Below are 54,575 nucleotides of genomic sequence, written 5' to 3' on the forward strand. Positions count from 1 at the left end.
AATCTTGGCCCGTTCACGGCCCGGAAGCTCTGACCAGACGCCCGACTCGAAAGCCTCCTTCGCCCGTGTTACGGCGTCGTTGACCGCCTCTTGCCCGCAGTCGGTGAATTCGGTGATCGTCTCCTCGGTCGCGGGATCGATGACCGAGATGACGTCACCCGTTCCGGGACGCTTGCGAAGGTCGTCCAATACCGCCTGCACCGTCATCTGATCCCTTTCGTATCGCCAGTCGTGACGCCGGGCGCCTGATGCGCTCAGTGCTGAGCACTTGCTTAGCATTGTGCACACGGCTGGTCAAGCATCATCCGCTTAGCGCAGTTCTTGGATGCGAATGAGATTTCCCGCGGGATCGCGGACTGCGCAGTCGCGGAGCCCGTACGGCTGGTCGGTCGGCTCCTGGACGATGTCGACATCGCCGGCCTGCAGCCGTTCGAAGGTGCCATCGAGGTCCTTGGTGGCCAGCAGCAGCGTGGCGTAGCTGCCCTTGGCCATCATCTCGGCGATGGTGCGACGCTCATCGTCGGTGATGCCCGGGTTGGCGGCCGGCGGGTTCAAGACGATGGATGTGTCCGGCTGGTTCGGCGGGCCGACCGTGATCCAGCGCATCGTCCCCTTGCCGATGTCGAGACGAACTTCGAACCCGAGGACGTCGCGGTAAAAGGCAAGCGAAGATTCCGGGTCCTCGTGGGGAAGGAAGCTCGAGTGAATGGTGATGTCCATGCGGTCAGGCTAGGTGTGGTCCGAGGCAGACGCTTCTCGATTTCTGATCGGTCTCGTCACGTGTTTGGCCACGCATGGCGGCATTCCCGCCAGCGCGTCCGGCGATCGGCGGTACACGCTGGGCGGCACCCCGACCAATTCGGTGAATCGGGTGCTGAAGGTGCCCAACGACGAACACCCGACCGCGAAGCACACCTCGGTGACGCTCAGGTCGTCGCGCCGCAGCAGGGCCATCGCGCGCTCGATGCGTCGCGTCATCAGATAGGAATACGGCGATTCGCCGTAGGCGCGCCGGAATTCGCGGCTGAGGTGGCCGGCGGACATGTGCACGCCACGCGCGAGGGCTGCGACGTCCAACGGCTGGGTGTAGTCCCGGTCGATGCGGTCCCGCACGCGGCGCAACAGGGCCAGCGTGTGCAGACGCTGCGCCGCCGACTCGGATGTGCGGGTCACCTCGGATGCCGCCCCTACACGCCGACGAGCTCCGGGTGGAATTTCGCCGCCATGCGCCGAATTCCGTCGCGCCAGTCGACCGAGGTGCCGCCGATGAGTTCGTGCATCCGGTCGACCGTGGTGGGATTGCCGCGCAGCGCTTGTTCGCTCGGCTCGAAGATCGGCTCCGTGCCGACGAGCGAGCCGAGGTAGTCGCACCACTCCTGCAGGCTCACCGTCTGGTCGCCGCACCAGTTGACCGTGGTCGCCGGGATCGACGCGACCTCGAGGAGCTTGGGAATGGTCGCGATGATGTCGTCCTCGTGAATCGGGTTGTAGCGGGCGGGCTCACCGGGTGGGACGGGAATCGGGATGCCGCCCAGCATCATCTCCATGTGATAGAACGGCCATCCGCCGTTGTCGCCGTACGGGACGTTGAGGCGGGCGATCGTGGTGGGCATGCCAACGATGCGCGCCACTGATCGGGCGACCACCTCCCCGGCGATCTTGGAAATGGAATAGGTCGGAAACAGCGGCTTGTGGTTGTCGCCGAGGGCGGACCGCTCGCTGCGGGGGTCGTCGTCCGGCGGGTCATATACGGCGGCTGAGGAGCAGTGCAGAAAGGCCTTCGCGTTGCGGCAGTGGGCCATCAGCAGGCCGACCGACTCCGCGTTGGCCGCCAAATCTTTGTCCCAGCTTCCGCTCTTGGCCACCGCCAAGTTGAGGACATAGTCGAAATCTGTTGGCAGAGCAGTGAAGTCACCGACCGCCAGATTCACCTTCTCGCAATGAATCCCAGACTTCTCGAGGCTTTCTCGCGCGGCGGGATCGTTGAATCGGGCGATTCCCCAAACCTCGTTATCGGCGGCAAGGGCCCGGGCGATGGGGGTGGCAATTTGACCAGTTGGACCGGTGATCAGAATTTTTGAGCCGCGCATGCGCGCAATGGTAGCGAGGACCTGTCACCGTACCTAGATACGACGCCGCACCAATGGCGCCGGGTGGCTGACCGGCATTAGCGATTTAGAGCCCGGGCTGATCTTCGATGATGCCCAGCCAGATCTGCGCCACGTCGATGGCGACTTTCTCGCTGATGAAGGCGTGCTGGGTTCCGGTGTAGATGTCACGGAAGGCGCGCTCGAGCCGGCTGCCCTCACGGATCGAGCTGGTCCCGGCGACCAAATGCGCCCATTCGGCACAGCTACGGGCCGTGTCGGTGGCGTAGACGGCGGCCACCCGCATGTCGGCGCGTAGCGCCGGTGTCAGGTCCTCCCCGGACCCGACCGCCGCCTCGGCGCTGGTGAACGCGTCGAGGACCAAGAGGCGGGCCGCACGCCAGGCCGCGCGGTGATGCGCCAGGCCCTTCTGGAAGGTGGGGCGGCTGGCCAGCGACGCCATGTCGCTCATCCGAAACTTGGTCGCGGCCAGCTCTTGGACATCGTCGAGCATGCTCTTGGCCACCCCCAGCGCCCAAGACGCGTGCCCGGCGGCGGTCACCGGCATCAGTCCCATCCGGGTTGCCGGCGATGTCCCACGATAGGGCTGACGCACGAACAGTTCGAACGTGCGGCTCTCGGGAACGAACACGTCCTGAGCGCTGTAGTCGTAGGAACCGGTTCCCTTCAGCCCTTGCACGAACCAGCCGTCGTTGAAACTGATCTCCGCCCGCGGAATCAGGGCCACTCGCATTTCGGGCAAACCCTCACTGATCCAACGCATCTCGCCGTCATCCATCGGCAGGAAGCCGGCCGCAACGTATTCCGAGTGCCCGATGCCCGAACCGAAGTTCCATGCGCCGGTCACCCGGTAGCCGCCGTCGACGGCGGCGCCTTGTCCGTTGGGAAAGAACTGACCTCCCATGGCGACCCGGTTGTCATGCGCGGTAAACACTTCGGCGAAGCCTTCGTCGGGTAAGTACACCGCCGCGGCGAAGGACGATGGCAGATTGGCAATACCTACCCAACCGAATGACCCGTCTTGCCAAGCCATTTCGATCCAGGTCTCGATCATTTCGGTGAAGGACGGCTCGATACCGCCGGCAACGACCGGGTTGAATGCCGACATCAGCCCACTGGCCCACATCGCGTCGACGATTGCCGGGGTGAGGGTGCGCATCCGCTCGGATTCGGCGGCTTCGGCGCGCACCAGGTCGCGCATACCGCGAGCCAGTGCGACAACCCGGTCTGCTGTGTCGGCGATCGAGGTCATGAGGGTGACCGTATCAACCACTGAGGGCTTGAAGAATGGAAATCACGCGTCGTGCCATGTCGTTTACGGTGTGGTTGTGCGGTGGATCGTCGACGCCATGAATGTCATCGGAAGTCGTCCCGATGGCTGGTGGAAAGATCGCGACGGTGCAATGGTCAGATTGGTAAAAGGACTGGATCGATGGGCGTTGGGTCAAGGAGAAACGGTGACAGTGGTTTTTGAACGACCGCCGTCGGCGGCCGTCACTTCATCGGTGGTTGAGGTCGCGCACCCACCCAGGGCGGCCGCGAATTCGGCCGACGACGAGATCGTCCGGCTTGTCGCGGGCGACCCTGCCCCGCACGACATTCGGGTCGTGACATCCGACAGGGCGTTGACCGAGCGAGTGCGAAGCCTCGGGGCATCCGTCCAGCGCTCGGAAAGTTTCCGCGACCTGATCGATCCGCGGCACCGATGACCACCGGCAACCCGAGCGCCGCGCCCAACCGGGTCTGCGCCCTTGCGCACATCGACATCCCGATCATCCAGGCGCCGATGACTTACATCGCCGGCGCTCAGCTGGCCGCCGCGGTGTCGAATGCCGGTGGGCTGGGAATCATCGAGACCACCTCGGACCAGGGCCGAGCCGACCTGCGACGGGTGCGCGAGCTGACCGGCGGCGCCGTCGGGGCGAACATCGCGTTGCTGTTCAACCGTGACCCGGCGATGTTGGAATTGCTTGTCGCCAACAACGTTCGGTTCGTGACCACTTCGGCCGGGAGCCCGTCGGTGTTCACCGAACGTCTGCACGACGCGGGCATCACGGTGTTCCATGTGGTGGGCACCCTGGCCGCGGCCAAAAAGGCCGTCGACGCCGGCGTGGATGGGCTGGTGGTCGAGGGCGTCGAAGGAGGCGGATTCAAGAATCGGTTTGGCGCGTCCACCATGGTGCTGCTGCCGTTGGTGGCGGCCCACGTGGACATCCCGATCGTGGCCGCCGGTGGGATCTGCGACGCGCGCTCCATGGCGGCCGCTTTCGTTCTGGGCGCGGAAGCGGTGCAGATGGGCACCCGGCTGCTTGCGTCCGCGGACTCGCCGGTGCACGGCAACCTCAAGCAAGCGGTCGTCGACGCCGACGAGACCGGCACAGTGATGCTCCCCCTGGACGGCACCCGAATGATGCGCGTCATCCGCACCCCTGCCGCCGAGCGCCTCGACACCGCGATGTCTGCCGAAGATGGGGCCGCGGCACTACAACGCGTGCAACGGCTGTACTTCGACGGCGACCTGGGCGCCAGCGTCGCCAACACCGGTCAGGTGGCGGGCCGTATACAGGACTTGCCGCCCGCCGCCGACATCATCAAGGAGACGTGGCGAGGCTGCCGCGCGGTGCTGGCTGCCACGTCGAAGCAAGTGGGCGAGCCCTAGCTCGGGTTGGCTTCCACCCCGGACGGACAGTGCACTTCGGCGTGTCGGAAGCCGGTCTGCCTGGCATCGACGTCGACGACCGACTGTGCCGCGCCCTTTGCCTTGATGGTCGTCTTGCTGCTACAGGCGGTCGGCGCGACGGTGACCAAGAGCAGCATGCCCGCTGCCAGGTAGCCGGTGGTACCCACCACGGGCTAACACGGCACGGCGACGAAACCACAGATCAAGGTTGGCAAACCTGGTGCGCTGCAAACGCGCACCAAGCCGCCCGACGGAAAGAAATCAGCCCGCCGCCGCCAGCGCCGCGTCGTAGTTGGGCTCCTGCGCGATCTCGGGCACCAGTTCGGTGTAGGCGACGTTGCCGTCGGTGCCGATCACCACGATGGCCCGGGCGAGCAGTCCGGCCATTGGGCCGTCAGCGATTGTGACCCCGTAGTCATCGCCGAAGTTGTCGCGGAACGCCGACGCGCTCTTGACGTTCTCGATGCCCTCGGCGCCACAGAATCGCGCCTGCGCGAACGGCAGATCTTTTGACACGCACAACACCGACGCACCGCTCGCGGCGGCGCGCTCGTTGAAGGTCCGCACGCTGGCCGCGCACACCGGCGTGTCGATGGATGGAAAGATGTTGAGCACCAAGGGCTTACCGCTGAATTGCTCGCTGCTGACTGCGGCCAGATCGCCGCCGGTCAGACTGAAGGCCGGGGCTTTGGATCCGACGGCAGGCAGCTCGCCGACAGTATTGATCGGGTTTCCACGCAACGTTATCTGTGCCATGGGCAACAGTCTGCCAAGGCCGCCGTGGCCGTCATGGGGCAGGTCCCCATGTCCTGATTAGTGGGATACATGGCGTAGACGACACACCCCGGCGTGTCTAACACTTGATCCATGCCTCGCAAGGTGGTGATCGTCGGTTTCCCCGGCGTGCAGGCGCTCGATGTGGTGGGCCCTTATGACGTGTTCACCGGCGCATCGCTGTTGACGGGCGGCGGTTATGACGTCGCGATGGCCTCGGCGGGTGGGCAGCCGGTGCCGACGGCGACCGGGCTGGCGTTCGTGGCGACCCCGTTACCGGACCCGGATGACCCGATCGACACGGTCGTGCTGCCCGGCGGCGCCGGCGTCGACGCCGCCCGTTCCGACGCCGAGCTTCTCGCCTGGATCAAGTCCGTCGCCACACGTGCGCGGCGCATCGTGACGGTGTGCACCGGCGCGTTTCTCGCGGCCGAGGCGGGACTGCTGGACGGGCAACGGGTGACCACCCATTGGGCCTTCGCCGAGCGGTTGGCCGATGAATTCCCCGCCATCGACGTCGATGCCGACCCGATCTTCGTGCGGAGCTCGGACACCGTATGGACCGCCGCGGGTGTCACCGCCGGCATTGATCTCACGCTCGCGTTGATCGAGGACGACCACGGCACCGAACTCGCCCAGACGGTCGCGCGCTGGCTCGTGCTGTATCTGCGCCGACCGGGTGGGCAGACGCAGTTCGCGGCGCCGGTGTGGATGCCGCGGGCGAGGAGGGACTCGATCCGCGAGGTGCAGGAGACGATCGAGGCCGAGCCGGGCGGCCCGCACAGTATCGATGATCTGGCTCGCCGGGCCGCGATGAGCCCGCGCCACTTCACGAGGGTGTTCACCGCCGAAATCGGTGAGGCGCCGGGCCAATACGTCGAACGCATCCGCACCGAAGCCGCGCGCCGGCAATTAGAGGAGACCGACGACACCGTCGTCGCGATCGCCGCCCGGTGTGGCTTCGGCACGGCGGAAACCATGCGGCGCAATTTCCTTCGTCGCGTTGGTATTTCGCCCGACCAATACCGCAAGGCCTTCGCCTGATACCGAAAGGACGAAACTATGACCCAAATCGCCATCGTGGCCTATCCGGGGTTCACCGCGCTGGACATGATCGGTCCGTACGAGGTGCTGCGCAACCTGCCGGACGCCGAGGTGCGCTTCGTGTGGCACGAAGCCGGGCCGATCACCGCGGACTCCGGCGTGTTGGTGATCGGCGCCACGCACTCGCTGGCCGAAACTCCCTCTCCCGACGTGATTCTCGTCCCCGGAGGCCCCTCGACGCCCGTCCACGCGCGGGACGAAGCGCTGCTCGACTGGTTGCGCCGGGCCCACCAGAGCGCGCGCTGGACGACCTCGGTGTGTTCCGGCTCGGTGATTCTGGCGGCCGCCGGGCTGCTCGAGGGCCGGCGCGCGACGTCGCACTGGCTGACCGTTCCCGCGCTCAAGGCGTTCGGCGCCGTCCCCGTGGCCGACGAACGAATCGTGCATCAGGACGACGTCGTCACCAGCGCCGGCGTGTCGGCCGGCCTCGACCTCGCGCTGTGGCTGGCCGGACAGATCGGCGGCGAAAGTCGAGCCAAGGCAATCCAACTCGCGCTCGAATACGACCCGCAGCCACCGTTCGACTCGGGCCACATGTCCAAGGCGTCGGCGACCACCAAGGCCGCGGCCACCGCGTTGCTATCCAAGGACAGCGTGAAGCCCGCCAACGTGAAGGCGACGACGTTGCTCGCCTGGGAGCAGGCGCTGAGCAAGGTCCGGTCGCGGCGACAAAGGCGCCAGCCGGATCGTTCCCCCGCCTAGGGCCGCCGACTGCGAGCCGCGAGCATCACGCATCTGCCGCAGGTTCGGCGGTGACCGGCAAGGGAAATAGGCGCCAGAACCTTTGGACTAGGGCGCGATCGCCGACGATGCGTAGCGACCCGGCCTCGCGGTTGCCGCGCTGAATCGCTGAGGTTTCCACCTGCAGCGGACCTGCAAATCGGTTGGACCAGGGTGCAGATGCGACGCTGGTCCGAGCCGGCACTTCACCGCGGCACCGTGAACGAGGACTCCGATTGGCGTCAGCATTCCGAAATGCCTTACCAATCAACATTTTCGGAGTCTATGGCCTTCAGGCGTCAAGCGCCGGGCTGCAGGATCTCGGTCGTTGCGAGCTGGCCGCCGGCCCGCATCCAGGCCGCGACCACGCCGGGAGCGTCACGGTCGGGGTTGTAGATGTCTTCCTCGCTGGAGAACAGGCCGTCTCCGGCGTAGACCAGCCGCGTCCAGTTCGGGAACCAAAACGGTTCGCCTTCCGGATCGGTCGGGTGGTCCAGCAGGTTCTTGATCATGAGGACGACGGCGTCATTGTCGTCGTCATGGGCGACCCAACCATTGGGAAAACGCATGTGCGGGAACGGCGCCATTACCGCAACGATCCAGTCGCGGACCGCTTCGCGCCCGTGAAAGACCCCGTAGTGATGCTCGGTGTAGACGACGTCCTCGGTGAACAGGTCCGCAAACGGCCGCCAATCGCCCGAAGCGCTGCACCCTTCGACGACTTTGGTGTAGTTGTCGACGGCGGTATCGATTTCTGCCCTGCTGAATTTGCCCATAGCGGACACACTAGAACGTGTTCCGGTTTCGGGGCGCTCGTATGAATGGGGATCTCGGATGAACAACGTGATGGACTTGTTTGGCCTACGCGGCAAGAGGGCGTTAATCACCGGGGCGTCCAGCGGCATCGGCAGGAAGGTGGCCCAGGCCTACGCGCAAGTCGGCGCCGACGTGGCCATCGCCGCCCGGAATGTCGAGGCCCTACAGAGCGTCGCCGACGAGCTGGCGGCGGACGGCGGCGGCAAGGTGGTGCCGATCCGATGCGACGTGACCCGTCCCGAACAGGTGAACAGCATGGTGGACCGGGTGATGGCCGAGCTGGGCGGCATCGACATCGCGGTCTGCAACGCCGGCATCATCACCGTCGTCCCGATGCTGGAGATGTCGCCCGATGAATTCCAGCGCATCCAGGACACCAATGTGACCGGCGTCTTCCTGACCGCGCAGGCGGCGGCCCGGGCGATGGTGGCCCAAGGGTGTGGCGGCGTCATCATCAACACCGCCTCGATGTCGGGCAGCATCATCAACGTCCCACAGCAGGTCGGCCACTACTGCACCTCCAAGGCGGCCGTCATCCACATGACCAAGGCGATGGCAGTCGAATTCGCGCCGCACAACATTCGGGTCAACAGTGTCAGCCCCGGTTACATCCTGACCGAGCTCGTCGAGCCGTTGACGGAGTATCACCGCCAATGGGAGCCGAAGATACCGCTCGGCCGCATCGGCCGCCCCGAAGAGCTCACCGGTCTGTACGTCTATTTGGCCAGCGAGGCGTCCAGCTATATGACCGGTTCGGACGTCGTGATCGACGGCGGATACAGCTGTCCGTAGATCACCCGACCAGCTGGGGGCGGCCGAAGCGCGTTCGGACACCCCAGGAATACAGCGCGCGCAATCGCTCACCGGCTGGCCGCACCCCGGCAGCCTGCACTAGTTCGCTGTCCAGCTGGACAATCTCGGCCGCGCGAAGCGGCCAGGGGTCGTGCTCGTTCGGTATCCACCACGTCCGCCCCGCCTTGCGGGTATGTGCACCCCAACGGGCGGTAAGCCACATCTCCAGGGGCGTCGGTTCGACCACATCACCGACGACGATCTCGAGCCGGCTGTGCAAGCCGCGGCGAGGCCATCGGCGCACGCTGTGATACACGACGCGGCAGCCGTCGCGCCGGATCCGCATCCTGGCCCAGGTGTACGGGACGCCAAGGCCGATGCGGGTGACTGGGACGACGGCCAAGCGCGCCGTCTCCAGCGACCGGAAAAGGACACCGTGGCGACCGGTGGCGTCGATCGAATAGAGACGGACGTTGGTCTCGAGGAAGCTACCGAAATACGGAAGCGGAAGTGTAGAGCCAACTTTCGTGGCGGACATGACGAACGGGACCAGCCCGACGTAGGTCAGCCCGTCGGCGAATATGTCGGGACGGGTGCCGGCCGGGTACATTGGTTCGACGCTTTCTGGACGCACGGGCCAATGGATGAAGGTCAGATCGCGCCAACGCTGATCGAACGTCACCGGCCCGGCAAGCGGCGGCGGGGTGAGCGGATACCCAGCGTGCGGTCCATCGGGGTCGGCGGCCAACGGGCCGGAAGTCTCGGTCATCCGACGTTGGCCCTATCGCTCGAGCTCGCCGGAGATCCCGCGCTCGAGCTTCGCCTGTGTCGCTGATGGCAGCACCAGCAGGCCGTCGAGTTCGTTGCGGGCCACATCGTATGCCCGCTGGCGTTCATGCGCGGCCGCCGCGGGGTCGGCAGCGACTCGTAATAGGCTCTGCGCCCGGGCGATTCGCTGCTGATCCGCCCGGGAGAAGTCGTTGCGGCGTCTGCGGATCGCTTCGGCCTCGGCGGCGTTGAACGCCGTGACGTAGTCCTCGACGGCGGCCATGTACTGCGCGGCACCGTCGCGGTCGTCGAGCAGATCCTCCGCCTTGGTGGGGCGAAGGAAGTCGGCCCGCAGCTTGGCTTTGTGGAACGCGATCGTGTGCGCGTCGCGCATGTCGGTCATCAGTGGAAAGTCCAGCAGCTTGGCGACGTCGAGTTCATACTCGAGCCAGCGCGCATCCGTGCGGCCGTGCTCGTCGAGTACGCGCCGGACCGCGCGCCACCGGGTCGCTTGATTCATGCTGGAGCGGTCGGTGGTGGGCGGGGCGGGTGGTCGCGTCCGGCCCGTATCCTGTGATTGCGCGTCGGTGCGCCGTCGGCCGAAGGCGCGGACGGCAGCGACGATCGCTCCCGTCAGCGGCAGGATCACGATCAACAGCTCCGCCAACCGGAATAGCAAACCCACATGGCCAGGATGCCACCGGAACGGCGGGCGTTCGGTCAACTCTGCGGGCGCACCCCGAGGACGTCGCGAACATGCCTGCCACAAGACCAGTTCGTCAGCGCACGCCCAGGGTGCCGTCGAGGTAATCCGCCCGGCAGGCCCTGCGGGCCAGCTTGCCGCTGGTGGTCCGCGGGATGGCACCGGCCGGCAGGAGGCGCACGTCCGAGACGTTCAGCCCGTGCCGCCGCGCAACCGCTGCTCGGATCGACTCGACTGCCGGCCGCGGATCTTGACGGCTGGTGCCCGCGGCGCGTTCGGCGACGACTACGAGCCGGGCGCCATCCCGAGCGTCGCCGCCCGGCACAGCAAAGGCCGCCACGTATCCGCGCCGCACGATTTCGGACGCTTCGGCGACGGTGGTCTCGATGTGTTGTGGGTAGTGGTTGCGGCCGTCGATCGTCACCAGGTCGGCGATCCGGCCGGTCACATACAGCTCACCGTCGAGATACAGGCCCAAGTCGCCGGTGCGGAGCCAGGGGCGGTCCGGATCGGCGCCCGCCGCATGGCTGCCGTCGGCAAGCGTCGATCGCAGGTCCGCGCCGAATGCCCACCGTGTTTCGTCCGGCAGCCCCCAGTAGCCGCGTCCGACGTTGTTGCCCTGCAACCAGATTTCTCCCACCCGGCCGTCGGGCAACTCGGATCCGTTGGCGCGGTCGACGATGACGGCCCACTCGCTGCGTGCGACCTGGCCGCACGACACCTGCGGGACCGCGTCGGGAGAATCCGCGGCGACCCGCACCGCGTGCCCAGCGCCCAGCCGTTCTCGGTCGAAGTAGACCGCCGTCGCCTCGGCGGCGGGCGCGATGGTTGCGACGAACAACGTTGCCTCGGCGATCCCGTAGGACGGCTTGAACGCCGTCCGGGGCAACCCATATGGCGCAAACGCCTTATTGAAAGTCCTGATCGCGTCGATGCTGACGGGTTCGGAGCCGATGATCATCACCACGTTGCGCAGGTCGATGTCCGCACCGCCGGCGGGCAGGCCGCGCTGCGCGGCCCACTCGTAAGCGAAGTTCGGCGCGGCGGTGACGACGTTGCCCCGCCGCGACCCATCGGAGAGGGCCTGGATCCATCGTTGGGGCCGGCGGACGAATGCGGTCGGCGACATCAACGTGGAGTGGCCGCCGTAGACGGCCGGAAACCCGATCATCGACAAACCCATGTCGTGGTACAGCGGTAACCAGCTGACGCCGTGGGTGTTTCGGTCCAGCAGGTCGATCGACAGAATCATCTGCACCAGGTTGGTGCCCACCGCTCGGTGGGTGATCTCGACACCGACCGGCGGCCGGGTCGCGCCGGACGTGTACTGCAGGTGCGACACGTCATCCATGCCGAGTTCGGTTGGCACGAACGACTCCCCCGCCGAGTCGGGGATCTGGTCGATCGCGATCACTTGCGGCCGGGGCAGGTGCGGGTGGCTAGCCAGAAACTTCAACACTGCGTCTTGCGCGGGTGTCGTCGTGAGTACGACGGTGGGCTCGGAATCGCGCAGTGCGGTATCAAGCCGTTCGGCGTGCCCTGGCAGTTCCGGGGCGAATAACGGGACGGCGATGGTCCCGGCCTTGACCGCCGCGTAGAAGCCGGTGATGTAGTCGATGCCCTGGGGTGCGAGGACCGCGACGCGCTCACCGCGACTAGCGGCTTGCTGGATGCGCGCGCCTACGGCTTGCAGCCGGACACCGAACCGGCTCCACGTCACCTCGTCGGCATCCCCGTCGGCGGAACGGCTGTAATCGAGATAGCGATACGCCACAGTGGCACCGACATTCGCGATGTTGCGGTCGATGAGCGATATCAGGTTGACCCCGGGCGGCAGCACGACAGCGCCCGCCGCGTCCAGGCAGTCCTCGATCCGAAGTAGGCCACCTGGGCCCTCTTGCCGGGAATCGCGTGCCATAAGAGCAGTCTAGGGGGCCGATGCGCCGGTTCCCCGGCGGTGAATCGGCAAACGCCAAGGGCGGCCACCGCATTCGCCGATTCCGCCAGACGTTCGATCAGCGGGTCGACGGGAACGATCAACCCGAGCCGGCCGACGCCCAGCGCGGGCGGTAGCCTACCGGCGAGCGGCGTTCAGTGCCGTGCGTTTGCTACCACCAGGAGTCGTCATGCCGGGCCGGAACTATTCCTTCGAAGTCACCCGCACCAGCAGTGCGCCTGCCGCGACGGTGTTCCGGCTGGTGGCCGACGGAGCGAACTGGTCGCGGTGGGCCAAGCCGATCGTCGTGCACTCGAGCTGGGCCCGCCAGGGCGACCCCGCCCCCGGCGGCATCGGAGCCATCCGCAAGGTGGGCATGTGGCCGGTCTATGTGCAGGAGGAAACGGTCGTATATGAGCAAGACCGTCGCCACGCGTACAAGCTGGTGGGGCCTTCCACCCCGGCCAAGGACTACGCCGGCGAAGTGGTCCTCACGCCGAATGCCGCGGGGGGAACCGATATCCGCTGGACCGGATCGTTCACCGAAGGTGTTCGCGGGACGGGCCCGCTGATGCGCGCCGTCATGGGCGGAGCTGTCCGGTTTTTCGCGGGCCGGCTGGTCAAGGCGTCCGAGCGCGAAATCGGCGGGCGGTAGCTTTCCGGCGCGGCCGATGACGGCCGCCAAAGCTGCCGCCGAGCTTCGATTCACCATTTACGGGTTGTTGAACTGGTTCTCGTAGGTCTGTTGCTGCTGCATGTCCTGGTTGAACTGCTGCTCGGCCTGGTCGTTTTGTTCTTGGGCCTGCTGCATGGATTGCTGCAACTGCTGCTGCAGCTGGGCTTGATCGTCGTCATCGGCTGCGAAGCCGCCGGTGAGACCTGGTGGCGCCTGGGGTGAGAATTCCGTGTCCGCCAGCCGGATCGCTGCGGGCCCCAGCGTCATTCCGCTGGCCTGGGGCTGCGCCGCGTCGGATAAGGCCAGGAGGGTCACGGTCGCGGCGCTCGTGAGAATCACGCGCACTAGGGGCCGACGGCATCCGCCGGAGATCGCCGGGTGAGTGGTGGTGGTCATCCTCTAGGTATGCGCCGAGTTTTTAGCTGGCCCCTGAGACGCGGCTGTCGCTCCGATATGAAGCCGGAACGGACTACCCATCGTCGCGGCCGATCTGGAGCTCTGCGGTCACTCGCGCCTGAATTGTAAATGTCCAACCGCGGCTTTCAATCCCGAGCCGGCTTGCTGCGTCTCATGCTGGTACTTGCTGTAGCGATTCCCAGCCGGACCGCATTGGGTGCTCGGGGGGTGACCAGGCGAAGCATCCGCAACGTCTGTGGATGGCTCAATCAGGGCAAACCAAAGGTCGGGCGCCCTGAGGACATCGATTCCGCCCAGACCGATGCGCCCGGCACCGCTGCACTGGAAAGAGCAGCGGCCACCGGGCGTCTGATCGGCGTTCCGTCGGGCTCGGGACACCAGTTACCGGCGAAGCAACCCGGCACGGCGGGTACGGCGACCCCGCACGGTCTCCCAGATTGCAATCAGCACGACGGCAGCACCGATTCCAATGAGGAATGGGACCCAGGCGATTCCGCCATTGGCATTCTCATAGCCGAACTTGGCGGCTACCCATGAGCCGATCAAGCCACCGAGGGCGCCTAGCGCGATGGTCATAATCATGCCGATGTCTTGTTTTCCTGGCATGAGCAGACGCGCAATCAAACCGATGAGCGCACCCACAACAATGGCGAGGATTATTGACCCGATCATTGCTGCAACTCCTGTCGTCACGGCGCCCCGGGTGGGCCCCTACTTCGACTACGGGTTCCCCTGATCCAGCAACTTGTAACACATACGTTCAACGGGTCAGCGGCGGTCTCGACGACATAGGCGACGACGTCAGCCGCGCAGCGACGAAGAGCCGCGCCTAGGTAGCTAACCGCTCTAGTCTCCCTGGCATGGATCGCATTTGGCAGTGGGCGTGGAATCGTTATGGGCCGAGGTACTCCTGGGCGATGTGCGCACTGACGTACCTTTTGCTACTACCGGTGTACCTTTTCTGGTCGTTGATCGTGGTTAGTTCCGAAGCGTCTGACCATTACCTTCAGGCGGTGGGTGTCACTGTCGTCGCTGTGGGTGCGGCGACATACGGAATGGTCCTGCCTGGTAGCCAACGATTCCGGCCTGCGGAGCGTTGGGCGGCGGGCCATGAGGTCAATCGTGCAGGGGCGCTGGGCGATACCTACAGCTGGGCGCGCGCAGCAGTCGTACGAGGGCTGTGGTTCCCCGGCGTTTGGGCGGCGCTGCTTACAGTGCTTGTCGGTGCGGTCGGCGGAGCGAGCGGGTGGCGACTAGCCGAATACGGGGTGCTGGGCGCGTTCATCGGCGTCGCCACTGCGTTGGTCGCGGTGCATGCCTATTGCGAGGCGGCGCTGCGGCCAGTCAGAGTGGCCTTGGCAGGTGACACCGCCATCGGTGACTCCCTGCCACGTTCCCACCCGACTTTTGCCGCATGGCTCGACCTCGCGATGCTCGCCAGCTTGTTCACATTCGCCGTTCTGGGCGTGATGCTGGGGGCTCTGCTGCACGACGCACTCGCGGTCCCCGCCCTTGCCCTGGTCATCGGGTGCGGTTTGACGCTCAGTATCGCGGTGCCCATCACCGTCGGCGCGGTCGTCTCCCCGTCCCTGGGACCGATACGCGACCTCGCCGAGGGAACCGAACGGGTTGCGGCCGGCGACTACACCCAACGTCTGCCGGTGGTTCAAGACGATGACCTGGGTGCGCTGGCGGGATCGTTCAACCGCATGCAGGCGGGTTTGGCTGAGCGGCAACGACTTCAGGCGGCGTTCGGCACCTACGTCGACCCCGCCCTAGCCGCGCGCCTACTTGAGCAGGGTGACGATGTCTTCACCGGCGAGCGCCGCGAGGTGACGGTGATGTTCGTCGACATCCGCGACTTCACGCCGTTCGCCGAGGCGAACAGCGCCGAGGACACCGTCGCCCGGCTCAACGCCTTGTTTGAGCTCGTCGTGCCTGCCGTCGTGGACGCCGGGGGGCACGTCAACAAGTTCCTCGGCGACGGAGCACTGGCCGTGTTCGGCGCCCCCAACGACCTTGCGGACCATGCAGACGCCGCGCTAAGAGCGGCTGTTCTGATTCAGCGCCTCGTCACGGAGCGATTCGGCGGCGAGCTTCACATCGGCATCGGCATCAACACCGGTAAGGTGATCGCAGGCACCATCGGCGGCGGAAGCAAGCTCGAGTTCACGCTGATCGGCGACACTGTCAACGTCGCTGCCCGCGTCGAGCAGCTCACCAAGACCACTGGCGACGCGATCCTCCTTACCGGCCAGTGCTTCGATGCCCTCGATCATCACCCGGCCGCCCTCACAGGCCGAGGGCTTCACGCCCTCAAGGGCAAGTCGTCCGCGGTGCACCTCTTCGGCCTTGACTCAACGACCGATGCTGATCCGTCATGAAACGGGCCGCCGAGCACAGGCGGTCGCCGAGCGCGTTGACCATGGCGGGCTGCGCTCGGCGAAACACCAGATCACGCTTCGCTAGGAGGACGTTTTTCGCTCTCATACTTCTGGGTCATGTGCGCCACGGCGTCTAACTGCGACTGCGCCAAGGTCTCCCGGGCCTGGCCGGCACGCGCGGCGGCATCTAGCGTCGGCTGCGCCTGCCCCTGGAAATGCGGCATGACTTCGGCGGCGAACAGTTCGGCGGACCGTCGGGTGGCCGCCGGGTTGGCCCACTCGTGGCCCATCTGGAGCATGCAGCCGAAACCGCCGGACTGATCCCACAACCGCTGCACCTGTTCGCGCGCCCGCTCGGGCGTGCCGATGACGCCCGCCCCGTTGTCGTTGATGACGTCGATCATCTCGTCGAGCTGCTCCCCCGGCATCGTCATCTGCGGGAAGGCCGCCACCTTCTGGAAGTACCGGAACCACGGCTCGATGCCGAACTTGACCTCTTCCCGGGCCTGCTTCTCGGTCTCGGCGAGGTGGAACAAACCGACCAGACTCCAGTTCTTGCGGTCGACCTGCGTGCCGAACGCGGCGGCGCGCTCCTCGACGATGCCCCAGTGGTAGGACAGCGCATCGAAACCCTCGACGGTCAGGGTCGCCCCGATGGACAGCAGGCCGATGCCGTGCATGCCGGCCAGCCGCGCACCCGTCGGTGATGCGACTGCGGCGACGGACAGCGGGATCCCGCCGTCGGAATAAGGGGCGAGCTGCAACTTGGCATCGAAGAGCTGGTGGGTGGCGGTTTTGGCGCTGACCGTCTCGCCCGCCAGCAGCCGGACGACGATGTCGAGGTTGGTTTCCAGCAGCTCTCGGGTATCGGTCGGGGTGAGTCCGATCATGGACGAGTCGCTGGGCAGCGAGCCTGGTCCCACACCGCCGATGATGCGGCCATGTGTCAGGTGATCCAGCAGCATCAGCCGGTCAGCGACCCAGAGCGGGTTGTGATACGAAAGCGAAATGACGCCGGTGCCGAACCGGATACGCTTTGCCCGTTCGGCGGCGGCGGCTATGAAAATTTCTGGGGAACTGATGATTTCGCTGCCGGCCGAGTGATGTTCACCCAGCCAGACTTCGTCGAATCCGAGGGCGTCGAGGTGCTCGATGAATCGCAGATCCCGCTGCAACGCCAGCGTTGGGTTGGTACCCGAGCGGTGGAACGGGGCGATGAAGTATCCGAATCTGAGCTTCGACATTGACGTCCCCTTGCATCCGAGTTGCGGAGAACCATAACTCGGATAACCGGTCGGCCCTAGGCCGCAAGCGAAGTTCAGCCGATGGGGCCAGGTAGTCCCGGCCCCACCGGCTAGGGAACAGGTCTTTTAGGTTGCGTTTTAGGGAACGCGATTCGGGCGATCAGTAACCGCCGCAGACGTTGCCGACGCATCCGCCGCCGCCGCCTGGTCCACCGCCGCCACCGCCGACGCCGGGAATGCTGCCGCCGCCGCCACCGGGCCCGCCGCCTCCGGTCGGCCCGCCGGGTACGCTGCCGCCGCCGCCACCGGGGCCGCCGCCTCCGGTCGGCCCGCCGGGCACGCTGCCGCCGCCGCCGTTGGGTCCGCCCCCGCCGTTCGGACCGCCGGGTTCACCACCACCGCCGCCGCCGGGCGCAGTGGAGGGCGCGACGCTTGACGACGGGGTGGTCGTTGGAGTGGTGGTTGAGGTGCTGCTCGGGCCGCCTTTGTTGCCACCGCCGCAGGCGACCGACAGCACGAGCACCGCCGCACCGCCGAACAGAGCGATCGTCGTCCTCGGTCCTGATCTCATCAGATCCCCCAATCTGCACATGCGCCACGTCGTGCCGCCCATTTTTTCTTACCCCGCGCGGCGATTGCGCAAACAGATTCCGGCGCCGAGTTTGGACTCGAACAAGATGGCCCACCGCACGGTGCGATGGGCTATTACGAAACGTGGGTTGGCCAGCAAATCGGTTCCAGAACGCAGCCGGTGAGCATAACGATGTGAACCCCGGGCGCCGCCGTGCTGGGCGCATGCCGACGCGCGGCGGTGTCGCGTCGATAAGGCGCTGGCTAATCTTCTTTGGTGATCAACTTGCGCAGCGCGACCCGGTCCGGCTGCAGCAGTTCGGCTATGCGGGGCCGATTGACCTCAGCGACGATGATCTCGCCGACCTCTTGATAAACCTCGCTGAAGATGCCGTGCGATTTCATCTTCGCGGTCTGATATTGGTTGTCCTCGGTCGGCGTCACATAGATCACCGCGTCGGCCTTGAACCGGTGCACCAGCCAGAGGTGGATCAACGTCATCAGCCGCTTCTGGCGTAGCTTCTCGGCGAAGGTGTTCTGGTCGCGCACCTGGAGGATGCTGCGGCCGTGCCGGTCCTTGATCGGGTCGACAACGACGTTCGCCAGCTGCTCGTCATCGTTGCCGTGGATGCCGAGTTCGAGAACGTCCGAGCCGGCGCGGCGGGGCCGCAGTTGCACGCGGAGTTTCTCGTCGAGGTTGTAGTTCTCGCTCCACATCGCCAGCCATTCCTCGAGCAGCTTCTTCGGCACCTCGGTCTGCACCAGGTGCTGATGCTGGGTCGAGCCCTCGCCCATCGCCTTCGTGGTCGCGGTGCGACCCGAAGAGGCGGTCAGGGCAGCATCGCTCCGCGGCCCGCCCACCAGGGTTTGCGGTGTGCGATACGGCGATTCGACCAGGCGCATCTTGCGCTGCAGGCGGGCCAGCGCGAGCATGCCGTCCTGCTGCAGGGAGGTCGCGAACTCCTCGGCCGCGACGCCGTCGATCTGGTGTCCGCCGTAGGTGATGAAGTTGAAGACGAAGCCCATCTTGCCCAGTTCCTCGGGGAACTGTTTCATCTGCTCATCGGTCATGCCCGTGGTGTCCCAGTTGAACGACGGCGACAGGTTGTAGGCCAGCATCTGGTCGGGAAACTCGGCGTGGATGGCGTCGGCGAACTGCTTGGCGTCGGCCAGGTCGGCGGTTTTGGTCTCCATCCAGAGGATGTCGGCGAACGGCGCGGCCGCCAGTGATTTGGCGATCGCGTACGGGATGCCGCCGCGTATCTGGTAGTAGCCCTCGGGAGTCTTCGACAGCTCGCAGTCCCAACCCGGGTCGACGCCCAGTTGCTTCGCCTTGGTCTTGGCGGAGTACAGGGACGCGCGCGCCGCGAATGCGCGCCACTCCTCGACGCTCATGTCGGCCGGCTCGCCCTCGCTTGCGTCGAATTCGAGCACCTCGGCCACGGCCTCGCCGTAGGTCATCAACCCGGCGTCCTCCTCCCAAGCCGCCACGAACCGCGACTCGACCTGGTCGAACAGGTCATCGATCGACTGTTGCCCGTTCTCGCGCCAGCTATTGACCGCGTCGGAGATCACGCTCTCGATGCCCTGCCGCTCAAGCCAGGCCCCCGCCTCGGCGTACTCCCCTTCGGGCAGCGCGTAGAGAAGGTGACCGTTGAGGTCTTTGACGCCCAGCTCGTAAAAGCGGCGCACCATCGCCAAGAAGCACGACTTGTACGACGGAATGTCGAGGTTGGTGGCGCCCAGCAGGAACGGCTGGTCTCGCTCATCGGCCCGGCTGTCGAGCAGGTTGGCCGCCTCGGCATCCGTACGGGCGACGATGATGCCCGGCACCTTCATGATGTCGAGCTGGAAGCGCGCGGCGTTGAGCCGCTTGATTTGCTCGTCCGACGGCACCAGCACCTTGCCGCCCTGGTGGCCACACTTCTTGGTGCCGGGGCGCTGGTCCTCGATGTGGTACCCAGGCACGCCGACCTCGACGAATCGGCGGATCAGGTTGCGTACGTGCGGGTCACCACCGTGGCCGGTGTCAGCGTCGGCGATGATGAACGGCCGATAGTCGTACTCCGTAGCGGTCGCCCGTTGCTGCTCACTCATGTTCAGGCGCTGGTACTGCTGGTTGCGGTCGGCTGTCAGCAGCGCGCGCACCAGCACCGCGGCATCATCGGGCACCTGGCTAAGTGGGTAGCTGGCGAGATCGGGTCCCGGGTCCTCGGTGGTGGATCCCTTGGCCGACGTCGCCCAACCCCCTAGATAGATGCCCTCGATGCCCATGCGCTTCATCGCGACGGCCTGGCCCGGCGAGTAGGGGCCGAACGTGGTGATGCTCTTCTTCTCGGCGAACAACTCGCGCAGCCGCTCGTAGAACGCGGCTGCCGCGTTACGGGCGACGGTGTAGTCGGTGGGGATGGTGCCGCGCTGCTCTGCTACCTGGCGAGCCGTGTAGAGGCGCGTGATGCGGGAAAAGCGCGGGTCGTCGAAGTACTGCTGCGTGGCAGCGACCTCGTCGTCAAACGACGGCCGGACTTGGGTGTCCTTCTCTATGATCGCCATGTCTACGCTCCTCTTCAGCACGATCCCACTGCACGTGAGTCTATCCCTGGGAACGGTAGTTCACTCAGGGGTCAAGGACTTAAGCCAAAACTGTTGGCGCATCCGGTACTTGCGAGAGCTTTTTGGCGGCGGGTTGGTGATCGGCGCGCAGCGTTCTTTGGTCACGACGCTCGCCTGCCCGGGCCTGGCGCCGTCATACGGCGTCAAAGCCTTGCGAGACAATACTTTTCGATGCGGTGTCGATCACGGGGCGGGCGTTCGACGGGCCAGCCAGTTCCGCTGGCGACGGATGAACCCCGCGTCGACGACGCTGCCATGGCCGGGGACGTAGATCGCCTCGGGGCCGCCGACCGCGAGCAACCGGTCCAGCGTCGCGGGCCAAGCCGCGACGTCGGAATCGCCGTCGATGGCGGGATCGGCGGACTCCTCCACCAAGTCACCGGTGAACACCACGATCCGCTCGCCCTCCTCCATCCCGGGGGCGATCACCACCAGGTCGGAAGCGGTGTGGCCACGGCCGAGGTGGGCGATCGTCACCGCCCGGCCGCCTAGGTCGACGACGTCGTGGTAAGTGCCGCCGCGCGGGGGCCGCAGGGCGGCGATCGCCGCGTCCACCTCGGCGGGGTCGGCACCATGACGCAGCGCGTCCTCGCGGAGTTCAGCGGTCGCCGAGGACAGGTGTTCGGCCACCTCGGGCGCGCAGTGCACTTGCGCCCCGGCGAACAACGACGAACCCAGCACGTGGTCGAAGTGCTTGTGCGTCAACACGATATCGCTCACCGGACACCTGGCGAGCAGCCGGACGTCGGCGTCGATCGCGGCGGCCTCGCGCAGCGTGGTTCCGGTGTCGACGAGCAAGGCGCCGGTGTAGCCCCGCACCAGCCCGATGGTTACGTCGCAGAATGGGAGCCGACAGCGGTGCACGCTGCCGGTCAGCCGTTCCCAGCTGAAGTGCACACCCGGAAGGTAGCCGCCCGGCCTCCGGCCAGCGCACATTTCAGCGGCGACATTACGTCGGAAATAGTTGACATGTCGGGAATATCCGACATAAGTTCCTGGGTGTGGCCAGCATCGATCGCGTCTTTCTCGCCTTGGCCAACCCGGTCCGGCGCGAATTGCTGGAAATTCTGTTCGACCAACCGCTCTCGGCGGGGGACCTCAGCGACCGGTTCGAGCTCAGCCGGCCGGCGGTCGCCGAGCACCTCAAGGTGCTGCGCGACGCCGGTCTGGTGGCCGACCAGCCGCACGGACGTCATCGCATCTACCGCTTGACCGCGGAGCCACTGGCGGAACTCGGGGAGTGGCTGCATCCCTTCGAGAAGTTCTGGCGCGCCCGACTGGCCAAGCTCGCCGAAACAGCAGAGGAGTTGAAATGACCGCGACGTCACGCTTCGCCACCATCCGGGTGGAGCAATTCGTGGCGGCGCCACCGGCCACGGTGTGGCGACTCCTGACCGAGCCCGCCCTGCTGAAGCTGTGGTGGGCCGAGGGTCAGGTGGCCGCGGTGGTGGGCCACCAGTTCACTCTCGACATGCCGGGCTATGGAAAGCAGCCCTGCACGGTGCTCGAGGTCGACCCGCCGCATCTGTTCGCCTACACGTTCACAGCCGCCTGGATATTGACCTGGCGACTGGAAGCCGAAGGAGATGGTACGCGAGTGTTCTTGGAACACATCGGGTTTGACCTCGATGACAACCGCATGGTGCAGGCGTTCGAGCGCATGAGGCCGGGATGGCGCGACGTCGTCCTCCCCCGGCTCGCCACGCTTGGCGCTCGACCACGCGCTTGACCGACGTGCGACGTTTCGACTCGCACGGCACCGGCTATCTCCCGGACATGGCTATCACCGATTCCCGCGATGTCGTCATCGAGGCGACGCCAGACGAAATCATGGATGTGTTGTTCGACCTCGAGTCATTGACCGAGTGGTCGTCGTCGCATAAGAAGGTCGAAGTGCTCGAGCGGGACGATCAGAATCACCCGACCCGATCCAGACAGGTCGTCAAGCTGGTCGGCGTCAGCGACGAGCAGGAGTTGGCGTACACCGTCCACGCCGACGGTGTCGGCTGGACGCTCGTCAGCTCCAAACAGCAACGCGCCCAGGAGGGTCGGTACACGCTGACACCGGACGGGGACTCCACCAAGGTTCACTTCGAGCTGACGGTCGACCTGGTAGCGCCCGTGCCCGGATTCCTCGTCAAGAAGGGGGCCAAGAGTCTGATGGACACCGCCACCGAGGGACTGCGCAAGCGGGTGCTCGAAGTCAAGAAGCGCGGCAAGTAGGTTCAACGCACCCAGCGGCGAAATCGGCTCCTTCCCGACTGCGGGCGCGCGAGTCACACTGTTGTCTATGGAATCGACGCGGGCGGGCACGCTTCACCGATGCGCGGCAATCATCGGAGCACTGGCGATCGCGCCGGGGCTGGCCGGCTGCTCCGGACACGGTGATAGCCACCCGACGAATTCCTCGACGCCGAAGGTCACGACGCTTGGGCGCACGGCGCCGAACGCGCCCGCGGACAGGCCGTTGAGCATCAGCAGCCCGGCTTTTGCAGACGGCGCGGCGATCCCGGTGCAATACACCTGCAAAGGTTCCGACGTCGCACCGCCGTTGGCCTGGTCGGCGCCCCTGGGTGGCGCCCTCGTCGTCGACGACCCCGATGCCGTCAACGGCCTGTATGTGCACTGGGTGGTCATCGGAATCGCCCCCGGCTCCGGGAGCACCGCAGACGGGCAGACTCCGGCGGGGGCGACCGCCTTGCCCAACACGGCCGGCCAGCCGGGGTATCAGGGCCCCTGTCCCCCGGCGGGAACCGGGACACACCATTACCGGTTCACCCTCTACCAGCTGCCCAAGGACTACCAGCTGCCCGGCGGCCTGGCCGGCGTGCAGGCGGCGCAGACGATCGCTGGCGCCGCAACCTCGCAGGCCCAGCTCACCGGAATCTTCGGTGGCTGAACCGGAGCGGGTCAGCCATGCCAACGCAATCGCCGTTAAACGTCACGAAGGCAATACAATTCGCCCAGCTCGTCAACGCGACGTACGCGACGCCGCCCGGCGATCTGACGAACAAGGCGGGCCAGGCACTGAGCGCTGGCGGCGTTGACTACACCGTGGTCACCACGATCTACGCCAACGATCTGGCAACCGACATGGATTCGAGTCGAGCTGACGACGAAGTATCGATCGGGCTGATCTGCCAGGAGAACAAAACGGGCGACGTCGCGATCGCGATCCGCGGCACCGAAGGATGGCTGGAGTGGATCCACGACGTTGACTTTCTCCAAGTGCCGTGCCCATTTCTGGCCGGCGCCGGCCATACAGAAGACGGCTTCACCGACATGTACGAGTCGCTGAGGACGGCAGTCGCGCCGGGTTCGCCGACGGTGGTGAACGCGCTGGCGAAACTTGCGTTCCCTCAACCCGTCGGGTCCGTGACAATCTGCGGGTACAGCCTGGGAGGGGCACTGGCGACACTGCTCGCCCTTGACATGGCCGCGAACACAACGTTTACCGACCCGGCCGTTTACAGCTACGGCAGTCCGCGCACCGGCGATTCGTTGTTTGCGGGCACCTACGACCAGGTGGTCAAGAACTCCTATCGCATCGCAAACCGGCTGGACATCATCCCCGACCTGCCCCCGCCCATCGGCTATGAGCACGTGCTCAATCCGATCGAGCTGAACCCGATCAGATGGTTGCCACTGCCGCCCAAGGCTCTCGTCAAGTACACAGTGTCCTGCGAACATTCGCTCGCGACCTACCTGTACCTGCTGTCCCTGCAATCCGGTGGTCCCGTGCTTCCCCTGGAAGCCGCCTGCAAACCCTGACAGGTCAGGCCATGTCGTCGAGCGCCTGATAGGCGGCGTTATAACCGGGAGTGAAGGTGATGCCCGGTCCGCCATGGCATCCGGCGCCGGCGAGATACAGGCCGTGGATCCCGATGGGCATATCGAGGAAGCCTTTCGGGCCCGGCCGGTTTGGCCCCATCAGGTCGGGGTGCAGCAGCCCGTGACAGAAGTCGCCCGAGGGCGCGCCGAACATGGTGTTCATGTGGTAGGGCGCAAACGTAATGTGGCGAATCACGATATCCTCGAAATTCGGCGCGAGTCGAGTGATTTTGTCGATGACGCGTTGCGCCATCTCGTTTTTGAGACGCCCGTGTTGGTCGCGGCTGACTTCGACCGGGAAGGCGTAGGCGAATACGCTCGCCGCGTGCTTGCCGGGCGGCGCCATGGCGGGATCGTGCACCGATGGGATCTGCATTCCCATCGACGGGTTGTCCGGAACGATGCCCCGCCGGCAGTTCTCCCAGTGCAGCTGTTGGGATTCGGGTGACCCGAAGATTCCGACCGACTGTTGCATGCCGTCGGCGTTGAGGAAATCGTACGGCGGGGCGAACTCGGGCAGCCCGTCGAGGGCGAAGTGGATCTGGATGAATGACGCCCGGTGATCGCGGCCGGAGACGCGCGAGAGCAGCTGTGCCGGAACGTGTTCGGGTGTGATCAATTGGGTGAGGGTGATATCGGGCGACAGGTTGGACACCACGATCGGCGCCGAGACCGTCGACCCGTCTCGCAGCCGCACGCCGGTCACTTTGTCTTGGTCGATCAGGATTTGCTCGGCCTTGGTGCGCAACCGCATCTCGCCGCCGTGGGCAATGAAGAGCTCACGCAGGTGTTCGGTGAGGGCGCCGATGCCACCCTTCAGCTTGGTCATCATCGCAGTGCTCGTCGCGTCGTCTTGGGGCACAGCTAATGCAAAGGCCAAACAGGTTGCGCTGCCCGGTGTGTACGGGCCGCGGTAGGTCGAGTTTACGGCCAGGAAAGCCAGCATCCCACGCATGACCGCGTGCTTGTGTTTGTCGGGCAGGTAACGGTCGATCACGTCCATGGCCGAGCCGAACAACATGTCGTGAATCGCCCGGCGTTCGGCCTCGTTGGCCGCACAGGCGTACATCTCGTCGAGACTCTTCGGCGGTCGCCGGACGTCGAAGCGGCCCAGCGCTTTCGCCGGGCCCTGACTCCAGCCGATCAGTTCGGCCATGCCGGTGACCGCTTCCATCCCATGCTTCTCGCCCAGATGGGTCATCAGCCGCATTGGGTCCCGGTAGAAGATCATGGGCTCTTCGCCGTGCTCGCCGATGTTGGTTGACATCACGTCGGGCTCCACCGCCGGCAGCGTGTCCAGTCCGAGGTCCTTGGTAAGTTCGCTCGCCATTGGAAACTGCACCGAACCGGCGATCTCGTACCGGAAACCATCGATCAACTCGACCGTAGCGGCCATGCCGCCCGCGTAGGTGTTGGCTTCCAGGCATATGGTGCGCAGGCCCGCGCGTTGCAAGATCGCCGCCGCGGTTAGCCCGTTGTGCCCGGCGCCCACCACGATTGCGTCGTAATCGGTATTGGTCATGACCTTGACCTCGTCTCGATCGGGAACCGCTGCCTAAGGTTATGTCAGTACTGACATAATTGGAAGATGTCAGTCGTGCCCGCTCGCCTGGGATACGATCACCGCTGATATGACCCCCCCGGGCAACCGTCATCAACAACGACGACGATCGACGCACGAGGCACTTCGCCAAGCGGCGTTGAAGAGCTTCGCCCACAAGGGGTTTGCGAATGTCACCGTCACCGAGCTGGCCCGCGCAGCCGGTGTCACCGAACGCACCTTCTTCCGGCATTTTCCGACCAAGGAAGCCGTGCTTTTTCAGGACTACGAGACCCAGCTGGAGTGGCTGGCCGAAGCGCTTGCCCAGCGGCCGCCCACGGAATCGCTGTTCGACGCGGTTTTGGCCAGCGTCGCCGCCTTCCCACACGACCTCGAAGTGGTGCGCCAAGCCGCGACCGCTCGTGCGGAGCTGATCAGCGCCGAGCGGATTGCCGGTCATCTGCGGGTCGTGCAGTCCTCGTTCGCCCGGGTGCTCACCGATTTCGTCAGAGAGCGGAATCCGGGTCTGGCGAACATCGATCTGGCCGCCGAGGTCGCAGGCTCCGTGCTCGCCGCGGCTCTCGTTGCGGCAGTGGAGAATTGGGGCCGCAGCGGTTGTGCCGGCGACCTCGGCGCAGACGTGACCGCGAGCCTGAAGCTGGTGCGCTCAGGCCTGGCTGCACTTGCCTGAGCTGGCGACTCGGCGAATCGGTCACCGCGCGGCGTCGACGGCTGCCTCGATGAAGCGGCGAAGTACGGGGCTGTTGGCCCGCTTCGGAAACGCCAGGACGACGGGAATGTCGGGAGCACCCCGCAGCGCGATGAACCGCACGCCCGGGTGAATGTTGCGTCTGATGGCGACGTCGGGGATGACCCCGACCCCCCGGTCGGCCGCGACAGATTCGATCCACTCATCGAAATTTGTTGTCTCGACCACGGTTTCGGGACCCGCGCCCGCGGGCCACGACCAGGGCCCGGTGGTGCCACTGGCAGTGTTGACCACGAGCGGCCATCGTGGCACCTCGGCCCAGTCGAGCTCGGCCCGCTCTGCCAGGGGCGAATGCACCGAACACACCGCCACTCGCGGCTCGTCGAAAAGGTGCACGATTCGAACGGCGGTCGACGTCACGTGCCCGCGCACCACGGCGACGTCAACCCTGCGCTGCTGGACCGCATCGAGCGCATCATCGGTGCGGACCAGGTTGACGGCGGTCCGGGCGGCCCGTTCGAATCGCGCGACGGTGTCCTGCGCCCACGGATCGGGCAACAGCCAGCTGAACCCGAGGCGGATACTCGCCTGGTGCCGCACGGCGTCGACACCGCGGCCCAACTCGGCGAGGACCCGTTCGACGTGATCGAGGAAAACCCGCCCGGCCTGGGTGGCCGCTACCTGCCGCGAGCTCCGATCCAGCAATGTCGCTTCGAGCGCGTCCTCGAGCTGCTGGATGGTGCGACTCAGCGCGGGCTGTGTGATGTTGAGTTCCTGGGCGGCCCGCGTAAATGATGCGAGGCGCGCCACCGCTTCGAATGCGCGGAGATGGCGTAACTCGACTCGGCCGGCCTGGAGCACGTCCATGCCTGACGAGCATAGATACCCTACAGGCGGCATTTCACGCGGGATTCCCGCGGCCCTAACGTCGGTTGCAAGGAAGGCGCAACGCGCGCTTTATGCAGGAGGAACAATGCCGTTGTTGTATATCGACGTCATCGAGGGTCGTACACCCGCCCAGACCCGGGCACTTTTGGACGCGATCCACGAGACCGTTGTCGAAGCGTTCGGAGTTCCGCAGCGGGATCGCTACCAGGTGGTGCGCACCCACCCGGGCCACGAGATCGTCACGCTGGACACGGGCCTCGGCATCGAGCGCTCAGCTAGCCAGGTGATCGTGCACGTGGTGAGCCGGCGGCGTCCGCGCGAGCTCAAACAGAAGTTTTATGAGCTGCTGGCATCCCGCCTCGCCGACCGGTGCCGGCTCGACCCTGCCGACCTGATCGTTTCGGTCACCGAAAACGACGACGAGGACTGGTCTTTCGGCCACGGTCGGGCGCAGTTCCTCACCGGTGAGCTCACGTGAGCGCCAGCGCGAATTTGACCACACGCCTCACCGAGCTGTTCGGGATCGAGCAGCCGATACTGCTCGCGCCGATGGCCTTGATCTCCGGGGGGCGACTCGCGGCGGCGGTAACGCAGGCGGGCGGCCTGGGCCTTGTCGGCGGAGGCTATCCCGACGCGGAATGGCTGCGATCCCAGATCGACCGGGCCGAAGGTACCCGAGTCGGATACGGTTTCATCACCTGGAGCCTCGCCCAAAACCCGGGAGTCCTCGACATCGCTCTGGCCCAGCAGCCGGCGGCCGTGATGCTGTCGTTCGGCGACTTACGGCCTTTCGCCGGTCGCATCCACGCCGCCGACGTTCCGCTGATCGCGCAGGTGCAAAACCTGGACCAGACGAACCGCGCCCTGGACGCCGGGGCACAAGTCGTCGTCGCTCAAGGTGGCGAGGCCGGCGGGCACGGCATGAGCGCGCGATCGACTTTCACCTTGGTGCCCGAGGTCGTCGATTTCGTGGCGGACCGCTCGCCCGAGACGGTGGTGGTGGCCGCCGGCGGCGTCGGCGATGGTCGCGGGTTGGCGGCCGCGATGGCGCTGGGTGCCGATGGTGCGCTCGTGGGAACCCGGTTCTGGGCGACGCCGGAGGCGCTGGTATCGCGGCGCGCCCAGGAACGCGCGGTGGCCGCAGGCGGGGACGACACCGTGCGCACGCGCGTGTACGACCTTGTCCGCCGGCTAGATTGGCCCGCCGGATACGACGCGCGGGCGCTGGTTAACGCTTTCCTTAAGACCTGGCACGGCAACGAGGCCGAGCTCTCGGCGCAGCTACCCCGAACTGTCGCAACCTACGAAAGGGCGGTAGCTGCAGGCGATTTCGATACCGCACCCATACTTGTCGGTGAAGGGGTGGGGGTCATCCACGAAGTCCGTCCCGCCGCTGACATCGTCGCCGACATGGTCACCGAAGCGGCCCGTATCCTGAATCGGGTGGGACATTCGCCTCAGTAGAGTGGTGACCAGTCCGAGGTGCGTAACAACCGGCTTTCCCATTGATCTCGAAACTTCAGAGCCTCGAGCATGTAACTACCCGGCGCCCGGTGCTCGGGCGGCACCTCCTTGGTGAGCAGGTGGACGAGCGCCGCGTAGTTGTTGGAATCGTCAATCTTCTGCCACAGCATGGCTTCTCGCCGTCGATAGCTGCCGTGGGCGACTTGGAAGCAGGCCTGAATATCAAGGATTCGCATTCGCGCGGGTGCCCGAGACAGCGGCCGATAGTAGATCTCGTCCCAGGAGCGGATGTAGTCGTCGAGCGGCGCGTAAGGCCACCCGGTGTCTTCCATGAACAGCGTCAGAGGGTGAGTGGAGCCATCGGTGGGCACGGTCGCCAGGTCGACGGTTTGAAGCGGTGACCACGAGACCGGCAACAGGATCTTGCCGCTCACTTCGTGGCGCAGGTTGTCCAGCTCGCGCATCCAGTACCGAAGGTCACCGCTGTGCGCCCGGTGGGCAAGTCTCTCCCAGGCCGCGCCGTCGACGATTCCGGTGATCGTGACCACGTTGTACGACAGCCCGGACCCGTGAGCGTGGTTGGTGTACCAGAGCAGTCGAGCGTCATCCTCCTCGGCCAATGTCGGCATCCAGCCCTCGCGGTACGCGGCCTCGAAATCGTCTTGGCGCGCGCCGACCACTTTGTGGGTCTCGTGCAGGAAAAGCATTCGAACTCCCAGGTTTCAGGAATGATTCACTATGAGCGCGGCGAGCTCGCGGCGGTTGATCTTTCCGGTAGAGGTGTAGGGGATCTCGTCGACGATCGCCATCCGCTCGGGCAACTTGAAGTAAGCGATCAACCCGCGACAGTGCGCGTGCAGCTCCTCGGCGGTGACTGGGGCGCAGACCACGACCGCGGCCCCTACCCGTTGGCCGAGTTCCTCGTCGGCGATGCCGACAACTGCGACATCGCGCACTGCGGCGTGGGAACGCAGCGCTTCCTCGACCTCGATGGGACCGAACTTCTCTCCCCCGCGGTTGATGGTGTCGCTGAGCCGTCCGCTGGGGAAGATGTAGCCGTCGGAATCTTGGCGGGCAAGATCGCCGGTGCGCAGCCACCCCGCGGTGACGTTCTGGGTGGTGCTGACCCACAACTCGCCGACCGTTCCGATTTCGACATCGCTTCCCGTGTCCGGATCCACAACGCGCACATCGACTCCGGGTAGCGGTCGCCCAACTGAGCCCGCGCGAGCGGGATCGCTGTGGTCGTTCGGCATCAGCGTCGTGTATGCACCGAGTGTCTCCGTCTGACCGAATACGTTGGCGAAGGCCACATGTGGAAGCGCGGTCATCGCTTTGCGCACCAAACTGACAGGCGCGGCGGCGGCGCCGTAGGCGATGGCGACCAGCGAGGTCAAATCCGTGCCGGCGAAGTCGGGATGGTCGAGAATGCGCTGCAGCATGGTCGGCACCATGAAGGTGGTTGTCACGCGGTGCTCTGACACCAGGCGTAGCCACTCGCCGGCGTCAAATCGCTGCTGTATAACCGTCGTGTTGCCGGAGTACAAGCTGCCAAGCGTTCCCAGCGCGCCCCCGACATGGAAGAACGGGACGCACATCATCCCCACCGCCGGCTTGGTCGGCGCGCGAAATGGCGCCGCCATTCCCTTGATCCGTCTGGTGAGCTGAGCGTTGGTGATACCCACGGCCTTGGGCAGGCCGGTTGTGCCGCTGGTGAATAGGATGAGGGCGTCCCGGTCGCCGTTGGCGTCGACGGCTTCGCCGCCGTCCCTACCCGTGAGCGTGACGAGATCAGCGAGGGTCAACACCGTTGGTACGCCGGCTTCGCGGAGCCGGTCGGCATACGGTACCCCCGCCACAGCCACCCCGGCGCAACCGGCGTTTTCGAGGAGCTTGCGGATCTCCGCTGGGGTCAACGCGGGGTTCATCAACGCAGCCGCGGCGCCGATGCGGGGCGCCGCGAGCAGGGTCGCGATGGACACCAGGCTTCCGCCGTCGAGGACAGCGACGCGCTGGCCGGCCCGCACGCCGCCGGCGGCCAGGCCGGCGGCGCACCGGCGAACCGTATGCGCCACTTCGCCGTAGCCGATGGGTTGTCCATCGATGATCAGCGCCGTCCGGTCGGGATCGCGGGTCGCGGCCGTGTCGAGGATCGTCCCGATATTCATGCGTGCCGTTCAGTACAAGGGTGACCACGCGGAGGTGCGCAACAGCCGGCTGTTCCACTGGTCGCGCAGGTCCAGAGCGTCGTGCATCCAGGTTCCCGGCGCCCGGTATTCCTCGGGAATCCGGGTCCGGAGCAGGCCGAGGAGTTGCTCGGGCCGCTGTATGCGCTGCATCAAGACGACCTCGCGGCGAACGTGGCTACCCAGAGCGGGCTGGAAAGCCGCCTGGATCGCCAGCATTGCGGAGGGCCCTTCGAGGCCTGGGGCATACACCTCGCTGCAGCGATCGATGTACTCCTCGAACTTGTCTTGGTAGGGCCACATGGTGTCTTCCATGTAGAGGCTCAGTTCGTGCTCTCGCCCGTCGACCGGTACCTCGTGCAACGCCACGTTCCGCAGCGGCGACCATGGGAGTGCTACCAGCAGTTTGGCTTCGACCTCGTGCCGCAGTTCGTCCAGTCGTCGCATCCATGTCTGCAGATCGCCGCCTTGCACCCGGAGTGCAAGGCGCTCCCATGCCGCCCCGTCCCTGACGGCGGTGACGGTGACGACGGTATAGGACGGGCCACTGCCTTGGGCGTGGTCGGCATACCACAGGAGCCGTGCGTCGTCGCCCGCGGCGAGCATGGGCATCCAGCCGTGCCGAAACGCGGCCTCGAAGTCGTCTTCGAAGCGGCCGCGCACCTTATGCACCTCGTGCATGAACAGCACGCCGAGACGGTAACCCCAAACCGTTTGTCTGGTCTATGCCTGGCCTCGGCGATCAGGATCTGGTTTGCTCAGCTCAGTACTTCACTTCACCGGGCAGGAGTTCGATGATGGCCCGTCTCAACGTGCCGGCCGGCCCCGGCGGCGAAGCCGCCATGATCTGGACGCTACGGCCGCAACTCGGTGAGATGGTCGAACGCATGATCCGCGGCGCGTATCAGCAGAGCATTCTGCCAGCGGACGAGCGGGAGTTGGCCAGGATGCGCATCGCGCAGATCAACGATTGCGTTGCGTGTTCGGACTTCCGAGCTCAGTCGGTGTTGGATGCCGGCGTCACGCCGGAGCTCTACGACAACGTCGCCGCGTATGCCATCTACTCGGGATACACACCGCGCCAACGCCTTTGCATCGAGTACGCCGAACGCTTCGCCACCGACCACGCCTCGCTCGATGACGATTTCTTCCAACGACTTCGGGTCGAGTTCTCCGATGAGGAGATCCTGGATCTCACGCTGTGCGTTGCGGTCTTCCTCGGCCTGGGGCGCTCGTTGAGCGTGCTGGGCGTCGACCAGTCTTGCGCCATCGATCTCTGATCACTCATCCGGAAGGAACCAATGGACATCGCCACCGTCGACGAACTTTTGAGCACGACGCGGTCGGTTCGTAAACGCCTCGACCTGACCCGCCCGGTGGGTCGCGAGGTGATCCTGGAGTGCATCCAGCTGGCGATGCAAGCTCCCACGGCCAGCAACACGCAGGATTGGCGCTGGGTGGTCGTCACCGATGCCGACAAGCGTGCCGCCATCGCCGAGATCTACCGGAGCATCGGCGCGCAGTACCTGGCGTACGCCGCCGACAACGCGAGCGACGCGCAAACAAGGCGGGTGTACCAGAGCGCCATGACCCTGACCGAGACGCTGGCCGACGTGCCTGTGCACGTCATTCCCTGCCTCAATCAGCGCATCGACACCGCGGAACCGGGCATCGCCGCGGCGGCCTGGGCGTCGATCATCCCCGCCGGCTGGAGCTTTCTGCTGGCGCTGCGCTCTCGCGGTCTGGGATCGGTGTGGACGACGATGCATCTGTTCAAGGAGCAAGAGGTCGCCGAACTGCTCGACATTCCGCCCACAGTCACGCAGGCCGCGCTGTTCCCCGTCGCCTACACGGTCGGCACCGACTTCCGGCCGGCCAAGCGGCCACCCGCGGAGACCATCACGTTCTGGAACAGTTGGATACCGGCTGACGGAGAAAGCTGATGCAGTCCTACACCGTGCGATTCCACGTCGATGCCCCGCCGAAGAAAGTCTGGCGAGTGCTGCATCCACCGGTGCCGCCGGACGCGCCCCGGCCGCGGGTTCTCAAATGGCCCACCGGCAGCATGAAAATCCTCAACGAGGGCAACGAGGCCGGCGAAGGTCTGGTCCGCACCTGCGTCTACAAAGTGCCGAAGTATCTGCTGACCGGCGGAAGGGCGCGCTCGTGGGAGACCGTGACCGAGGCCGAGCTGAACAAGCTGTCGCGCTACACCGCGGTCGGTGCCCCGCTATGGTCACGCGCCGAGGGCTATCACCAACTCGAAGAGCAGCCCGATGGCACCACCGTGCTGACGTTCCACGAGACCTATCACGCCTATAACCCGGTGCTGCGCTTCTTTCTCGAACGGCCTGTCCACGCCAAGATTTCCCGCGACAATCTCGAGACCTACGAGCGCGCGCTCAGTTACGCGGGCCGGGTGCGGCGGCTCGTTTAGGCTTTCTTTGTCGCCTCGCCGAGTCGCAACGACATGAATTCGGTGCTTGACCCCGGTACCCTCGACCTCTATGGATGGAGTACCTACCGTGGCGAGGTTGCTTGCTGCGAGCCTGATGGTCGCGGGCTGGGCCGCTTCCACGGTCGTCGCCAGCGCCGACCCGGACGAGACCGACGCACCGGCGCCCGGACCTGCACCGGCCGCTGCGCCGTCACCGGGGGCCCCGCCCGCGCCGGCAGCGCCGAAAACGTCCATCGACAAGGACGGCATCTACGCCGTGGGGACCGACATCGCACCGGGCATCTACAGCTCGGGCGGCCCCGCCGGCGATACCGCCTGCTACTGGAAGCGGACCAACCCGGACGGCGGCATCATCGACAACGCGATGTCCAAAAAGCCGCAGGTAGTCCAGATCGATCCGGGCGACAAAGCGTTCAAGACTTCCGGCTGCCAGCCCTGGCAGCTGACGCCGGGCGCTGCTTTGCCCCCCTCGACGCCGCCCGCTGGGGTGCAGGGCACGCTTGGCATCCTCAACAGCCTGCTGGGTGGGGGCGCCCAGCGGGCGCCATCGGCTGCTCCGGCCCCGCAGGCGCCGGCCGTGGCTCCGGCTCCGCAGGCGCCGGCCGTAGCCCCAGCTCCCCAGGCGCCGGCCGCGTCACGGGCTCCGCAGGCGCCGCTTGCTCCGGCGACGTCGGCGCCCCCTCAAGTCGCACATTCCTGATCGTCCTCGGTAGCGGCCGATGTGAAGTCGCCGCGACCCGCGGCGGCCCTGTTTTCGCTACCGTGGCGCCGTGGCGCATACGCAAGGGATTGTCGTCGTCGGTGCCGGCGTCAGCGGATTGACGTCGGCCATCTGTCTGGCCGAGGCCGGCCGGCCGGTACGGGTATGGGCCGCGACGACGCTGAAGCAGACGACCTCGGCGGTAGCCGGCGCCGTCTGGGCTCCCCCACGACCGGCCGAACGCGCCGCCGAGACGCTCAGATGGACCGAGCACTCGCTGCGAGTGTTCACCGATCTCGCCGGGGACCCCGACTCCGGTGTCCAGCTGGCACCCGCGCTGGCCGTCGGTGAGCTGACCGCGGGCGAAGCGATGTCGTCGGCGGCCCCGCTGATCCCCGATCTGCGACCGGCCGATCCGGCCGACATTCCCGAGGGCTTCGGTAGCGGATTTCGTGCGACCGTGCCGATGATCGACATGCCCCGTTACCTCGACTACCTGACTCGGCGGCTCGCGGCGGCCGGCTGCGAAGTCGAGGAGCATCCCGTGCGGTCGCTGTCCGAGGCCGCCGACGCCGCCGGAATGGTCGTCAACTGTGCCGGCCTCGCTGCGGGCGCGCTCACCGGTGACGACACCGTGCGGCCGCTGTTCGGCCAACATGTGGTGCTCACCAATCCCGGTCTGCGGCAATTGTTCTTGGAACTCAACAGCGGTCCGGAATGGACCTGTTACTTTCCCCATCCGCAGCGGGTGGTCTGCGGCGGCATCAGCGTCCCGGGCCGCTGGGACGCCACGGCCGACCCCGAGGTGACCGAACGAATCCTGCAGCGCTGCCGCCGCGTAGAGCCGCGACTCAATGACGCCGACGTGGTCGAGGTCATCACTGGACTGCGCCCCGACCGTCCTTCGGTGCGCGTGGAAGCCGAGCCGCTGGGGCGGGCGCGGTGCATCCACAACTACGGTCACGGCGGCAACGGCGTCACGTTGTCCTGGGGTTGCGCGCGCGACGTGGTGCGCCTGGTCGATGGAGTAGCCGGGTGAGCATCGATTACCGGCTGGACGAGCACATCGCCACCATCACGATCAATCGTCCCGAGACGCGAAACTCATTGGACATGGCGCATTTTCGCGACTTGGCCCACGCGTGGGCGGCGTTCCGCGACGACGATCGGGCCTGGGTCGCCGTGATCACGGGGGTCGGGCGCGACTTCTGCACGGGAGCCGACCTCAAGAAATTCATCCCGGAACTCACCGGTGACCTCCCCAAGCCCCCGGGGTGGAACAAGGACGACGCCATCCACGCCGTCCTGCATCGGTTCCCGGTGTACAAGCCGATCGTCGCCGCCGTGAACGGGACGTGCGTCGCGGGCGGTTTCGAGATGCTGACGTCCACGGACGTGCGAGTTGCCGTCCCCGACGCGCGCTTCGCGGTGATGGAGCCCAAGCGCGGTCTCTTCGCCGGCGGCGGAAGCACCGTACGGCTGCCGAGGCAGATGCCCTACCCATTGGCCATGGAGCTGCTCTTGACGGCCGACATGGTGGACGCGGAACGAGCCCTTGCCATGGGACTGATCAATCGGGTGGTCCCGGCGGACAAACTGATGGACACCGCGTACGACTTCGCCGCGCGCATCGCGGTCAACGCGCCGCTCGCGGTGTTCGCCACGAAGCAGTCAGCCGTCGAAGGCCTGGCGCTCGACCTCACGTCGGCCTACGACAACGAAACCAGGCACAGCGACCGCGTTTTCGAGACCGAGGACGCGAAAGAAGGACCGCGCGCGTTCGCCGAGAAGCGGGCACCGCGGTGGCAGGCCCACTGAGCCGTCAGGCGCCGGCGCGCCGAATCACCAAGGACAGCAACCAACTAACGATGGACAATACGATCGCGGCCCAGATCGCGGTCCACCAAAAGTGATCGATGTGCAGCCCCCAGTGCGTGGTGTGTTCGGTGATCCGTGCAGTGATCCACAGCATCAGCGCGTTGACGACAACATGGAACAGGCCGAGCGTCAGGATGTACAGCGGGATCGACAAGATCTGGACGATCGGCTTGATGAACGCGTTGACCAGACCGAAGATCACCGCGACAACGAAGATGATGCCGACTCGCTCCGGCTTCGTATCGCCGCCCACGAAGCTCAGGCCATGCACGAACAGGGTGACGATCCACAACGCGAGTCCGGTCAACGCGGCGCGCAACAGAAAAGGGCCCATGCAACGCATCCTGCCAGCCGGGCGCCCAAAGGGTAAGCGCAAATCGGCGCGACCGATGCAGCGCTGCCCGGGACGCGGAACCGGGGAGCCGCGCGGTTTCGTGGCCAAACCCCCGGTGTTTCCCGAGCGACGCGCCGAGAACGTTGCCGCCCAACATGATTGAGAAGCGCGTCACTCAATGACCGTGCCGCGTCTCGCTCAGTCGGCGGCGGACGCGGGTGGTTTCACGATCACGATGGGCAACGGTCGGTTCGCTGGAGTGGTGACGCCCATGGAGCGCCCTCCCACGCTCATTCCGGTCAATCCGCGTCCCGCCATGCCCGCCAGGGCCATTTCGCTGAGCAGACCTTCCTCGGCCCCTGCCGCGGCAGGGGCGGCAAGCAGGCTGCTACTCGGCAACGCCTGGGTGGCAAGCGCGATCTCCGGCGCGGTGGTGGTCCATCCGTAGGGGACGGATAGTGCCCCGACCGACGACGCCTGGTTCAGCCCCGCCGAGACCGCGCCACCCAGGCTGGTTGAGCCCAGTGGGCTGACTGCGGTGGCGAGCCCCGCTTCGAGCGATTCCGCTCCCGCCGCTGCGCCTTCGGCCGCGACCTCGCCGGCGCTCGCGGCGCCGGCGGAGCCCGCCATGCCGGCGGAGCCCGCCATGCCGGCGAAGTCGGTCATGGTGCCGAGGTAGTTGCCCGGCATGTAGAACCCTGACGAGAAGACGCTGTTCACCAGGTTGCTGTTGAGGAAAGCCCCCAACGGAGAGCCATCGGTTCCGGCCAGGAAACTCAGGATCCCGCTCGGGGTCGAGAAGTCGGATGCGCCCATTCCCAACCAGTCGCTCATTCCGGGTGTGAACGACGACGCCAACGAGTTGGGTGTCGCGAGGCTCTGGAGCGTCGTCGGCACCGCCGTCTGCAGTTGCGCTAGTTCCGTCTGCGTGTTCGCCGCCGCCGAGGAGGCGATGGCCTTGGTGACCGCGTCGGCCTGCGCGGCCCGCCCTGCAGCAGTGGTGGACGGCGTTGGCGGGGTGAACGGTGTAACCGTTGAGGCGAGTGCCGAATCGGCGGCGTAGCCGTACATGCTGGCGGCGTCCTGGGCCCACATTTCACCGTAGGCGGCTTCCGTGGCCGCGATGGCTGCGGTGTTCTGGCCCACGAAGTTGGTCGCAATCAGCGACATCAGCAGGGATCGGTTGGCCGCGATCACCGCAGGAGGCACCGTCGCGGCGAATGCGGTTTCAAACGCGACCGCCGCCGCGGTGGCCTGCGCGGCAGTCTGCTCGGCCCGGGCGGCGGTGTCGCTCATCCACGCTGTAAAGGGCGTGGCCGCGGCAGCCATCGATGCCGACGCCGAACCGTGCCACTGATCGATGAGCCGCGCGATCACCGAGCTCTGGGACAGTGCCATCGACCGCAGCTCCGCGGCGAGCCCTTTCCAGGCCACCGCGGCGGCCATCAGCGGGCCCGAACCCGCTCCGGAATACATGCGCCCAGAGTTGATTTCGGGCGGCAACAGGCCAAAATCCACCAATGCGGTCATGACTGACGCCTCGTCCGGTCAGTCCCGAGTCCGTGGTCGGTCGAGCCGGGTGCGGCAAGGATGGTGAGGGTGAACGGCGGCTGTTTCATCAATCGTCCTTCGATACGACGGGGGTTGCTCGTCGCTCCAAAGACGTTCAGCCGCAGACTCGATCAGCGCAGCGATAGATCGGCATCGCAGCTGTCCTGCCAACGGCCATCTGCCCAATCCACGAGGCGACGCGCACGCCGGACGCGGCGCGTCCGGCACAACTGGCAGGTCTTCGGACTCGCAGGCACACACCGAGAACGGTGTTCCTAATGGCCGTCGCTTCCCAGTCTTTGGACCAGTGCCGATGACGGCGGTCGTTCCTGCATACCGCTGCGGGACAGTCCCGGATTCACACCGGGTTCCCTCTCACGATGGGCCCATACCGGCGCCCCCGCTCGATGCCGGGGTCAAGTGGCCCCGGCAAACCAACTGCGCGGAGAACATTACCTCAACGGCGCCCGAGTCTGAGCATTCACCAAGTCGAGTTTGACCCGAAGGCTGAACCCGGGTAGGGCCGCTCAGTTCAGGTGGTAGAAGCGCTGCGCGTTCAGGCCACCGATCTTTTCGCGGGAGCCGTCGCTGATGTCGCTTCGGGTGCGCAGGTGCTTGGTGCTCTCCGGCCACTCCCCGTCCCAGTGCGGGTAGTCGCTGGCAAACATGATGAAATCGTCGCCCAGCACGTCGATCACGCCGGGCAGGATCGGTTCCTCCGGCTCGCACGTCACCCAGATGTTGCCCGCAGCCAGATAGTCGTGCGGATCGCGACGCCAGCCGCGTTCCACCCAGTCGCCGCGCTTCTCGTAATGCTCGTGCAGCCGATCCATGAAGAACGGCACCCAGCCCGCGCCCGCCTCGAGGAACGCGACCCGCAACTCGGGGTGTCGCTCGAAGACGCCGCCGGAGACCATCGCGGTCATGGCGGTCATCTGATCGAACGGAAAGCTGATGCAGTGCACCTGGATGTAGTTCGTGAACCGGTCCACACCGATCTTGGGCAGGTGGATGCCCGGCGCGCCATGCACACCCAACGGCATGCCCAGGTCGACGGCGGCGGCATAGAACGGGTCGAGGTCGGGATGGTCGAGGTTGCGGCTCTTGAGCGCCGGCGGCACCAACGTCGCAATCAGGCCAAGCTCTTTGGCTTCGGTCATGACGTCGATAGCCGCCCGGCCGTGCTCGATCGGTGTCACCGCGACGCCGCGCAACCGGCCGCCCGACGAGGCGCAGTAATCTGCGATCCACTGGTTGTACAGCCGCGAGAATCCCGCGGCGAAGTCCGGATCCTCGAGACTGGGTGCGCAGAGCCCCATGCTCGGGTAGAGCACCATCGTGTCGATGTAGTCGCGATCCGCGTCGCCCAGCACGCCCTCGGGTGAACGGCAATTGATGTCGGGAGCCTTACTGATCCCATGCTCGGGTGGGCAACCCGCGCCCGGGCCAGTGTCCTCGGGGTAGTTGCGCCCCTCGAGCGTCAACCCCGGCCGGCCGTCCGTAGCGAGCTTGACGTGCTGCGGCCATCGTTTGATCGCTTCGATTGCCAGCGAGGAATTCTCCGCTACATGCCCGTCGGCGTCGATGATCCGCATGTATCCGGAACTTACTCTCGGCGTACGCATGGTGAAACAAGTCGCGCCGGCGCGCTGGGTAAGCCACGATGCTGTCGTGACCACGCAGCGGTTGACCGCAGATCAGCGAAACTCCTTCATCGCGGCGCTGCTGGGCTGGACGATGGACGCTTTCGACTACTTCATCGTGGTGCTCGTCTACGCCGACATCGCCAAGACGTTCCACCACAGCAAGGCCGAGGTTGCGTTCGTCACCACCGCCACCCTGATGATGCGTCCCGTCGGCGCACTGCTCTTCGGGCTGTGGGCCGACCGCGTGGGCAGGCGGCTGCCGCTGATGGTCGACGTCATGTTCTATTCCGTGGTGGGCTTCTTGTGCGCCTTCGCGCCCAACTTCACCGTGCTCGTCATCTTGCGGCTGCTGTACGGCATCGGCATGGGCGGCGAGTGGGGGCTGGGCGCCGCGCTGGCCATGGAAAAGGTGCCGGTACAGCGGCGCGGGTTCTTCTCCGGGCTACTGCAGGAGGGTTACGCATTCGGCTACCTGCTGGCGAGTGTCGCGTCGCTGGTGGTCATCGACTGGGTGGGGCTGTCGTGGCGGTGGTTATTCGGCTTGAGCATCGTGCCCGCCCTAATCAGCCTGGTCATCCGCTATCGGGTGGAGGAGTCCGAGGTGTGGGAAGCCGCGCAGGACCAGATGAGGCTCACCAGCACCCGAATCCGCGATGTGCTGCGCCACGGCGCGATCATTCGGCGGTTCATCTACCTGGCGTTGCTGATGACGGCCTTCAACTGGATGAGCCATGGCACGCAGGATGTCTACCCCACCTTTCTGGGTGCGCACGCCAACCAGGGCGCCAATCTCTCCAGCACCACGGTCAAATGGATCGTGGTGGTGTACAACGTCGGCGCCATCATCGGGGGCCTCGTCTTCGGCGCGCTGTCGCAGCGATTCAGCCGCCGCTACACCGTCGTCTTCTGCGCGATCCTGGCGCTGCCAATCGTCCCGTTGTTCGCATATTCGCGCGGTGCGGCAATGCTGTGCCTGGGTTCGTTTCTCATGCAGCTGCTCGTGCAGGGCGCGTGGGGTGTGATTCCCGCCCATCTCACCGAGATGTCCCCGGATGCCATCCGCGGCCTCTACCCCGGCGTGACCTACCAACTCGGGAACTTGCTGGCGGCGTTCAATCTGCCGATTCAGGAACGCCTCGCCGAATCACACGGCTACCCGTTTGCGCTGGCGGCGACAATCGTACCGGTGCTCATCACGGTCGCGGTGCTGACGCTGATCGGCAAGGACGCCACCGGGGTCCGGTTCGGCACAAGCGAAAGCGCCTTTGTTGCAAGCGAAGTGACCTGACGCTATTCGTCGTCGCTCAGTATGCGCCGCAGCAGGTGCATCGCGACCGTGGTAGAGCGCTCCCGGATGTCCGAGCGGTTGCCGGGAAGCCGCAGCGTGCGGGTGTCGCCGCGGCCATCGGCCGTTACGCTGAAACAGACTGTGCCCACCGGCTTTTCCTCCGTTCCCCCACCCGGGCCGGCGATCCCGGTGATCGCGACCGCGGTGTCGGCCCCGAAGCGCTGCAGCGCGCCGGCTGCCATCGCCTCGGCTACCGGTTCGGACACCGCGCCGTGCGTTTCGATCAGCGCCGGGTCCACCCCCAACAGCTCGACCTTCGCCTCGTTCGAATAAGACACGACGCCGCCGGCCACATAATCCGACGAGCCGGGCCGGTCGGTCAGCCGCGCCGCCAGCAGACCCGCCGTGCACGACTCCGCCGTCGCAATCCGGTGGCCGGCCAGAAGCTGTGCGACCAGATCGTCGACGCGGGCGCCGTCCTCGGAGTACAGCTGATGCCCGTGCCTGTCCCGCAGCAGCTTTATCAGCCGCGCGTAGGCGTCGCCGGCCTCCGGCTCATAACGGGTGACCATCTCGATCTCACCGCGCCGCAGGCAGGTGGTGATCTCGAGTTGCCCGAAGCCGGGCACGGCCTGTTCCGCCTCGCGCAGTGTTTCGGCCAGACCCGACTCCGGTAGCCCGAACATCCGCAGCATTTCCTGCCGGTAAATGGTCCGGCCGGCGATCGCGTCCCGCGCCGCGGGCGTCTCGATGGCCGTATGCCACATGGGCTGCAACTCGCGCGGCGGACCCGGCAACACGATCACCGTCGGCTTGCCGGGCACGACGATGCCGGGCGCGGTCCCGACCGGGTCGAGCACCTGCGCACCGGTGGGCACCATGGCCTGCTTTCGATTAGCCGCCCGCAGCGACTCGAAAGTGCCGGGATCCAGGGCGGATTGAAACGCGGGGTTGCGCGCCATCAACTTCTTGAGGATGTTGGCGATCTTCTCCTCGACCTCGGCGTCCAACACCAATTCGCGTTCGCAGAACCTGGCCACCACCTCGACGGTCAGATCGTCGGCCGTCGGTCCTAGGCCGCCGCTGGTGATGATCACGTCCACGCCTTGATCGGCGAGGAAGCGAAGTTGCGCGTCGATATCCGCGGGGCGGTCGCCGCAGATGGTGATGTGGGCCAGCTCGACGCCCAGCTCCAGGAGACGGTCGGCGATCCAGGGGCCGTTCGCATCCTGGACCCGTCCGGTGAGGACCTCGGTTCCGGTGACAACGATTCCTGCGCGTGCACTCACCGCCCCGAGCCTACGCATCGGTTCATTGGACGCTCATTCAGAGGACAATGAGCCCATGATCGAGTTAGAGGTGATCCAGGCCGACGTAACCAAGCTCGAACTCGACGCGATCACCAACGCGGCCAATACACAGCTGCGCCACGGTGGCGGTGTCGCCGCGGCCATCGCGCGCGCAGGCGGGCCCGACGTGCAACGTGAATCGACCGAGAAAGCGCCGATCGGACTGGGCGAGGCGGTCGAGACCACCGCCGGCGACATGCCGGCGCGCTACATCATCCACGCCGCAACGATGGAGCTCGGCGGCCCGACGTCGGCCGACATCATCGCCGCCGCCACGGCCTCGACGCTGCGCAAGGCCGACGAACTCGGCTGCCGCTCGCTCGGGCTGGTCGCCTTCGGCACCGGTGTCGGCGGTTTCCCGCTTGACGAGGCGGCCCGGTTGATGGTCGACGCCGTCCGGCGGCACCGGCCGAGTTCGCTGCAAAAGGTGATGTTCGCGGTGCACGGTGACGCGGCCGAGCAAGCGTTTCGGGCGGCGGTGCGGGGCTAGCCGTCGGAGAGGTAACGCTCGATCGAGGCGACCTTCTGCGCCATCGCGTCACTGGCCCCGGCGCGCCAGTCGGCCTTGATCACCGTGCTGACCCTGGGCGCCCGGGCGGCCACGGCCTCGACCGCGCGCTGCACCACGGCCATAACCTCCGCCCAGGTTTCGCCTTCGATCACGGTGAACATCGCATCGGTTTTGTTGGGCAGACCGGACTCGCGAACCACCCGGACCGCGTCGGCGACGATCTCGCCGACCCCCTCGCCCACCCCCATCGGAGTGACGGAAAACGCGACAAGCACAGACACCCAACGAGCGTACCCAACCTGTACAAGGCCGATCTGGCACCATCGAGGCCCATGCGGGTGTTGGTGCAACGGGTCTCGTCGGCAACGGTCATGGTCGAGGGCGCAGTGGTCGGGGCCATCCGCCCCGATGGCCAGGGCCTATTGGCATTCGTCGGTGTCACCCATAGCGACGATCGCGACAAGGCGCGACGGCTCGCCGAGAAGCTCTGGCAGTTAAGGATTCTCGCTGACGAGCGCTCGGCGTCCGATGCCAACGCCCCCGTTCTGGTCGTCAGTCAGTTCACGTTGTACGCCGAAACCGCCAAAGGTCGCCGCCCGTCATGGAATGCGGCCGCTCCCGGGGCGCTCGCCGAGCCGCTGGTGGGGGAGTTCGCCGAGGCGTTGCGGCGACTCGGCGCCGAAGTGCAGACCGGGGTCTTCGGCGCGAATATGCAGGTCGAATTGGTCAACGACGGTCCGGTAACGGTGCTTTTGGAGCTCTGAGGCAACTGCGGCGGGTACCGTGGGACCGTCGGCCTTCCATGGCCGGCGTCCACGGGAGAGGCAACCATGAGCACGACACCCGAATTCGGGTCGCTCCGTTCCGATGACGACAACTGGGACATCGTCAGCAGCGTCGGGTATACCGCGCTGCTGGTCGCGGGATGGCGTGCGCTGCATGCCATGAGCCCGCAGCCATTGGTGCGCGACGAATACGCGAGAGTCTTCATCGAGGCGTCGCGGGACCCGTATTTGGCTGGCGTACTTGCTAATCCGGGTACCTCCGACGACGAGACGGCCTTTCCGCGCCTGTACGGCGTGCAGACCCGGTTCTTCGACGACTTCTTCGACACCGCCGCTGCGGCGGGCATCCGGCAAGCGGTAATCGTCGCCGCCGGGCTGGATTCGCGGGCATATCGGCTTTCATGGCCGGAAGGCACGCGGGTCTTCGAGGTTGATCTGCCGAAGGTCCTTGAATTCAAGGCTCGAGTTCTCGCAGAACAGGGTGCCACCCCCAAGGCCCGCCGGATCGAGGTCGGTGCCGACCTGCGCACCGACTGGTCACGGCCGTTGGAAGCGGCCGGGTTTGACGTGGAGAGTCCGAGCGCCTGGTCGGTGGAGGGGCTACTGCCCTACCTGACCGATGAGGCGCAGCACGCGCTCTTCACGCGCATCAGCGGGCTCAGCGCACCGGGCAGCCGGATCGCCATCGGTGCGCTCGGATCACGACTGGACCACGACCAGCTCAACGCTCTGGAGACGAATCACCCAGGGGTCAATCTGTCGGGCAACGTGGACTTTTCGGCGTTGACCTATGAGCCCCAGTCGGACCCCGCGGAGTGGCTCGCGGCACATGGGTGGGCCGTCGAACCCGTCCGCAACACGCTCGATCTACAAGCCGGCTACGGCATGACCCCGCCGGAGGTCGATGTGAAGATCGACAGTTTCATGCGGTCCCAGTACATCACGGCCACCCGGTGACCATTCAGGACGCGGATCGCGCGACGTGGCGACGGTAGTACCGCCGGCCGTGCAGACGTTGGAAGTGCCATGTCATCGCGGCCAGCGCCCCGCGACGGTGCAGCCAGAAACCCTTGGGTGCGTGGGTAATCGGGGGCCGGCGCCCAACCTCGACTTCGGCGACGACGATGCCTTCGCCGTCGGCCCGGTCTCGGGAGGCCAACACCGTACCGTCGGCGCCGACGATCATGGTGCCGCCCTCGAATCGGCCGGCGTAGTCCAAAGGTAGCCACGGCATGCGGCAGTGCAGCCCGCCCGCGTGCGCCGCGTGCAGCACCGGGGCCCCGACGTAGCCCGCGAACGAGGATGCGGCTCGGCTGGCGGTCGCCGCGTTACGTGCCTCCATCCGGCGGAAACTCGCCCTCGGCCACCAGTCGGGGATCGACCACCAGCCCGAACCGGTCATCGCGAGATCGATGCGTCCACGCAGGCGGTGCACCGTTTGGGTACGCATCAACTCCCAGCAGACCGCGGCACCCACGGTCAACGTACCCGTCTCGATCACCCCGTCGTCATGGCCGCCCACGTAGAACGCGTTCTCCCACATCGTCGGGAGGTCTTTATCGTGGCGGCCGGCGACGCCCCCCGGGGTGACGAGAAGGTAGGCATTGCGGATGTTTCCGTCAGCATCTCGGATCAGCAACGAGCCGCCGATCATGACGCTGTGGCGCTGCGCAAGGCCCAGCAGAAGCTCGGTGGCCTTGCCGTCGGGCGGTAGTGCGGCATCGGCGAGTTCGGGCCAGAAGCCGATTCCGGTGGTGAAGAACTCCGGCAACGCGACGGTATCCGCACCCGCGGCCACCGCCCGTTCGACCAGACGTTCGGTGGTGGCCAGGTTGGCATCGACGTCTGCCGGCACGGCCTCCAGCTGAATTGCGGCACAGCGCATGATGGTCATGCTGCCACAACTAGCTAAGGCTTCAACAGGATCTTCACGTCATCGCCCGGTCGCGACTCGGCGGTGGCGTAGCCCTTGGCCGCGTCGTCCAAAGGCATCGCGGTGGTGAAGATGCCGTCGACATCGAGCCGGCCCGACTGCAGTAGCGGGATCAATTCCGGCCAGGTGCGCTGCACCGGCGCGGTGGTCATGCGCAAGGTAATGCTGCGAATCAGGCAGCCCAAGGCGTTGAGCGGAAACGGGTTCATGTCGTGCACCCCCACGACGGACACGGTGCCGCCGGGCCGCACCGCGTTGAGCGCATCGGTCAGGGATGCATCCGTGGCGACGGCGTCGATCACCGCGTCGGCGCCGCGGCCACCGGTGGCGGCCAGGATGGCCTCGAGCGCCGGAGCTTTCAGGGGCGTCGCACCCCACTGTGCGGCACGCTCCAGTCGGCCATCAACCTGATCGACCGCGAAAACCGTTGCCGCGCCTTGAAACAGCGCGCTGCGCAGTGAGCACAGGCCGACCGCGCCCAGGCCGATCACCGCCACCGTGCCACCGAATGGGATGTCGGCTCGCTGCGCCGCGGCCCAGCCGGTAGCCAGGTTGTCGGTGAGCAGCAGCGCCTGCTCGGTGCTGATGCCCTCGGGCATCTTCAAAAGCTGAAAATCCGCGGCGGGCACCGCGAGCAGGTCGGCCTGCGCACCGCCGAGCACGCCGCCGCCGAAAATCTGAAAACCGGAGTGGCACATCACCGGATCGCGGGTCGCGCATCCGGCGCACGCACCGCAGCCGGTCACCGACGACACCATGACCTGGTCGCCGACTTTGACGTTGCGCACCTCTGGTCCGGATTCGACCACGGTGCCGATGGCTTCGTGACCGAGCGCGATCGGGTCGGGCATCGGAAAGTCGGCCTCGTAGAAGTGCAGATCGGATCCGCAGATCCCGGCGGCGGTCACCTCGACGATCGCTCCGTCAGGCCCGGGAAGCGCTGGATCGGGGCGGGTCTCCACCCGGATGCTGCGGGGCCCATCGACCACTACGGTGCGCATATCGGCATGCTCACTTTCCCTGTCGCGCTCGACCTTTCGTTCTCACGAGAAACTGTGACCAATCGGGCTCGCGCACCGCGGACCAGTATTCGTTGAGACGCCATGGGCTGACGGTGTGGATTTCCCCGTCAGCAGTCTTGAAATAGGAGTGCTTGACGGCAGGATGTGACCACACCATTTTCTTGATCTGTGTCTGTGTCCGCCGGTGCCAATCGGTGGCGGCTTGCGGTTTCGGTTCGATGGAGAGCACGTTGGTTTCGGCCAGCCGCGCCAAGCACTGGTCGATGTAGCGCATCTGCAGTTCGGACTGGAAGATGAGGCTGCCGCCGTGGGCCAGGTGTGTTCCCGGCCCGTAGACAATGAAGAAGTTCGGAAATTCCGGGACGGTGATCCCGAGGTAAGCGTACGGCCTGCTCCCCCACATCTTGTGCAGGTCGGTGCGGTTTCGGCCGGTGACCTTCAGCGGCCACAGCACGTCGGTGTGCCGAAACCCGGTGGCGTACACGATGACGTCGACGTCATGAGGCGCGCCGTCATCGGTGACGATGCCCTGCGGCGTGATCTTGTCGATCGCCGTGCGCACCAATTCGACGTTGTCGCGCTGCAGCGTTCGGAGCCAGCTTCCGTTGTCCTGCAGCGTCCGTTTGCCGCACGCGGGATAGTCGGGCATCACCTTGGCCACGAGGTCGGTATCTTCGCCGACTTGGCTGGTGATCCATTGCGAGAACATCATGTGCGCGGCGGCATTGATGTCGCTGACGGCGTGCTCCTGGTCGGCGTAGTTTGGGTCGGCCTCGGCGGCATCCAGACCCTTGTCCGAGCCGGGCCACAGCACCAGGAAGCGGTACCACCTGCCATAGAACGGGAGATGGCGCATCGCCCAGCGCACACCGTCGCCGACCTCGTCGTGATACATCGGGTTGGGGAACATCCACTGGGCGGTCCTCTGGAACACCGTGAGGTGTTCGACGTCCTCGGCGATCGCCGGGGCGATCTGGAAACCGCTGGCGCCCGCGCCGACAAGCGCGACCCGCTTGCCTTTCAGATCCACCGAGTGATCCCAGGCTGCCGAGTGAAATGACGGTCCCCGGAAGGTATCCGCTCCGTCAAAGCGGGGAAGGTTGGGACGGTTCAGTTGGCCCACCGCAGTGATGAGCGCACGTGCGTGCATGGTGGTCGTCTGTCCGTCGGCCGAGCGCAGCGAACATCTCCAGGTACCGTCATTGTCGTTCCATTCGGCCGCGAGAACCTCGGTTCGCCAACGGATGTTCTCGGCCAGGCCGTGTTTGCCGATGACCTTGGTGAAATAGTCCTGCAGCTCGTATTGCTCGGCGAAGTAGTGTGTCCAGTCGTTGTTGGGTTCGAAGCTGTAGCAATAGAAATGGTTGGCCACATCCACCCGTGCGCCCGGATACGTGTTCTCCCACCATGTTCCGCCGGGGCCTGCGTTCTTCTCCACGATGGTGAACGGAATGTTGGCCTGCTTGAGGCGGACGCCGGCCAGGATGCCGGATTCGCCGCACCCGACGACCAGGACCGGAAGCTCGGCGGCGCGCTCCGTCGGCAATGCGGCGGGGCGCCGGGGGTCGACGCCGTCGAGGTCGAGTTCCTCGGATACCAGCGATAGATAGTCGTCCGGTACGTGCTCGCACGCCGCCCAATCGATCATTTCCCGGATGAGCTGGGGGCTCAGCGGCTGCGGTTCGGGGCAACCGCGGTCCCGATATTCGGCGATCACCGACACGGCTTCGCTGCGGGCCCGCGCCTTGTCCTCCTCCGACATGAATCCCTGGATCTCGTTGAGGAAAATGCCCATCTGTTTGAAGTCGCGGATGAACCGTGGGTCGCCGGTGATGTGGACGAGCGAGAGCAACAGCGTGGGGATGCTGACGTCTGCTAGCGCGGCTGCGATTTCGGGTGTCGACGTGGTGAAGGCATCGCCCGCGTAGCGGCTGCGCATCAAGCCGATCCCTTCCGTGGTTCGAGCGCCAAATTACGCTACGCATCGTTCCGTAATTGGCAGCCCTACGCTACCCGCTCGCTCGGCGCCGGATCAAGGGATCCGGCGCTATAGCTCGAGGCGTCGTCGTCGGGCCCGCGCTAGTTCGAGGGTTCGAAGGGGCCATTCAGCTGAGTTGCTCGAGTTCTGCTCGGGCCTGGTCGATTTGGTCGTAGGCGTAGGTCGCCATCTCAGCGATGGTCATCGCCTCTCCCCTGCGGGCAAGCGATTCGTAGGTCGCCTCACCGAGTCGATCGCGAAGTTGTGCGATCTCAGTGTCGAATCGCGCCACGGCGATGGGGACGGGGAATGCTGCGGCGAACCCGGCAAAGGTGGCCGCCGGCTCGTATCGCCCGAGCCGGTAGAAAACCGCGGCAAGCAAACCGAAGGGGCTGCGGATCATGTATGTGTTGCCCGAGTCGTGATAGTTGCGGATTGCCACGGTGCAGTAATCGAAGAAGGCCAGCGTGTCACCATGCTCCGCCTCAACCAGGCAGATGTTGGCCGAAAGGTGTGTGACGGTGGCGCGGTTTCCACTGTCCTGCGCGATCGCCAGCCCACGACCCAGAGCGGCGAGCGAGCTCGCGGGATCGGCGTCGTGGATGGCCCAACCGTAGGAATGCAGCGCAGACGCGATCACATACGGGTTGCCGGTGGTTTCGGCGGCATCGACCAGACCGTTGCCGGCCTCGATCGCCGCATCATAGGAACCGGTCGCATCCAGTGCCATGACCAGGCAGGCCCTGGTGTAGGGGTCCTTGGTCGGACCGCGTGCGAGGCGATCGCGGCAGCACCGAGCCCACCGTTCCGGCTGGCCGACGGCGACGTAGGGGGCGCCGACGAGTCCTTCGACGCCGTACGCGAAGTGGCCGCTGCGATCGCCGATCACCCTCTGGACGGCCTCGGTGTACCGAATCGCCGGGTCGATTCGCCCGGCCATATAGCAATTCGATGCCATCAAATACAGGGCCGCGAGCCGGGGATGGTCGATCGCGCGTGCCGGCTCGATGAGCTCTTCGGCCCACGCGAACGGTTCGTAGTTCTCGGTCAGATAGCCGAGCCATGCCGCATATATTGCGATCGGGACGGCAACATCCAAATCGCATTGATCGGCGGCCCAGCGGAATGCGGTGCGCAGATTCGTCAGTTCGGAGATGAACCAGTCGTGTGCCTCGCGCTGGCGGGGGCTGTCCCACAGCGCCATGATGTCGGCTTCCCGTCCGGCGAAATAGCGCGCGTGCGCGGCGCGAACGCCGGAGGCTTCACTGCGGTCGGCCAATTTTTGCTCGGCGAACTGGCGGATCGTTTCCAGCATCGAATACCGGGTTCGCCCCGCTGACCGGTCGGCGACCAGCAGCGACTTGCGCACCAGCGTGTCCAGCAGATCCAGGGTGGTGAGGTCATCCGGGGCATCCGCCAAGCCCGCTACGGCGCAGACGCTTTGCAGGTCGAATCCGCCGGCGAACACCGAACACCGGTCCAGCACCGCCTTTTCCGTGTCGTCGAGCAGGTCGTAGGACCACGCGACGGCGTGGCGCAAGGTGTGGTGGCGCTCCAGACCGCGGCGCGAGCCCACCAGCAGCCGAAACCGCTGATCGAGCCGATCGCGCACCTCGCCGGCGGTCATGGTCGCCATGCGCGAGGCGGCCAGTTCGATGGCCAGCGGAATTCCGTCCAAGCGCCGGCAGATTTCCACCACCGCGGCCGCCTCGGCGTCGTCACCCGCTGTGAAGCGCGGCGAAGCATTCTGTGCGCGTTCGACGAACAAGGCCACCGCAGCCGAGTCGACGCCTGCGCCAATATTCAGCGGCGGCACCGGCCACAACTGCTCGTCCGCGATTCCAAGCCCTTCGCGGCTGGTGGCCACGACCTTGATCGTTGCCGAGGCCGCCAGGATGGCCTCGATAAGATCGGCGGCCGCGTCGAGCAGGTGTTCGCAGTTGTCGAACACCAGCAGTCGGACTCGGCCCTCCAGAGCGGCCGCCACGCTCTGGGCCACGCTGCGGCCGAGTTGTTGGGTGATGCCCAGGACGGCGGCGACCGCGTCGGCCACCGCGGCGGGATCGGTTACCGCGGCAAGCTCGAAAAACCAAATGCCGTCCGGGAATTCGTCGACGAGCCGCCCGGCCACTTCCAGTGCCAGCCGGGTCTTGCCGACCCCGCCCACCCCGGTAAGCGTGACCAGCCGATGAGCCTTGACCGCCGCTTGCACCTCGCCGGCCTCGACCTCCCGCCCGATCAGGCTGGTGGGCGCGGCGCGCAGATTGCCCGGGCTCACGTCCAATGCCGTAAGCGGCGGAAAATCGGTGCGCAGGCCCTCCGCTCGAACCTGGAACACCTGAACCGGGGTCGCCAGATCCCGAAACCGACGCGCTCCGAGATCGATGAGGTCGATGCCGCTGACCAGACCCGCTGTCGAGTCGGCCAGGAGGATCTGTTCGCCGTGGCCGGCGGTCATCACGCGGGCGGCACGATTCAATGCCGGCCCGAAGTAGTCGCCGTCACGCAGTTCGGCTTCGCCGGTCGCCATCCCCATGCGCACCGGCAAATCGAGCGCCCGCTGGGCGGCCACCGCGGCATCCACAGCCGATCTCGGCGATGCGAATGCCGCGCATACGCCATCACCGGTGTGCTTGAACAAAAAGCCGCCATGCGCCTCGATCGCCGTCCGCAACACCGCGTCGTGTGCGGCCAACGCCTCGCGCATGGCGTCCGCGTCAGCTTCCCACCGACGCGTCGAACCCTCGACGTCGGTGAACAAAAATGTCACCACCCCCATCGGAGGGGACGCAGGAGTGACGGCCACAGCTCTAACCTCGATCGCCGGCGTTCCCCACGGAACCCCCGTATTGTTCGAGCTCTGCTCGGGCCTGGTCGATTTGGTCGTAGGCGTATGTCGCCACGGCGGCGGTGGTCATGTTCTTCCCGAAACGCGCGAAGGATTCGTAGGTCTTCTCGCCTAGCACCTCGCGTAAGTGTGCGACGGTCGTGTCGAAGTCCGGGTAAGCCGTCGCCGAAAGTGGGCTGGCGGCGAACCCGGCGATGGTGGCCGCAGGTTCGTAGCGCCCGAGCCGATCGAGGAACACGGCCAAGGCGGTCAGCGGCTGCCCGAGAAGCCCGGTGCTGCCCGAGTCGTGGTGATGGCGGATCGCCAGGATCCAGTAGTCCAACGCGGCGATGGGGTCGCCGTGCTGGGCCTCGATGTAGGCGAGATTCTGGGCCGCGTTCGACTCGTTGAAGCTGTTGCCGCTCTCACGAGCGATCGCTAACGCCCGGCGCATAACGTCTAGCGCGCGGTGGGGATCGCTGTTGCGGAACGCGAACCCGTCGGCGGTGAGAGCGAACGACAGTGCGTACGGATTGCGGGTTGCTTCGGCGGCCTCGACGAGGCCCTTTGCGCAGGCCATCGCCTCGTCGACGGACCCGCCAGTCGCGAGTGCGAACACGAGGCTCGACCAGGTGATGGTGTGCGTGTCCCGCCCCCGTTCGAGGTAGGCGGCGCGACACCATTGCACCCATCGCTCAGTCTGGCCAACGGTCATGTATCCGCTCCCCATCCAGCCCTCCGCACCGAACGGCACTTCTCCGGCGTCGGAGCCGACGATTGTCCAGGCGGCGTCGCTGTAGCGGAGGGATTCTTCGACGCGCCCCGGCATCCAGCACAGCGATGCCATTACGCAGAGGGCCGCGAGCCGGGGGTGGTCCAGGGCGCAGGCGGGCTCGAAGAGTTCTTCCGCCCACGCGATGGGTTCGTAGTTTTCGATGATAAAGCCGAGGAAGGTCGCGTACGTGGCGATGGTGGCGGCCGCATCCAGGTCGCCGTGGTCGGTGGCCCAGCGGAATGCGGTGCGCAGGTTGGGCAGTTCGACGGTGAACCAGTCGTACGCGTCGCGCTGCCGGGGGCTGTCCCAGAGGGCGAAGACGTCGGCCTCGCGCCCGGCAAAGTAGCGCTTGTGTGCCTCGCTCGTTTCGGTGGCCGCTCCGCGGGCGACGAGTTGCTCCTCGGCGAATTGGCGGATCGTTTCCAGCATCGAAAACCGGGTTCGTCCGGACGACCGGTCGGCCACGAGCAAGGATTTGCGCACGAGGGCGTCGAGCAGATCCAAGACGACATAATCGTCGATATCTTCGAATCCGGCTACCGCACAGGCACTTTGGAGATCGAACCCGCCGGCGAACACCGAACACCTTTCCAACAAGGTCTTTTCAACGTCGTCGAGGTGGTCGTAGGACCATGCCACCGCGTGGCGCAGCGTCTGGTGGCGTGCCAGCCCGCGCCCGGACCCGACCAGCAGCCGGAACCGCTGGCCGAGACGGTCGCGCACCTCGCCCGGGGTCATTGACGCCATCCGCGAGGCCGCCAGCTCGATGGCCAACGGAATGCCGTCGAGTCGCCGACAAATATCCACGACGGCCGCCGCATCGTCGGCCCGAGACAATGAGAATCGTTGCGCCACATTGCGTGCGCGTTCGACGAACAACGTCACCCCGGCGGAGTCGGCCCCCGCGTCGACGTCCAGCGGCGGCACCGCCCACAACTGCTCGTCGGTGACTCCCAGTCCCTCGCGGCTGGTGGACAGGACAGCGACGCTCGTTGACTGTGCCAAGATCGCCTCGATCAAATCGGCGGCGGCGTCGCGTAGGTGCTCGCAGTTGTCGAACACCAGCAGCCGCACCCTGCCCTCCTGTGCGGCTGCGACACTGTCTGCCACGCTCTTGCCAGGCTGTTGGGTGATGCCCAGTACCGCCGCGACGGCGTCGGGCACCGACGTCGGATCCGCCACCGAGGCCAATTCGAAAACCCAGACCCCATCCGGGAATTCATCACCCAGACGCGAAGCGACCTCCAATGCCAGGCGGGTTTTACCCACACCGCCCACACCGGTCAATGTCACCAGCCGGTGTTCGCGGAGCGCCCATGCCACATCGTCGACCTCGGATTCGCGCCCGATGAGGCTGGTGACCGCGGGACGGAGGTTCCCCGGCGTCACGTCGAGTGCCCTCAGTGGTGGAAAGTCGACCCGCAACCCCGGCGCTCGCACCTGGAATACCCCGATCGGAGTGGGCAGATCCCGTAGCCGGCGCGGCCCCAGATCGATGAGTTTTACCCCGGTGAGCAGGCTCGCCGTCGACTCGATCAGCAGGATCTGACCCCCATGACCGGCGGCCATCACCCGTGCCGCGCGGTTGAGCGCGGTGCCGAAGTAATCGCCGTGACGCAGTTCGGCTTCGCCGGTCGCCAGGCCCATCCGCACCGGCAGCTCGAGGGCCCGCTGGGCGGCCACGGCGGCGTCCACCGCCGCTCTCGGTGATGCGAACGCCGCGCACACACCGTCCCCGGTGTGCTTGAACAAGAAGCCGCCGTGCGCCTCGATCGCCGTACGGACTGCCTCGTCGTGTGCCACCAGCGCCGCCCGCATCGCGTCGGCGTCGGCCTCCCACCGACGCGTCGAACCCTCCACGTCGGTGAACAAAAACGTCACCACCCCCTCAGGGGCGGCAGCCGCAGCGGCGGACACCTTTGCAGAATCTCACAACAGACGCGCGCCTACCTCGCACATCGGCGGAACTCGGCCGCGAACGGTCAGGGGCTCCGTGCTCTTGCGCTGTCGAGAACAATGGGTCCAAGTGGCGACTGCGCGGTGCCGCGGTGCCCGGGATGGATCAGAGGTGGGTGAGAGCCATGGCCTCGTTGCTCATGGCCTGCGGCGGGTTCCTGTTCGCCGTCTTATGGATGGACTTGATTTTCGATGTCCAAGTTCTGCCCTACCGGAAGGTCACGACCGAACTGCCCGAGGACGTGCTCGCTTCCATCGCGGCCTACTACCACCGCGCGACCACGACGTCTCGGCCAATGAGCCGTTTGATCGCGCTCGTCATGCTCACGTTGTTGGTAACGCTGGTGGTGCAGGCAGCGCGCGGGCACGACCCGGGCTGGCTACTGGTGACCTCGGCCCCGCTCGCCGGCATCCCGACCATGTTGGCTTTGACGCATACAGTTCCCGATGCCGTACGACTTGGACATCGCGCCGACAGTCCCTCCGAGCAGACGCGCCTGGCTCGATCGGTCTGCCGAGACCATCTGCTGTGCGCCGCCTGCATGCTCGTGTTCCTCATCCTGTGGGTGGCGAACAGCATCGCCGCCTGACGGCAGTGACGGGTCGTAGTGATAAGGCGCAGGTCAGGACCCGCTGGCCACGTCAGTGCGCCACGTACTAA

The 54,575-nt window shown here is 66.1% G+C and carries 57 protein-coding genes, 1 pseudogene and 1 riboswitch (1 of these 59 running past the window's edge); of the genes and pseudogenes, 26 read left to right on the forward strand and 32 right to left on the reverse strand.

All coding sequences use genetic code 11. From position 1 onward, the window contains the following. The 5 genes from A5686_RS11785 to A5686_RS11805 all read right to left on the reverse strand — a co-directional run. A protein-coding gene (locus A5686_RS11785; RefSeq protein WP_067934249.1) for an aldehyde dehydrogenase crosses the window boundary here: on the reverse strand, positions 1 to 207 show its beginning. 1,248 nt of this gene lie to the left of the window's left edge; the window shows 207 of its 1,455 coding nt (coding positions 1-207); it begins with the start codon at positions 205 to 207; its stop codon lies beyond the left edge, outside the window. A 102-nt stretch (positions 208 to 309) separates the two neighbouring features. Beyond that, positions 310 to 720 carry a VOC family protein gene (locus A5686_RS11790; protein ID WP_067934251.1) on the reverse strand — a complete coding sequence of 137 codons (411 nt, stop codon included), beginning with the start codon at positions 718 to 720 and terminating at the stop codon, positions 310 to 312. A gap of 9 nt (positions 721 to 729) precedes the next feature. Then, complete coding sequence (locus tag A5686_RS11795; RefSeq protein WP_067934252.1) at positions 730 to 1,173, reverse strand: helix-turn-helix transcriptional regulator; 444 nt, start codon at positions 1,171 to 1,173, stop codon at positions 730 to 732. Positions 1,174 to 1,187: 14 nt separating this feature from the next. Then, positions 1,188 to 2,090 (reverse strand): NAD(P)-dependent oxidoreductase, encoded by a 903-nt coding sequence (locus tag A5686_RS11800; RefSeq protein ID WP_067934254.1) that lies wholly within the window; start codon positions 2,088 to 2,090, stop codon positions 1,188 to 1,190. Between the two features lie 85 nt (positions 2,091 to 2,175). Continuing rightward, entirely contained in the window at positions 2,176 to 3,360 is a 1,185-nt protein-coding gene (locus tag A5686_RS11805) for an acyl-CoA dehydrogenase family protein (protein ID WP_067934256.1), read from the reverse strand. A gap of 76 nt (positions 3,361 to 3,436) precedes the next feature. Here A5686_RS11805 and A5686_RS11810 point away from each other — a divergent pair, with 76 nt between their 5' ends. Both A5686_RS11810 and A5686_RS11815 read left to right on the forward strand, forming a co-directional pair. Then, complete coding sequence (locus A5686_RS11810; protein ID WP_067934384.1) at positions 3,437 to 3,817, forward strand: NYN domain-containing protein; 381 nt, start codon at positions 3,437 to 3,439, stop codon at positions 3,815 to 3,817. After that, a complete protein-coding gene (locus A5686_RS11815; RefSeq protein WP_067934258.1) occupies positions 3,814 to 4,767 on the forward strand; it encodes a nitronate monooxygenase family protein in 954 nt (317 codons plus the stop codon). The genes A5686_RS11810 and A5686_RS11815 overlap by 4 nt, the downstream gene beginning before the upstream one ends. On the opposite strand, the gene A5686_RS11820 is transcribed toward A5686_RS11815, so the two are convergent. After that, entirely contained in the window at positions 4,764 to 4,958 is a 195-nt protein-coding gene (locus A5686_RS11820) for a hypothetical protein (protein ID WP_067934260.1), read from the reverse strand. The genes A5686_RS11815 and A5686_RS11820 overlap by 4 nt on opposite strands. Before the next feature lie 91 nt (positions 4,959 to 5,049). Continuing rightward, positions 5,050 to 5,544: a thiol peroxidase gene (gene tpx / locus A5686_RS11825; RefSeq protein ID WP_067934262.1), complete on the reverse strand. Its 495-nt coding sequence runs from the start codon at positions 5,542 to 5,544 to the stop codon at positions 5,050 to 5,052. A 111-nt stretch (positions 5,545 to 5,655) separates the two neighbouring features. Here tpx and A5686_RS11830 point away from each other — a divergent pair, with 111 nt between their 5' ends. Next, positions 5,656 to 6,606 (forward strand): GlxA family transcriptional regulator, encoded by a 951-nt coding sequence (locus A5686_RS11830; RefSeq protein ID WP_067934263.1) that lies wholly within the window; start codon positions 5,656 to 5,658, stop codon positions 6,604 to 6,606. Positions 6,607 to 6,624: 18 nt separating this feature from the next. Continuing rightward, positions 6,625 to 7,368, forward strand: a complete 744-nt coding sequence (locus A5686_RS11835; protein ID WP_067934265.1) for a DJ-1/PfpI family protein — start codon at positions 6,625 to 6,627, stop codon at positions 7,366 to 7,368. A 317-nt stretch (positions 7,369 to 7,685) separates the two neighbouring features. Here the strand turns inward: A5686_RS11835 and A5686_RS11840 are convergent, their stop codons facing one another. Further along, positions 7,686 to 8,162, reverse strand: a complete 477-nt coding sequence (locus A5686_RS11840; RefSeq protein WP_067934267.1) for a nuclear transport factor 2 family protein — start codon at positions 8,160 to 8,162, stop codon at positions 7,686 to 7,688. Between the two features lie 58 nt (positions 8,163 to 8,220). On the opposite strand from A5686_RS11840, the gene A5686_RS11845 reads away from it, so the two are divergent. Then, a complete protein-coding gene (locus tag A5686_RS11845; RefSeq protein WP_067934269.1) occupies positions 8,221 to 8,994 on the forward strand; it encodes an SDR family oxidoreductase in 774 nt (257 codons plus the stop codon). 1 nt (position 8,995) lies between these two features. Here A5686_RS11845 and A5686_RS11850 read toward each other — a convergent pair whose 3' ends face one another. The 3 genes from A5686_RS11850 to A5686_RS11860 form a co-directional block, all read right to left on the reverse strand. Continuing rightward, positions 8,996 to 9,763 carry a YqjF family protein gene (locus A5686_RS11850; RefSeq protein WP_067934271.1) on the reverse strand — a complete coding sequence of 256 codons (768 nt, stop codon included), beginning with the start codon at positions 9,761 to 9,763 and terminating at the stop codon, positions 8,996 to 8,998. A gap of 12 nt (positions 9,764 to 9,775) precedes the next feature. Next, positions 9,776 to 10,447: a hypothetical protein gene (locus A5686_RS11855; RefSeq protein WP_067934273.1), complete on the reverse strand. Its 672-nt coding sequence runs from the start codon at positions 10,445 to 10,447 to the stop codon at positions 9,776 to 9,778. A gap of 94 nt (positions 10,448 to 10,541) precedes the next feature. Continuing rightward, positions 10,542 to 12,383, reverse strand: coding sequence for a fatty acyl-AMP ligase (locus A5686_RS11860; protein WP_067934275.1), 1,842 nt, complete (start codon positions 12,381 to 12,383; stop codon positions 10,542 to 10,544). Between the two features lie 208 nt (positions 12,384 to 12,591). On the opposite strand from A5686_RS11860, the gene A5686_RS11865 reads away from it, so the two are divergent. Then, positions 12,592 to 13,056 carry an SRPBCC family protein gene (locus A5686_RS11865; protein WP_067934277.1) on the forward strand — a complete coding sequence of 155 codons (465 nt, stop codon included), beginning with the start codon at positions 12,592 to 12,594 and terminating at the stop codon, positions 13,054 to 13,056. 57 nt (positions 13,057 to 13,113) lie between these two features. Here the strand turns inward: A5686_RS11865 and A5686_RS11870 are convergent, their stop codons facing one another. Together A5686_RS11870 and A5686_RS11875 are read right to left on the reverse strand one after the other, a co-directional pair. After that, on the reverse strand, positions 13,114 to 13,473 hold the full coding sequence (locus A5686_RS11870) for a hypothetical protein (protein WP_156750044.1): 360 nt from the start codon (positions 13,471 to 13,473) through the stop codon (positions 13,114 to 13,116). A gap of 402 nt (positions 13,474 to 13,875) precedes the next feature. Further along, on the reverse strand, positions 13,876 to 14,166 hold the full coding sequence (locus A5686_RS11875) for a GlsB/YeaQ/YmgE family stress response membrane protein (protein ID WP_067934280.1): 291 nt from the start codon (positions 14,164 to 14,166) through the stop codon (positions 13,876 to 13,878). 188 nt (positions 14,167 to 14,354) lie between these two features. Here A5686_RS11875 and A5686_RS11880 point away from each other — a divergent pair, with 188 nt between their 5' ends. Continuing rightward, positions 14,355 to 15,878 (forward strand): adenylate/guanylate cyclase domain-containing protein, encoded by a 1,524-nt coding sequence (locus A5686_RS11880; RefSeq protein ID WP_067934281.1) that lies wholly within the window; start codon positions 14,355 to 14,357, stop codon positions 15,876 to 15,878. A 71-nt stretch (positions 15,879 to 15,949) separates the two neighbouring features. Here the strand turns inward: A5686_RS11880 and A5686_RS11885 are convergent, their stop codons facing one another. The 4 genes from A5686_RS11885 to A5686_RS11900 form a co-directional block, all read right to left on the reverse strand. Then, on the reverse strand, positions 15,950 to 17,122 hold the full coding sequence (locus tag A5686_RS11885) for an LLM class flavin-dependent oxidoreductase (protein WP_067934283.1): 1,173 nt from the start codon (positions 17,120 to 17,122) through the stop codon (positions 15,950 to 15,952). A gap of 160 nt (positions 17,123 to 17,282) precedes the next feature. After that, positions 17,283 to 17,693 (reverse strand): hypothetical protein, encoded by a 411-nt coding sequence (locus A5686_RS27210; protein WP_067934385.1) that lies wholly within the window; start codon positions 17,691 to 17,693, stop codon positions 17,283 to 17,285. Positions 17,694 to 17,956: 263 nt separating this feature from the next. Beyond that, the gene (gene aceA / locus A5686_RS11895; RefSeq protein WP_067934284.1) at positions 17,957 to 20,245 is read right to left on the reverse strand and encodes an isocitrate lyase ICL2; all 2,289 of its coding nucleotides are present in this window, start codon (positions 20,243 to 20,245) and stop codon (positions 17,957 to 17,959) included. A gap of 243 nt (positions 20,246 to 20,488) precedes the next feature. Next, on the reverse strand, positions 20,489 to 21,202 hold the full coding sequence (locus A5686_RS11900) for an MBL fold metallo-hydrolase (RefSeq protein ID WP_067934286.1): 714 nt from the start codon (positions 21,200 to 21,202) through the stop codon (positions 20,489 to 20,491). A 104-nt stretch (positions 21,203 to 21,306) separates the two neighbouring features. On the opposite strand from A5686_RS11900, the gene A5686_RS11905 reads away from it, so the two are divergent. The 5 genes from A5686_RS11905 (at position 21,307) to A5686_RS11925 (ending at position 24,076) form a co-directional block, all read left to right on the forward strand. Then, the gene (locus A5686_RS11905) at positions 21,307 to 21,621 is read left to right on the forward strand and encodes a metalloregulator ArsR/SmtB family transcription factor (RefSeq protein ID WP_197520554.1); all 315 of its coding nucleotides are present in this window, start codon (positions 21,307 to 21,309) and stop codon (positions 21,619 to 21,621) included. Further along, positions 21,618 to 22,034, forward strand: a complete 417-nt coding sequence (locus A5686_RS11910; protein WP_067934290.1) for an SRPBCC domain-containing protein — start codon at positions 21,618 to 21,620, stop codon at positions 22,032 to 22,034. Before A5686_RS11905 ends, A5686_RS11910 begins: the two co-directional genes overlap by 4 nt. Positions 22,035 to 22,081: 47 nt before the next feature. Next, the gene (locus A5686_RS11915; protein ID WP_067934387.1) at positions 22,082 to 22,528 is read left to right on the forward strand and encodes an SRPBCC family protein; all 447 of its coding nucleotides are present in this window, start codon (positions 22,082 to 22,084) and stop codon (positions 22,526 to 22,528) included. Positions 22,529 to 22,595: 67 nt separating this feature from the next. Further along, positions 22,596 to 23,204 carry a YbhB/YbcL family Raf kinase inhibitor-like protein gene (locus A5686_RS11920; RefSeq protein WP_067934291.1) on the forward strand — a complete coding sequence of 203 codons (609 nt, stop codon included), beginning with the start codon at positions 22,596 to 22,598 and terminating at the stop codon, positions 23,202 to 23,204. Between the two features lie 17 nt (positions 23,205 to 23,221). Beyond that, the gene (locus A5686_RS11925; protein ID WP_067934293.1) at positions 23,222 to 24,076 is read left to right on the forward strand and encodes a lipase family protein; all 855 of its coding nucleotides are present in this window, start codon (positions 23,222 to 23,224) and stop codon (positions 24,074 to 24,076) included. Between the two features lie 4 nt (positions 24,077 to 24,080). On the opposite strand, the gene A5686_RS11930 is transcribed toward A5686_RS11925, so the two are convergent. Then, on the reverse strand, positions 24,081 to 25,658 hold the full coding sequence (locus A5686_RS11930; RefSeq protein WP_067934294.1) for an NAD(P)/FAD-dependent oxidoreductase: 1,578 nt from the start codon (positions 25,656 to 25,658) through the stop codon (positions 24,081 to 24,083). A gap of 109 nt (positions 25,659 to 25,767) precedes the next feature. On the opposite strand from A5686_RS11930, the gene A5686_RS11935 reads away from it, so the two are divergent. Beyond that, on the forward strand, positions 25,768 to 26,367 hold the full coding sequence (locus A5686_RS11935; protein ID WP_067934296.1) for a TetR/AcrR family transcriptional regulator: 600 nt from the start codon (positions 25,768 to 25,770) through the stop codon (positions 26,365 to 26,367). A 21-nt stretch (positions 26,368 to 26,388) separates the two neighbouring features. Here A5686_RS11935 and A5686_RS11940 read toward each other — a convergent pair whose 3' ends face one another. Then, positions 26,389 to 27,252 (reverse strand): LysR family transcriptional regulator, encoded by an 864-nt coding sequence (locus A5686_RS11940; RefSeq protein WP_067934297.1) that lies wholly within the window; start codon positions 27,250 to 27,252, stop codon positions 26,389 to 26,391. Positions 27,253 to 27,358: 106 nt separating this feature from the next. Here A5686_RS11940 and A5686_RS11945 point away from each other — a divergent pair, with 106 nt between their 5' ends. Together A5686_RS11945 and A5686_RS11950 are read left to right on the forward strand one after the other, a co-directional pair. After that, positions 27,359 to 27,751 (forward strand): tautomerase family protein, encoded by a 393-nt coding sequence (locus A5686_RS11945; protein WP_067934300.1) that lies wholly within the window; start codon positions 27,359 to 27,361, stop codon positions 27,749 to 27,751. Beyond that, positions 27,748 to 28,737: a nitronate monooxygenase family protein gene (locus A5686_RS11950; protein WP_067934302.1), complete on the forward strand. Its 990-nt coding sequence runs from the start codon at positions 27,748 to 27,750 to the stop codon at positions 28,735 to 28,737. Before A5686_RS11945 ends, A5686_RS11950 begins: the two co-directional genes overlap by 4 nt. Here the strand turns inward: A5686_RS11950 and A5686_RS11955 are convergent. Genes A5686_RS11955 through A5686_RS11965 form a run of 3 tightly spaced genes read right to left on the reverse strand, consistent with a single transcriptional unit; the run spans position 28,731 to position 31,604 of the window. Further along, a complete protein-coding gene (locus A5686_RS11955; RefSeq protein ID WP_067934303.1) occupies positions 28,731 to 29,444 on the reverse strand; it encodes a hypothetical protein in 714 nt (237 codons plus the stop codon). The two genes, A5686_RS11950 and A5686_RS11955, sit on opposite strands and share 7 nt — an antisense overlap. Positions 29,445 to 29,459: 15 nt before the next feature. Further along, positions 29,460 to 30,905 carry a class I adenylate-forming enzyme family protein gene (locus A5686_RS11960; RefSeq protein WP_067934305.1) on the reverse strand — a complete coding sequence of 482 codons (1,446 nt, stop codon included), beginning with the start codon at positions 30,903 to 30,905 and terminating at the stop codon, positions 29,460 to 29,462. Between the two features lie 9 nt (positions 30,906 to 30,914). Beyond that, the gene (locus A5686_RS11965; protein WP_231986361.1) at positions 30,915 to 31,604 is read right to left on the reverse strand and encodes a hypothetical protein; all 690 of its coding nucleotides are present in this window, start codon (positions 31,602 to 31,604) and stop codon (positions 30,915 to 30,917) included. 113 nt (positions 31,605 to 31,717) lie between these two features. Here A5686_RS11965 and A5686_RS11970 point away from each other — a divergent pair, with 113 nt between their 5' ends. The 6 genes and pseudogenes from A5686_RS11970 (at position 31,718) to A5686_RS11995 (ending at position 35,899) form a co-directional block, all read left to right on the forward strand. Then, complete coding sequence (locus A5686_RS11970; protein ID WP_231986356.1) at positions 31,718 to 32,203, forward strand: carboxymuconolactone decarboxylase family protein; 486 nt, start codon at positions 31,718 to 31,720, stop codon at positions 32,201 to 32,203. A gap of 21 nt (positions 32,204 to 32,224) precedes the next feature. Then, a complete protein-coding gene (locus tag A5686_RS11975) occupies positions 32,225 to 32,866 on the forward strand; it encodes a nitroreductase family protein (protein WP_067934310.1) in 642 nt (213 codons plus the stop codon). Beyond that, positions 32,866 to 33,360, forward strand: coding sequence for an SRPBCC family protein (locus A5686_RS11980; RefSeq protein WP_067934312.1), 495 nt, complete (start codon positions 32,866 to 32,868; stop codon positions 33,358 to 33,360). Before A5686_RS11975 ends, A5686_RS11980 begins: the two co-directional genes overlap by 1 nt. 70 nt (positions 33,361 to 33,430) lie before the next feature. Further along, positions 33,431 to 33,928: pseudogene (locus A5686_RS11985) on the forward strand (hypothetical protein); the annotation flags it as partial. A gap of 223 nt (positions 33,929 to 34,151) precedes the next feature. Continuing rightward, complete coding sequence (locus A5686_RS11990; protein WP_067934313.1) at positions 34,152 to 35,120, forward strand: FAD-dependent oxidoreductase; 969 nt, start codon at positions 34,152 to 34,154, stop codon at positions 35,118 to 35,120. Next, positions 35,117 to 35,899 carry an enoyl-CoA hydratase/isomerase family protein gene (locus A5686_RS11995; protein WP_067934315.1) on the forward strand — a complete coding sequence of 261 codons (783 nt, stop codon included), beginning with the start codon at positions 35,117 to 35,119 and terminating at the stop codon, positions 35,897 to 35,899. The genes A5686_RS11990 and A5686_RS11995 overlap by 4 nt, the downstream gene beginning before the upstream one ends. 4 nt (positions 35,900 to 35,903) lie before the next feature. Here A5686_RS11995 and A5686_RS12000 read toward each other — a convergent pair whose 3' ends face one another. The 3 genes from A5686_RS12000 to A5686_RS12010 form a co-directional block, all read right to left on the reverse strand. Further along, positions 35,904 to 36,293, reverse strand: coding sequence for a phage holin family protein (locus tag A5686_RS12000; RefSeq protein WP_067934317.1), 390 nt, complete (start codon positions 36,291 to 36,293; stop codon positions 35,904 to 35,906). Between the two features lie 198 nt (positions 36,294 to 36,491). Then, positions 36,492 to 37,823, reverse strand: coding sequence for a PPE family protein (locus tag A5686_RS12005; RefSeq protein WP_067934319.1), 1,332 nt, complete (start codon positions 37,821 to 37,823; stop codon positions 36,492 to 36,494). Positions 37,824 to 38,058: 235 nt separating this feature from the next. Next, positions 38,059 to 38,255, reverse strand: a riboswitch (cobalamin riboswitch). 116 nt (positions 38,256 to 38,371) lie between these two features. Continuing rightward, a complete protein-coding gene (locus A5686_RS12010) occupies positions 38,372 to 39,439 on the reverse strand; it encodes an amidohydrolase family protein (protein WP_067934321.1) in 1,068 nt (355 codons plus the stop codon). A gap of 76 nt (positions 39,440 to 39,515) precedes the next feature. On the opposite strand from A5686_RS12010, the gene A5686_RS12015 reads away from it, so the two are divergent. After that, positions 39,516 to 40,778 carry an MFS transporter gene (locus tag A5686_RS12015; protein ID WP_197520557.1) on the forward strand — a complete coding sequence of 421 codons (1,263 nt, stop codon included), beginning with the start codon at positions 39,516 to 39,518 and terminating at the stop codon, positions 40,776 to 40,778. Positions 40,779 to 40,780: 2 nt separating this feature from the next. Here the strand turns inward: A5686_RS12015 and A5686_RS12020 are convergent, their stop codons facing one another. Continuing rightward, on the reverse strand, positions 40,781 to 42,085 hold the full coding sequence (locus A5686_RS12020) for a competence/damage-inducible protein A (RefSeq protein WP_067934322.1): 1,305 nt from the start codon (positions 42,083 to 42,085) through the stop codon (positions 40,781 to 40,783). A 37-nt stretch (positions 42,086 to 42,122) separates the two neighbouring features. Here A5686_RS12020 and A5686_RS12025 point away from each other — a divergent pair, with 37 nt between their 5' ends. Continuing rightward, positions 42,123 to 42,617, forward strand: coding sequence for a macro domain-containing protein (locus tag A5686_RS12025; RefSeq protein WP_067934324.1), 495 nt, complete (start codon positions 42,123 to 42,125; stop codon positions 42,615 to 42,617). Here the strand turns inward: A5686_RS12025 and A5686_RS12030 are convergent. Then, positions 42,614 to 42,919 (reverse strand): MTH1187 family thiamine-binding protein, encoded by a 306-nt coding sequence (locus tag A5686_RS12030; RefSeq protein ID WP_067934326.1) that lies wholly within the window; start codon positions 42,917 to 42,919, stop codon positions 42,614 to 42,616. The genes A5686_RS12025 and A5686_RS12030 overlap by 4 nt on opposite strands. 51 nt (positions 42,920 to 42,970) lie before the next feature. Between A5686_RS12030 and dtd the strand changes: the two genes are divergently transcribed. Together dtd and A5686_RS12040 are read left to right on the forward strand one after the other, a co-directional pair. Further along, positions 42,971 to 43,402 (forward strand): D-aminoacyl-tRNA deacylase, encoded by a 432-nt coding sequence (gene dtd, locus A5686_RS12035; protein ID WP_067934327.1) that lies wholly within the window; start codon positions 42,971 to 42,973, stop codon positions 43,400 to 43,402. A 66-nt stretch (positions 43,403 to 43,468) separates the two neighbouring features. Further along, positions 43,469 to 44,380 (forward strand): class I SAM-dependent methyltransferase, encoded by a 912-nt coding sequence (locus A5686_RS12040; RefSeq protein WP_067934329.1) that lies wholly within the window; start codon positions 43,469 to 43,471, stop codon positions 44,378 to 44,380. A 4-nt stretch (positions 44,381 to 44,384) separates the two neighbouring features. On the opposite strand, the gene A5686_RS12045 is transcribed toward A5686_RS12040, so the two are convergent. From A5686_RS12045 to A5686_RS12065, 5 genes are all read right to left on the reverse strand, one after another. After that, positions 44,385 to 45,311 (reverse strand): carbon-nitrogen hydrolase family protein, encoded by a 927-nt coding sequence (locus A5686_RS12045; protein ID WP_067934392.1) that lies wholly within the window; start codon positions 45,309 to 45,311, stop codon positions 44,385 to 44,387. 20 nt (positions 45,312 to 45,331) lie between these two features. Next, positions 45,332 to 46,357: an alcohol dehydrogenase catalytic domain-containing protein gene (locus tag A5686_RS12050; protein WP_067934330.1), complete on the reverse strand. Its 1,026-nt coding sequence runs from the start codon at positions 46,355 to 46,357 to the stop codon at positions 45,332 to 45,334. Between the two features lie 10 nt (positions 46,358 to 46,367). Then, positions 46,368 to 48,317: an NAD(P)/FAD-dependent oxidoreductase gene (locus tag A5686_RS12055; RefSeq protein WP_067934332.1), complete on the reverse strand. Its 1,950-nt coding sequence runs from the start codon at positions 48,315 to 48,317 to the stop codon at positions 46,368 to 46,370. Between the two features lie 166 nt (positions 48,318 to 48,483). Then, a complete protein-coding gene (locus tag A5686_RS12060; protein ID WP_067934334.1) occupies positions 48,484 to 51,135 on the reverse strand; it encodes an adenylate/guanylate cyclase domain-containing protein in 2,652 nt (883 codons plus the stop codon). A 31-nt stretch (positions 51,136 to 51,166) separates the two neighbouring features. Beyond that, a complete protein-coding gene (locus A5686_RS12065) occupies positions 51,167 to 53,875 on the reverse strand; it encodes an adenylate/guanylate cyclase domain-containing protein (RefSeq protein ID WP_231986358.1) in 2,709 nt (902 codons plus the stop codon). A 164-nt stretch (positions 53,876 to 54,039) separates the two neighbouring features. Between A5686_RS12065 and A5686_RS12070 the strand changes: the two genes are divergently transcribed. Further along, complete coding sequence (locus tag A5686_RS12070; protein ID WP_067934336.1) at positions 54,040 to 54,504, forward strand: hypothetical protein; 465 nt, start codon at positions 54,040 to 54,042, stop codon at positions 54,502 to 54,504. Positions 54,505 to 54,575: the final 71 nt, after the last annotated feature.

The organism is Mycobacterium sp. E2479 (assembly GCF_001667925.1).
Classification (GTDB): Bacteria; Actinomycetota; Actinomycetes; order Mycobacteriales; family Mycobacteriaceae; genus Mycobacterium.

Excerpts from the sequence above, each read along its gene's own strand:
- A5686_RS11790 (WP_067934251.1), bottom strand. The coding sequence starts at position 720 with ATGGACATCACCATTCACTCGAGCTTCCTTCCCCACGAGGACCCGGAA.
- A5686_RS11800 (WP_067934254.1), bottom strand. The coding sequence starts at position 2,090 with ATGCGCGGCTCAAAAATTCTGATCACCGGTCCAACTGGTCAAATTGCC.
- A5686_RS11805 (WP_067934256.1), bottom strand. The coding sequence starts at position 3,360 with ATGACCTCGATCGCCGACACAGCAGACCGGGTTGTCGCACTGGCTCGC.
- A5686_RS11815 (WP_067934258.1), top strand. The coding sequence starts at position 3,814 with ATGACCACCGGCAACCCGAGCGCCGCGCCCAACCGGGTCTGCGCCCTT.
- tpx (WP_067934262.1), bottom strand. The coding sequence starts at position 5,544 with ATGGCACAGATAACGTTGCGTGGAAACCCGATCAATACTGTCGGCGAG.
- A5686_RS11830 (WP_067934263.1), top strand. The coding sequence starts at position 5,656 with ATGCCTCGCAAGGTGGTGATCGTCGGTTTCCCCGGCGTGCAGGCGCTC.
- A5686_RS11835 (WP_067934265.1), top strand. The coding sequence starts at position 6,625 with ATGACCCAAATCGCCATCGTGGCCTATCCGGGGTTCACCGCGCTGGAC.
- A5686_RS11840 (WP_067934267.1), bottom strand. The coding sequence starts at position 8,162 with ATGGGCAAATTCAGCAGGGCAGAAATCGATACCGCCGTCGACAACTAC.
- A5686_RS11845 (WP_067934269.1), top strand. The coding sequence starts at position 8,221 with ATGAACAACGTGATGGACTTGTTTGGCCTACGCGGCAAGAGGGCGTTA.
- A5686_RS11850 (WP_067934271.1), bottom strand. The coding sequence starts at position 9,763 with ATGACCGAGACTTCCGGCCCGTTGGCCGCCGACCCCGATGGACCGCAC.
- A5686_RS11860 (WP_067934275.1), bottom strand. The coding sequence starts at position 12,383 with ATGGCACGCGATTCCCGGCAAGAGGGCCCAGGTGGCCTACTTCGGATC.
- A5686_RS11865 (WP_067934277.1), top strand. The coding sequence starts at position 12,592 with ATGCCGGGCCGGAACTATTCCTTCGAAGTCACCCGCACCAGCAGTGCG.
- A5686_RS11870 (WP_156750044.1), bottom strand. The coding sequence starts at position 13,473 with ATGACCACCACCACTCACCCGGCGATCTCCGGCGGATGCCGTCGGCCC.
- A5686_RS11875 (WP_067934280.1), bottom strand. The coding sequence starts at position 14,166 with ATGATCGGGTCAATAATCCTCGCCATTGTTGTGGGTGCGCTCATCGGT.
- A5686_RS11880 (WP_067934281.1), top strand. The coding sequence starts at position 14,355 with ATGGATCGCATTTGGCAGTGGGCGTGGAATCGTTATGGGCCGAGGTAC.
- A5686_RS11885 (WP_067934283.1), bottom strand. The coding sequence starts at position 17,122 with ATGTCGAAGCTCAGATTCGGATACTTCATCGCCCCGTTCCACCGCTCG.
- A5686_RS27210 (WP_067934385.1), bottom strand. The coding sequence starts at position 17,693 with ATGAGATCAGGACCGAGGACGACGATCGCTCTGTTCGGCGGTGCGGCG.
- aceA (WP_067934284.1), bottom strand. The coding sequence starts at position 20,245 with ATGGCGATCATAGAGAAGGACACCCAAGTCCGGCCGTCGTTTGACGAC.
- A5686_RS11910 (WP_067934290.1), top strand. The coding sequence starts at position 21,618 with ATGACCGCGACGTCACGCTTCGCCACCATCCGGGTGGAGCAATTCGTG.
- A5686_RS11915 (WP_067934387.1), top strand. The coding sequence starts at position 22,082 with ATGGCTATCACCGATTCCCGCGATGTCGTCATCGAGGCGACGCCAGAC.
- A5686_RS11920 (WP_067934291.1), top strand. The coding sequence starts at position 22,596 with ATGGAATCGACGCGGGCGGGCACGCTTCACCGATGCGCGGCAATCATC.
- A5686_RS11925 (WP_067934293.1), top strand. The coding sequence starts at position 23,222 with ATGCCAACGCAATCGCCGTTAAACGTCACGAAGGCAATACAATTCGCC.
- A5686_RS11930 (WP_067934294.1), bottom strand. The coding sequence starts at position 25,658 with ATGACCAATACCGATTACGACGCAATCGTGGTGGGCGCCGGGCACAAC.
- A5686_RS11935 (WP_067934296.1), top strand. The coding sequence starts at position 25,768 with ATGACCCCCCCGGGCAACCGTCATCAACAACGACGACGATCGACGCAC.
- A5686_RS11940 (WP_067934297.1), bottom strand. The coding sequence starts at position 27,252 with ATGGACGTGCTCCAGGCCGGCCGAGTCGAGTTACGCCATCTCCGCGCA.
- A5686_RS11945 (WP_067934300.1), top strand. The coding sequence starts at position 27,359 with ATGCCGTTGTTGTATATCGACGTCATCGAGGGTCGTACACCCGCCCAG.
- A5686_RS11955 (WP_067934303.1), bottom strand. The coding sequence starts at position 29,444 with ATGCTTTTCCTGCACGAGACCCACAAAGTGGTCGGCGCGCGCCAAGAC.
- A5686_RS11960 (WP_067934305.1), bottom strand. The coding sequence starts at position 30,905 with ATGAATATCGGGACGATCCTCGACACGGCCGCGACCCGCGATCCCGAC.
- A5686_RS11965 (WP_231986361.1), bottom strand. The coding sequence starts at position 31,604 with ATGCACGAGGTGCATAAGGTGCGCGGCCGCTTCGAAGACGACTTCGAG.
- A5686_RS11970 (WP_231986356.1), top strand. The coding sequence starts at position 31,718 with ATGATGGCCCGTCTCAACGTGCCGGCCGGCCCCGGCGGCGAAGCCGCC.
- A5686_RS11975 (WP_067934310.1), top strand. The coding sequence starts at position 32,225 with ATGGACATCGCCACCGTCGACGAACTTTTGAGCACGACGCGGTCGGTT.
- A5686_RS11980 (WP_067934312.1), top strand. The coding sequence starts at position 32,866 with ATGCAGTCCTACACCGTGCGATTCCACGTCGATGCCCCGCCGAAGAAA.
- A5686_RS12000 (WP_067934317.1), bottom strand. The coding sequence starts at position 36,293 with ATGGGCCCTTTTCTGTTGCGCGCCGCGTTGACCGGACTCGCGTTGTGG.
- A5686_RS12005 (WP_067934319.1), bottom strand. The coding sequence starts at position 37,823 with ATGACCGCATTGGTGGATTTTGGCCTGTTGCCGCCCGAAATCAACTCT.
- A5686_RS12010 (WP_067934321.1), bottom strand. The coding sequence starts at position 39,439 with ATGCGGATCATCGACGCCGACGGGCATGTAGCGGAGAATTCCTCGCTG.
- A5686_RS12020 (WP_067934322.1), bottom strand. The coding sequence starts at position 42,085 with ATGCGTAGGCTCGGGGCGGTGAGTGCACGCGCAGGAATCGTTGTCACC.
- A5686_RS12025 (WP_067934324.1), top strand. The coding sequence starts at position 42,123 with ATGATCGAGTTAGAGGTGATCCAGGCCGACGTAACCAAGCTCGAACTC.
- dtd (WP_067934327.1), top strand. The coding sequence starts at position 42,971 with ATGCGGGTGTTGGTGCAACGGGTCTCGTCGGCAACGGTCATGGTCGAG.
- A5686_RS12040 (WP_067934329.1), top strand. The coding sequence starts at position 43,469 with ATGAGCACGACACCCGAATTCGGGTCGCTCCGTTCCGATGACGACAAC.
- A5686_RS12050 (WP_067934330.1), bottom strand. The coding sequence starts at position 46,357 with ATGCGCACCGTAGTGGTCGATGGGCCCCGCAGCATCCGGGTGGAGACC.
- A5686_RS12055 (WP_067934332.1), bottom strand. The coding sequence starts at position 48,317 with ATGCGCAGCCGCTACGCGGGCGATGCCTTCACCACGTCGACACCCGAA.
- A5686_RS12060 (WP_067934334.1), bottom strand. The coding sequence starts at position 51,135 with ATGGGGGTGGTGACATTTTTGTTCACCGACGTCGAGGGTTCGACGCGT.
- A5686_RS12070 (WP_067934336.1), top strand. The coding sequence starts at position 54,040 with ATGGCCTCGTTGCTCATGGCCTGCGGCGGGTTCCTGTTCGCCGTCTTA.